General features: G+C 69.6%; 54 protein-coding genes and 2 pseudogenes (2 of these 56 cut by a window edge). 22 read left to right on the top strand and 34 right to left on the bottom strand.

Features of this window, described 5'->3' with window-relative positions; all coding sequences use genetic code 11:
- From ACFPIH_RS19195 to ACFPIH_RS19185, 3 genes are all read left to right on the top strand, one after another.
- Nucleotides 1-364: the 3' portion of a SpoIIE family protein phosphatase gene (locus ACFPIH_RS19195; protein ID WP_381163393.1), read on the top strand. The gene continues 2,351 nt to the left of window position 1, outside the view; the window shows 364 of its 2,715 coding nt (coding positions 2,352-2,715); the start codon falls outside the window, past its left edge; its stop codon occupies nucleotides 362-364.
- A gap of 155 nt (nucleotides 365-519) precedes the next feature.
- Nucleotides 520-1,884 (top strand): FAD-dependent oxidoreductase, encoded by a 1,365-nt coding sequence (locus tag ACFPIH_RS19190; protein ID WP_381163396.1) that lies wholly within the window; start codon nucleotides 520-522, stop codon nucleotides 1,882-1,884.
- A 107-nt stretch (nucleotides 1,885-1,991) separates the two neighbouring features.
- The gene (locus tag ACFPIH_RS19185) at nucleotides 1,992-2,957 is read left to right on the top strand and encodes a DUF1152 domain-containing protein (protein ID WP_381163399.1); all 966 of its coding nucleotides are present in this window, start codon (nucleotides 1,992-1,994) and stop codon (nucleotides 2,955-2,957) included.
- Nucleotides 2,958-2,979: 22 nt separating this feature from the next.
- On the opposite strand, the gene ACFPIH_RS19180 is transcribed toward ACFPIH_RS19185, so the two are convergent.
- A complete protein-coding gene (locus tag ACFPIH_RS19180) occupies nucleotides 2,980-4,692 on the bottom strand; it encodes a protein kinase domain-containing protein (RefSeq protein WP_381163401.1) in 1,713 nt (570 codons plus the stop codon).
- A gap of 241 nt (nucleotides 4,693-4,933) precedes the next feature.
- Between ACFPIH_RS19180 and ACFPIH_RS19175 the strand changes: the two genes are divergently transcribed.
- Nucleotides 4,934-5,500, top strand: a complete 567-nt coding sequence (locus ACFPIH_RS19175; RefSeq protein WP_381163404.1) for a hypothetical protein — start codon at nucleotides 4,934-4,936, stop codon at nucleotides 5,498-5,500.
- A gap of 10 nt (nucleotides 5,501-5,510) precedes the next feature.
- Here ACFPIH_RS19175 and ACFPIH_RS19170 read toward each other — a convergent pair whose 3' ends face one another.
- Both ACFPIH_RS19170 and ACFPIH_RS19165 read right to left on the bottom strand, forming a co-directional pair.
- Nucleotides 5,511-5,996: a roadblock/LC7 domain-containing protein gene (locus tag ACFPIH_RS19170; RefSeq protein ID WP_381163407.1), complete on the bottom strand. Its 486-nt coding sequence runs from the start codon at nucleotides 5,994-5,996 to the stop codon at nucleotides 5,511-5,513.
- Nucleotides 5,997-6,289: 293 nt separating this feature from the next.
- The gene (locus ACFPIH_RS19165) at nucleotides 6,290-6,748 is read right to left on the bottom strand and encodes a MarR family winged helix-turn-helix transcriptional regulator (RefSeq protein WP_381163410.1); all 459 of its coding nucleotides are present in this window, start codon (nucleotides 6,746-6,748) and stop codon (nucleotides 6,290-6,292) included.
- A gap of 63 nt (nucleotides 6,749-6,811) precedes the next feature.
- On the opposite strand from ACFPIH_RS19165, the gene ACFPIH_RS19160 reads away from it, so the two are divergent.
- The 3 genes and pseudogenes from ACFPIH_RS19160 (at nucleotide 6,812) to ACFPIH_RS19150 (ending at nucleotide 7,737) form a co-directional block, all read left to right on the top strand.
- A complete protein-coding gene (locus ACFPIH_RS19160) occupies nucleotides 6,812-7,180 on the top strand; it encodes a VOC family protein (protein ID WP_381163413.1) in 369 nt (122 codons plus the stop codon).
- Nucleotides 7,181-7,264: 84 nt separating this feature from the next.
- Nucleotides 7,265-7,441: pseudogene (locus tag ACFPIH_RS19155) on the top strand (hypothetical protein); the annotation flags it as partial.
- Between the two features lie 38 nt (nucleotides 7,442-7,479).
- Nucleotides 7,480-7,737: a transposase gene (locus ACFPIH_RS19150; RefSeq protein ID WP_381163416.1), complete on the top strand. Its 258-nt coding sequence runs from the start codon at nucleotides 7,480-7,482 to the stop codon at nucleotides 7,735-7,737.
- 225 nt (nucleotides 7,738-7,962) lie between these two features.
- Here the strand turns inward: ACFPIH_RS19150 and ACFPIH_RS19145 are convergent, their stop codons facing one another.
- From ACFPIH_RS19145 to ACFPIH_RS19115, 7 genes are read right to left on the bottom strand one after another with little or no spacing between them, the layout of a single operon-like run.
- Entirely contained in the window at nucleotides 7,963-8,838 is an 876-nt protein-coding gene (locus ACFPIH_RS19145) for a shikimate dehydrogenase (RefSeq protein ID WP_381163418.1), read from the bottom strand.
- Between the two features lie 15 nt (nucleotides 8,839-8,853).
- Nucleotides 8,854-9,597, bottom strand: a complete 744-nt coding sequence (locus ACFPIH_RS19140) for an ABC transporter ATP-binding protein (protein ID WP_381163420.1) — start codon at nucleotides 9,595-9,597, stop codon at nucleotides 8,854-8,856.
- Nucleotides 9,594-11,465, bottom strand: a complete 1,872-nt coding sequence (locus tag ACFPIH_RS19135) for a branched-chain amino acid ABC transporter ATP-binding protein/permease (protein WP_381163423.1) — start codon at nucleotides 11,463-11,465, stop codon at nucleotides 9,594-9,596. Before ACFPIH_RS19135 ends, ACFPIH_RS19140 begins: the two co-directional genes overlap by 4 nt.
- Complete coding sequence (locus ACFPIH_RS19130) at nucleotides 11,462-12,331, bottom strand: branched-chain amino acid ABC transporter permease (protein ID WP_381163426.1); 870 nt, start codon at nucleotides 12,329-12,331, stop codon at nucleotides 11,462-11,464. Before ACFPIH_RS19130 ends, ACFPIH_RS19135 begins: the two co-directional genes overlap by 4 nt.
- 30 nt (nucleotides 12,332-12,361) lie before the next feature.
- Complete coding sequence (locus tag ACFPIH_RS19125; protein WP_381163429.1) at nucleotides 12,362-13,525, bottom strand: ABC transporter substrate-binding protein; 1,164 nt, start codon at nucleotides 13,523-13,525, stop codon at nucleotides 12,362-12,364.
- A gap of 31 nt (nucleotides 13,526-13,556) precedes the next feature.
- Nucleotides 13,557-15,296 (bottom strand): thiamine pyrophosphate-binding protein, encoded by a 1,740-nt coding sequence (locus ACFPIH_RS19120; RefSeq protein ID WP_381163432.1) that lies wholly within the window; start codon nucleotides 15,294-15,296, stop codon nucleotides 13,557-13,559.
- Nucleotides 15,293-16,798, bottom strand: a complete 1,506-nt coding sequence (locus tag ACFPIH_RS19115; protein ID WP_381163435.1) for an aldehyde dehydrogenase family protein — start codon at nucleotides 16,796-16,798, stop codon at nucleotides 15,293-15,295. The genes ACFPIH_RS19120 and ACFPIH_RS19115 overlap by 4 nt, the downstream gene beginning before the upstream one ends.
- Before the next feature lie 154 nt (nucleotides 16,799-16,952).
- Here ACFPIH_RS19115 and ACFPIH_RS19110 point away from each other — a divergent pair, with 154 nt between their 5' ends.
- The 5 genes from ACFPIH_RS19110 (at nucleotide 16,953) to ACFPIH_RS19090 (ending at nucleotide 23,092) form a co-directional block, all read left to right on the top strand.
- A complete protein-coding gene (locus ACFPIH_RS19110; protein WP_381163438.1) occupies nucleotides 16,953-17,726 on the top strand; it encodes an IclR family transcriptional regulator in 774 nt (257 codons plus the stop codon).
- Between the two features lie 44 nt (nucleotides 17,727-17,770).
- Nucleotides 17,771-18,976 carry a CaiB/BaiF CoA transferase family protein gene (locus ACFPIH_RS19105; protein ID WP_381163441.1) on the top strand — a complete coding sequence of 402 codons (1,206 nt, stop codon included), beginning with the start codon at nucleotides 17,771-17,773 and terminating at the stop codon, nucleotides 18,974-18,976.
- On the top strand, nucleotides 18,973-19,794 hold the full coding sequence (locus ACFPIH_RS19100) for a citryl-CoA lyase (RefSeq protein ID WP_381163444.1): 822 nt from the start codon (nucleotides 18,973-18,975) through the stop codon (nucleotides 19,792-19,794). Before ACFPIH_RS19105 ends, ACFPIH_RS19100 begins: the two co-directional genes overlap by 4 nt.
- 152 nt (nucleotides 19,795-19,946) lie before the next feature.
- On the top strand, nucleotides 19,947-22,103 hold the full coding sequence (locus tag ACFPIH_RS19095) for an outer membrane protein assembly factor BamB family protein (RefSeq protein ID WP_381163447.1): 2,157 nt from the start codon (nucleotides 19,947-19,949) through the stop codon (nucleotides 22,101-22,103).
- A gap of 14 nt (nucleotides 22,104-22,117) precedes the next feature.
- Nucleotides 22,118-23,092, top strand: a complete 975-nt coding sequence (locus ACFPIH_RS19090; RefSeq protein ID WP_381163450.1) for a ThuA domain-containing protein — start codon at nucleotides 22,118-22,120, stop codon at nucleotides 23,090-23,092.
- Nucleotides 23,093-23,222: 130 nt separating this feature from the next.
- Here ACFPIH_RS19090 and ACFPIH_RS19085 read toward each other — a convergent pair whose 3' ends face one another.
- The gene (locus ACFPIH_RS19085) at nucleotides 23,223-24,137 is read right to left on the bottom strand and encodes a VOC family protein (RefSeq protein WP_381163453.1); all 915 of its coding nucleotides are present in this window, start codon (nucleotides 24,135-24,137) and stop codon (nucleotides 23,223-23,225) included.
- Between the two features lie 237 nt (nucleotides 24,138-24,374).
- Between ACFPIH_RS19085 and ACFPIH_RS19080 the strand changes: the two genes are divergently transcribed.
- The 3 genes and pseudogenes from ACFPIH_RS19080 to ACFPIH_RS19070 all read left to right on the top strand — a co-directional run.
- Nucleotides 24,375-25,271 carry a fumarylacetoacetate hydrolase family protein gene (locus ACFPIH_RS19080; RefSeq protein WP_381163456.1) on the top strand — a complete coding sequence of 299 codons (897 nt, stop codon included), beginning with the start codon at nucleotides 24,375-24,377 and terminating at the stop codon, nucleotides 25,269-25,271.
- A complete protein-coding gene (locus ACFPIH_RS19075; protein WP_381163459.1) occupies nucleotides 25,268-26,377 on the top strand; it encodes an alcohol dehydrogenase catalytic domain-containing protein in 1,110 nt (369 codons plus the stop codon). The genes ACFPIH_RS19080 and ACFPIH_RS19075 overlap by 4 nt, the downstream gene beginning before the upstream one ends.
- A gap of 96 nt (nucleotides 26,378-26,473) precedes the next feature.
- Nucleotides 26,474-26,899: pseudogene (locus ACFPIH_RS19070) on the top strand (IS5/IS1182 family transposase); the annotation flags it as partial.
- A 115-nt stretch (nucleotides 26,900-27,014) separates the two neighbouring features.
- Here ACFPIH_RS19070 and ACFPIH_RS19065 read toward each other — a convergent pair.
- Complete coding sequence (locus ACFPIH_RS19065) at nucleotides 27,015-27,383, bottom strand: MerR family transcriptional regulator (protein WP_381164576.1); 369 nt, start codon at nucleotides 27,381-27,383, stop codon at nucleotides 27,015-27,017.
- Between the two features lie 117 nt (nucleotides 27,384-27,500).
- Between ACFPIH_RS19065 and ACFPIH_RS19060 the strand changes: the two genes are divergently transcribed.
- Nucleotides 27,501-28,211: an SDR family oxidoreductase gene (locus tag ACFPIH_RS19060; protein ID WP_381163462.1), complete on the top strand. Its 711-nt coding sequence runs from the start codon at nucleotides 27,501-27,503 to the stop codon at nucleotides 28,209-28,211.
- A 406-nt stretch (nucleotides 28,212-28,617) separates the two neighbouring features.
- On the opposite strand, the gene ACFPIH_RS19055 is transcribed toward ACFPIH_RS19060, so the two are convergent.
- The 6 genes from ACFPIH_RS19055 to ACFPIH_RS19030 form a co-directional block, all read right to left on the bottom strand.
- Nucleotides 28,618-29,424, bottom strand: a complete 807-nt coding sequence (locus tag ACFPIH_RS19055) for a GntR family transcriptional regulator (protein ID WP_381163465.1) — start codon at nucleotides 29,422-29,424, stop codon at nucleotides 28,618-28,620.
- Nucleotides 29,425-29,572: 148 nt separating this feature from the next.
- Entirely contained in the window at nucleotides 29,573-30,451 is an 879-nt protein-coding gene (locus ACFPIH_RS19050; RefSeq protein WP_381163468.1) for an ABC transporter substrate-binding protein, read from the bottom strand.
- Nucleotides 30,452-30,469: 18 nt separating this feature from the next.
- On the bottom strand, nucleotides 30,470-31,087 hold the full coding sequence (locus tag ACFPIH_RS19045; RefSeq protein ID WP_381163470.1) for a nuclear transport factor 2 family protein: 618 nt from the start codon (nucleotides 31,085-31,087) through the stop codon (nucleotides 30,470-30,472).
- Between the two features lie 204 nt (nucleotides 31,088-31,291).
- On the bottom strand, nucleotides 31,292-32,506 hold the full coding sequence (locus ACFPIH_RS19040; RefSeq protein WP_381163473.1) for an FAD-dependent monooxygenase: 1,215 nt from the start codon (nucleotides 32,504-32,506) through the stop codon (nucleotides 31,292-31,294).
- Nucleotides 32,503-33,408: an intradiol ring-cleavage dioxygenase gene (locus ACFPIH_RS19035; RefSeq protein WP_381163476.1), complete on the bottom strand. Its 906-nt coding sequence runs from the start codon at nucleotides 33,406-33,408 to the stop codon at nucleotides 32,503-32,505. Before ACFPIH_RS19035 ends, ACFPIH_RS19040 begins: the two co-directional genes overlap by 4 nt.
- The gene (locus tag ACFPIH_RS19030) at nucleotides 33,405-34,490 is read right to left on the bottom strand and encodes a maleylacetate reductase (RefSeq protein ID WP_381164579.1); all 1,086 of its coding nucleotides are present in this window, start codon (nucleotides 34,488-34,490) and stop codon (nucleotides 33,405-33,407) included. Before ACFPIH_RS19030 ends, ACFPIH_RS19035 begins: the two co-directional genes overlap by 4 nt.
- A gap of 288 nt (nucleotides 34,491-34,778) precedes the next feature.
- Between ACFPIH_RS19030 and ACFPIH_RS19020 the strand changes: the two genes are divergently transcribed.
- Nucleotides 34,779-35,492, top strand: a complete 714-nt coding sequence (locus ACFPIH_RS19020; RefSeq protein WP_465270375.1) for an IclR family transcriptional regulator — start codon at nucleotides 34,779-34,781, stop codon at nucleotides 35,490-35,492.
- A gap of 247 nt (nucleotides 35,493-35,739) precedes the next feature.
- On the top strand, nucleotides 35,740-37,125 hold the full coding sequence (locus ACFPIH_RS19015; protein WP_381163481.1) for an MFS transporter: 1,386 nt from the start codon (nucleotides 35,740-35,742) through the stop codon (nucleotides 37,123-37,125).
- A 135-nt stretch (nucleotides 37,126-37,260) separates the two neighbouring features.
- Here ACFPIH_RS19015 and ACFPIH_RS19010 read toward each other — a convergent pair whose 3' ends face one another.
- The gene (locus tag ACFPIH_RS19010) at nucleotides 37,261-38,148 is read right to left on the bottom strand and encodes a LysR family transcriptional regulator (RefSeq protein WP_381163484.1); all 888 of its coding nucleotides are present in this window, start codon (nucleotides 38,146-38,148) and stop codon (nucleotides 37,261-37,263) included.
- Nucleotides 38,149-38,231: 83 nt separating this feature from the next.
- On the opposite strand from ACFPIH_RS19010, the gene ACFPIH_RS19005 reads away from it, so the two are divergent.
- Genes ACFPIH_RS19005 through ACFPIH_RS18995 form a run of 3 tightly spaced genes read left to right on the top strand, consistent with a single transcriptional unit; the run spans nucleotide 38,232 to nucleotide 40,797 of the window.
- Nucleotides 38,232-39,434: a thiolase family protein gene (locus ACFPIH_RS19005; RefSeq protein ID WP_381163487.1), complete on the top strand. Its 1,203-nt coding sequence runs from the start codon at nucleotides 38,232-38,234 to the stop codon at nucleotides 39,432-39,434.
- Nucleotides 39,431-40,102 (top strand): 3-oxoacid CoA-transferase subunit A, encoded by a 672-nt coding sequence (locus ACFPIH_RS19000; RefSeq protein WP_381163490.1) that lies wholly within the window; start codon nucleotides 39,431-39,433, stop codon nucleotides 40,100-40,102. The genes ACFPIH_RS19005 and ACFPIH_RS19000 overlap by 4 nt, the downstream gene beginning before the upstream one ends.
- Complete coding sequence (locus ACFPIH_RS18995) at nucleotides 40,099-40,797, top strand: 3-oxoacid CoA-transferase subunit B (protein WP_381163493.1); 699 nt, start codon at nucleotides 40,099-40,101, stop codon at nucleotides 40,795-40,797. The genes ACFPIH_RS19000 and ACFPIH_RS18995 overlap by 4 nt, the downstream gene beginning before the upstream one ends.
- A 127-nt stretch (nucleotides 40,798-40,924) precedes the next feature.
- On the opposite strand, the gene ACFPIH_RS18990 is transcribed toward ACFPIH_RS18995, so the two are convergent.
- The 8 genes from ACFPIH_RS18990 to ACFPIH_RS18955 all read right to left on the bottom strand — a co-directional run bounded on the left by ACFPIH_RS18990 (nucleotide 40,925) and on the right by ACFPIH_RS18955 (nucleotide 47,764).
- On the bottom strand, nucleotides 40,925-41,557 hold the full coding sequence (locus tag ACFPIH_RS18990) for a PaaI family thioesterase (RefSeq protein WP_381163496.1): 633 nt from the start codon (nucleotides 41,555-41,557) through the stop codon (nucleotides 40,925-40,927).
- Nucleotides 41,558-41,594: 37 nt separating this feature from the next.
- The gene (locus ACFPIH_RS18985; RefSeq protein WP_381163499.1) at nucleotides 41,595-41,804 is read right to left on the bottom strand and encodes a hypothetical protein; all 210 of its coding nucleotides are present in this window, start codon (nucleotides 41,802-41,804) and stop codon (nucleotides 41,595-41,597) included.
- 3 nt (nucleotides 41,805-41,807) lie between these two features.
- On the bottom strand, nucleotides 41,808-42,953 hold the full coding sequence (locus tag ACFPIH_RS18980; protein WP_381163502.1) for an amidohydrolase family protein: 1,146 nt from the start codon (nucleotides 42,951-42,953) through the stop codon (nucleotides 41,808-41,810).
- 91 nt (nucleotides 42,954-43,044) lie between these two features.
- On the bottom strand, nucleotides 43,045-44,508 hold the full coding sequence (locus ACFPIH_RS18975) for an aldehyde dehydrogenase family protein (protein ID WP_381163505.1): 1,464 nt from the start codon (nucleotides 44,506-44,508) through the stop codon (nucleotides 43,045-43,047).
- Nucleotides 44,509-44,575: 67 nt separating this feature from the next.
- A complete protein-coding gene (locus ACFPIH_RS18970) occupies nucleotides 44,576-45,400 on the bottom strand; it encodes a mycofactocin-coupled SDR family oxidoreductase (protein ID WP_381163508.1) in 825 nt (274 codons plus the stop codon).
- 8 nt (nucleotides 45,401-45,408) lie between these two features.
- Nucleotides 45,409-46,065, bottom strand: a complete 657-nt coding sequence (locus tag ACFPIH_RS18965; RefSeq protein ID WP_381163511.1) for a histidine phosphatase family protein — start codon at nucleotides 46,063-46,065, stop codon at nucleotides 45,409-45,411.
- Nucleotides 46,056-46,529, bottom strand: coding sequence for a Zn-ribbon domain-containing OB-fold protein (locus tag ACFPIH_RS18960; RefSeq protein ID WP_381163514.1), 474 nt, complete (start codon nucleotides 46,527-46,529; stop codon nucleotides 46,056-46,058). Before ACFPIH_RS18960 ends, ACFPIH_RS18965 begins: the two co-directional genes overlap by 10 nt.
- Nucleotides 46,526-47,764 carry a thiolase C-terminal domain-containing protein gene (locus ACFPIH_RS18955; protein ID WP_381163517.1) on the bottom strand — a complete coding sequence of 413 codons (1,239 nt, stop codon included), beginning with the start codon at nucleotides 47,762-47,764 and terminating at the stop codon, nucleotides 46,526-46,528. The genes ACFPIH_RS18960 and ACFPIH_RS18955 overlap by 4 nt, the downstream gene beginning before the upstream one ends.
- A gap of 200 nt (nucleotides 47,765-47,964) precedes the next feature.
- On the opposite strand from ACFPIH_RS18955, the gene ACFPIH_RS18950 reads away from it, so the two are divergent.
- On the top strand, nucleotides 47,965-48,651 hold the full coding sequence (locus ACFPIH_RS18950) for a TetR/AcrR family transcriptional regulator (protein ID WP_381163520.1): 687 nt from the start codon (nucleotides 47,965-47,967) through the stop codon (nucleotides 48,649-48,651).
- A 37-nt stretch (nucleotides 48,652-48,688) separates the two neighbouring features.
- Here ACFPIH_RS18950 and ACFPIH_RS18945 read toward each other — a convergent pair whose 3' ends face one another.
- From ACFPIH_RS18945 to ACFPIH_RS18915, 7 genes are all read right to left on the bottom strand, one after another.
- A complete protein-coding gene (locus tag ACFPIH_RS18945) occupies nucleotides 48,689-49,195 on the bottom strand; it encodes an LLM class flavin-dependent oxidoreductase (RefSeq protein WP_385877190.1) in 507 nt (168 codons plus the stop codon).
- 226 nt (nucleotides 49,196-49,421) lie between these two features.
- Entirely contained in the window at nucleotides 49,422-51,899 is a 2,478-nt protein-coding gene (locus ACFPIH_RS18940) for a CaiB/BaiF CoA transferase family protein (protein WP_381163523.1), read from the bottom strand.
- Between the two features lie 116 nt (nucleotides 51,900-52,015).
- Nucleotides 52,016-52,870 (bottom strand): SDR family oxidoreductase, encoded by an 855-nt coding sequence (locus tag ACFPIH_RS18935; protein ID WP_381163526.1) that lies wholly within the window; start codon nucleotides 52,868-52,870, stop codon nucleotides 52,016-52,018.
- Nucleotides 52,871-52,903: 33 nt separating this feature from the next.
- Nucleotides 52,904-53,308: a MaoC/PaaZ C-terminal domain-containing protein gene (locus ACFPIH_RS18930; protein WP_381163529.1), complete on the bottom strand. Its 405-nt coding sequence runs from the start codon at nucleotides 53,306-53,308 to the stop codon at nucleotides 52,904-52,906.
- Complete coding sequence (locus ACFPIH_RS18925) at nucleotides 53,305-53,736, bottom strand: FAS1-like dehydratase domain-containing protein (protein ID WP_381163531.1); 432 nt, start codon at nucleotides 53,734-53,736, stop codon at nucleotides 53,305-53,307. Before ACFPIH_RS18925 ends, ACFPIH_RS18930 begins: the two co-directional genes overlap by 4 nt.
- A 230-nt stretch (nucleotides 53,737-53,966) precedes the next feature.
- Nucleotides 53,967-54,674, bottom strand: a complete 708-nt coding sequence (locus ACFPIH_RS18920) for an ABC transporter ATP-binding protein (RefSeq protein ID WP_381163534.1) — start codon at nucleotides 54,672-54,674, stop codon at nucleotides 53,967-53,969.
- A protein-coding gene (locus ACFPIH_RS18915; protein ID WP_381163537.1) for an ABC transporter permease subunit crosses the window boundary here: on the bottom strand, nucleotides 54,671-55,203 show its final stretch. The gene runs 2,254 nt beyond the window's last position; 533 of the gene's 2,787 nt are visible here — the last part of the coding sequence; its start codon lies off the right edge, out of view; the stop codon is at nucleotides 54,671-54,673. The genes ACFPIH_RS18920 and ACFPIH_RS18915 overlap by 4 nt, the downstream gene beginning before the upstream one ends.

Genomic DNA, 55,203 nt, shown 5'->3' with positions numbered 1-55,203 from the left:
GGTCGCCGAGTGGGACGTACCGGTGGATCCGGCGGCGGTGGCCGAGGTGCGGTCAGCGGTCGCCAGGCAGCTGGTGCGGTGGGACCTGGAGGAGCTGTCGTTCACGACGGAGCTGATCCTGAGCGAACTGGTGACCAACGCGATCCGCTACGGCGCCGCGCCGGTGCGGGTACGGCTGCTGCGCGACCGCAGCCTGATCTGCGAGGTCTCCGACAGCAGCAACACCTCGCCGCATCTGCGGTACGCGGCGATGACCGACGAGGGCGGCCGGGGGCTGTTCCTGGTGTCCCAGCTCACGGACCGCTGGGGCACCCGGTACACGGCCTCCGGCAAGGTGATCTGGGCCGAACAACCGCTGCCGTAAGGTAGTTCGATCATCGGTGATCATCATCGGTGATCGCCGGGTGACTCATAAATGACGTTTATGAGCTCATAGAGCGGACCCGCGTACCGACTTAGGCTTGCCTTAGCTTAGGCTTCCCTCGAGTTGATCTGTCGCCGCTCGAAGGGAACCTGATCATGCCCCGCCCCCTGCGGGTAGCCATCGTCGGAGCCGGCCCCGCCGGGATCTACGCCGCCGACGCGCTGCTCAAGTCCGATGTGGCCGCCGACCCCGGTGTCTCCATCGACCTCTTCGAGCGGATGCCGGCCCCGTTCGGACTGATCCGGTACGGCGTGGCCCCCGACCACCCCCGGATCAAGGGCATCATCAACGCCCTGCACCAGGTCCTCGACAAGCCGCAGATCCGGCTGTTCGGCAACGTCGACTACCCGACCGACATCAGCCTGGACGACCTGCGCGCCTTCTACGACGCGGTGGTCTTCTCCACCGGTGCGACGGCCGACCGCGAGCTGTCGATACCGGGCGTCGAGCTCGACGGCTCCTACGGCGCCGCCGACTTCGTCTCCTGGTACGACGGCCACCCGGACGTGGCGCGCACCTGGCCCCTGGAGGCCGAGAAGGTCGCCGTCCTCGGCGTCGGCAACGTCGCCCTCGACGTGGCCCGCATCCTCGCCAAGACGGCCGACGAACTCCTCCCGACCGAGATCCCGCCGAACGTGTACGACGGCCTGAAGGCCAACAAGGCGCTGGAGGTCCACGTCTTCGGGCGTCGTGGCCCGGCGCAGGCGAAGTTCTCCCCGATGGAGCTGCGGGAGCTGGACCACTCCCCCAACATCGAGGTCATCGTCGACCCCGAGGACATCGACTACGACGACGGCTCGATCGCGACCCGGCGCGGCAACAAGCAGGCCGACATGGTCGCCAAGACGCTGGAGAACTGGGCGATCCGCGACACCGGCGACCGTCCGCACAAGCTGTTCCTGCACTTCTTCGAGTCGCCGACCGAGATCCTCGGCGAGGACGGCAGGGTCGTGGGCCTGCGCACCGAGCGCACCGCCCTCGACGGCACGGGCAACGTCAAGGGCACCGGCGAGTTCAAGGACTGGGACGTCACCGGCATCTACCGCGCGGTCGGCTACCTCTCCGAGAAGCTGCCCAAGCTGCCCTGGGACATCGACTCGGGCACGGTCCCGGACGAGGGTGGCCGGGTCATCGAGGAGAGCGGCGCGCACCTCCAGTCGGTGTACGTCACCGGCTGGATCCGGCGCGGCCCGGTCGGTCTCATCGGCCACACCAAGGGCGACGCCAACGAGACGGTGTCCAACCTCCTGGACGACCACGCGAACGGCCGCCTGCACGCGCCGTCCTCCCCGGCCCCGGAGGCGGTGGACGCCTTCCTCGCCGAGCGCGAGGTCCGCTTCACCACCTGGGAGGGCTGGTACCAGCTGGACGCCGCCGAGAAGGCACTGGGCGAGCCGCAGGGCCGCGAGCGCGTGAAGCTCGTCGAGCGCGAGGACATGCTGCGGGAGAGCGGCGCGTAACCGCCGTCCCACCGGTGGGGGGCTCTGCTCTGCCGAGCCCCCCACCTCCCCTCCCCCGCAAGGGAATTCACTGGGCGGCATGATCGTGGCGCTGCTAGCTTCCCGGGGTGTTCTCCCTCCATGAACCTCCCCTGTTCACCCGGCTGCGCGACGCGCGCCGGGTGCTCGTCGCCGGTGCGGGCGGCGGGTTCGACGTCTACGCGGGCCTTCCGCTCGCGCTGGCCCTGCGGTCGGCCGGCAAGGAAGTCCATCTGGCCAACCTCTCCTTCACCGAGCTGTACGGCCTGCCCACCGAGGTCTGGGCCGCACCGGACGTCGCCGTCGTACGCCCCGACACCCCGGCGCGCGGCGACTACTTCCCCGAGCACACCCTGGCCACCTGGCTGGCGGAGCACGACCAGCCCGACACGGTGTACGCCTTCCCCAGAGTCGGCGCGGGCCCCCTGCGGGACGCCTACCGGGCTCTCCTGGACCACCTGGGCGGGGTCGACGCGATCGTCCTGGTGGACGGCGGCACGGACATCCTGATGCGCGGCGACGAGCACGGACTCGGCACGCCCGAGGAGGACATGGCCAGCCTGGCCGCCGTGCACGCCCTCACCGACGTACCGCACCGGCTGGTGGCCTGCCTCGGCTTCGGCGTGGACGCCCATCACGGCGTCAACCACTCCCTGGTCCTGGAGAACCTGGCCGCGCTGGACCGCGAGGGCGCCTACCTGGGCGCGTTCTCGCTGCCGCGCGAGAGCCGCGAAGGGGCCCTGTACCTGGACGCGGTGGCCCACGCACAGGCGTCCACACCGAGCCATCCGAGCATCGTCAACGGCTCCGTCGCGGCCGCCGTACGCGGTGACTTCGGGGACGTGCGCTTCACCGACCGCACCCGGAACAGCGAGCTCTTCGTCAACCCGCTGATGGCCGTGTACTTCTGCGTGGACGCGGTGGGCCTGGCCCGCCGCAACCTCTATCTGGACCGCCTCACGGACACCGTCCTCATGCGCCAGATCAGCTCCCGCATAGAGGACTTCCGCGACGAACTCCCGCGCCTGCGACAACCTCGGGCGTTCCCTCACTGACCGCCGCCAGGTCCGTCGGACGTCAGCCGTCGTCGCGCGGGTGGGTCTCGATCACCTGCCCGTGCACGTCGGCCTCGAGGTAGGCACTGCCGTAGTCGTCGGACAGGTAGACGTTCAGCGTGGGCGGTGAGTCGAAGACGGTGGACGCCGGGGTGACGATCAGATAGCGGCTGGTCGGCTTCGCAATGCCCAGCGACTTCGTGGCCTTGGCGAGCAGGGCGGGCACCTTGTCCCAGTCGTAGGCGTTCAGGTCGACGGAGGTCCTTCCGCTCATCACCGTGCCGCCCGGCCCGTCCTTCACGGCCGTTTCCCCGCCCCGGTACATGTAGCGGTCGTACAGCTTCGGATGGCCGTCGACCGGCTTGTCGGCGATGGCGTACTCGGGGTACACGACCAGGCTCGTGACCTTCGTGTCGCCCATGGCGGCGGTCAGCTTCGCGACCGTCGTGCGGATGCCGGCCTCCGTCAGCAGGTCGAGCTTCGCCCCTTCCTCCGACGCCTGTCCGCCGGACGACGTGGCGGTCGCGGACCCCGAGGCGGTGGCGGAGGTGGAGGCCTTGGGGGCAGCCGCGCCGTCGCTGCCGCTCCCGGTGCCGTCGTGCGTCCCCGGCAGCAGCGTCCACACCAGGACGCCGGTCAGGGCGGTGCCGAGGGTCGCCCCGACGACGGCACCGGCCCGGGTGCGGCGGGGACGGGGGTGGGCGCCGGGTCCGGACGACGGGGCGGTCACATCGGCGGGGCCCGGCCAGGACGTGGCGGGGGCGGACGCGGGGACGGGGCCGTACGCAGGGGCGGGCGGTGCGAGCGCGTACGAGGTCGGCGCGGAGACGTCCTGCGGGGCGGCGCCGGCGGGCGGGACCTGTCGGGCCTGGCCGCCCACGGGCGGTTCCGGGGTCTCCCCCGTCACGGCCGCGAGTGCGCGGTCGACCTCCTCCGCGCCGGGGCGGGCCTGCGGATCGCGGACGAGGAGGGCCGTGAGGAGGCCGGTCAGCGGTCCGGCCTGCCGAGACGGTGGCACGTCCTCGCCGAGTACGGCGGCCAGCGTGGCGAGTGTGCTGGCGCGGCGCAGTGGATGCCGGCCCTCCACGGCGACGTACAGGAGCATCCCCAGGGACCACAGGTCGGCGGCCGGGCCGCCCTCCTTGCCGCTGACACGCTCCGGCGCCATGAAGTCGGGCGATCCGATGACGGCACCGGTGGCGGTGAGGCTCGTGGCCTCGCGCACGGCGGCGATGCCGAAGTCGGTGAGCACGGGCCGCCCGTCGGGGCGCAGCAGGACGTTGGCCGGTTTGACGTCACGGTGTTCGATGCCGACGGCGTGCGCGGCGCGCAGCGCGGACAGTACCTCGCGGCCCATGCGCGCGGCCTCCACCGGGCTCAACACGCCCCGCTGCAGGCGGTCCTGGAGCGAACCCCCGGTCACCAGCTCCATCACGATCCACGGATACGTGTTCTCGCCGCCGTCGACGATGTGGTGGATGGTGACGACGTTGGGGTGGTGCACGCGGGCCAGGGCGCGGGCCTCGCGCAGGACGCGCTCGCGAAGCGTGCGGGCGCCCTCCGGGTCGTACTCGGCCAGGGCAGGGTCCGGAGGGCGCACCTCCTTGACGGCGACGTCACGGTGGAGCGCGAGGTCGCGGGCCCGCCACACCCAGCCCATGCCTCCGCCGCCGAGCCGTTCGAGGAGTTCGAAGCGGCCGTCGACGACGCGTCTTTCAGGTTCCGCGGTGTTCATGGAGGGAGCTTAGAGGGCGCTCTGAGGCACGCCACCGCCGGTGGTGTGTCCCCCAGAGGGGGCACAGGGCGAATGGTCCGCCTGGTCACGGGCATGCTGTGAACGAGGTCACTTCCGACGACAGGTCGTGCCGGAACCGTCCGGACTCGTCGCCCTCCCCCCACGAAGGACATGTGCTTTGGCTCTTACGTACCCTGATGCCCCGTCAGCCCGACGCCCGGGCCGGTGCTGGACGATCCGGGTGGTCGGCCACCGCGACCGTACCGCCTCGGTCACCTGCTCGTCGGCGTGCGCGATGCCGCCCCGCTCCCGGGACCTCGGGGCCCTGCGCCGCTTCGCCGTGGCCCACGCGGCCGCACATGCCAGAGCTGCCGCGATCCATCCGGACGCCGCCTGCTGGTGCCGGCGCCAGCGGTGCGCGCTGCACGAGGGCACCCGGGTCAACTGCGCGGGCTCGGTGGTTCTCGTCCTGCGGCACGACCCGGCGGTCGGCCAGGTGTGGACGCTCACCGAGGTGTGCTCGGCCTGTGCCCCGCTGATGCCGCACGCGCGCGTGCTGAACCGTGCGGTGCCACCGCCGCCCCCTGCCCGCGGCCCGGACCGGGAGTCGTACGACCGCCCCGAACCGTCCGCCCCGCCGACGCCCCCGGCCGTGACCCCGCCCCGCCTGGTCCCCGGCGGATTCAGCGCCCCCTCGGGCGCGGGCCCGGGTCCAGGCCCCGGCCCCGGCCCGGATCGCGGGGCCACACGCCGCCGCACGGTGGGCAGGCGCCGAGGGCACGCGGATGCGGAGGGGGGCGGCGACTGAACCGGTCGGGTCAGGACTGGTGGCGCTGCGGTGGTATGCGGACGGGCAGGGCGCCCAGGATGCGGTCGCGGACCGTGGGTGCCGTGGCCGGTTCGCCGGAGGGGGAAGGCCGTTCGGCCTCGGTCCGGGCCGCCGCAACCAGTTCGGCGATACGTCCGCCGCTGCGCCGTCCCTCCAGGTGTAGGCGGCCGACGTTGGCGCGGTCGTCCGCGAGCAGTGTGAGCACGGCGGCGGGTCCCGCCGCGTACGTCGCGACATAGCCCTCCGCCCCGCGCACCAGCAGTTCCCGGAACTCGCCGCGGGCCGCGAGGTCAACCATGCGGCGCCCGACGCCGAGGGCGGCGGCGGTCAGCGCCGCCAGCGCCTCCCCTTCGACGTCCGGCATGTCCTGCGCGAGGACGAGACCGTCGGCGCTGGCCGCGAGCGCCCCGGTCAGCTGAGGCATGCGCGAACGCAGCCGGTGCAGTTCCTTGAGAACCTCGGCCTCGACGGCCATGACCGTGTCCTTTCGGCGCGCTGGCGGCGGGAGCGGTGCAAGTCGGTACTCCCGAGCCTACGGAAAGCACGGCGGCCTGGTGACGCCTTTGGCATTTTCCTTTGGAACATGCTGCGCCGCCGGGGGCCTGGCGGAGGCCGACCTCACTAGCTGCGTCTACGCAGGTCAAGGTCCATTTCCCCTCACGACGAGGGTGACCGGCATCGACGCACCGCGCGAAGCCCGAGTCCGCGTGTCACCACGCTCGGCTGCGCTCCTGTCCGGGCGCGGTGAGACGTGCGCCGAGGGACGAGCTATGCACCGTCGTTGCCATCGCGCAGGGAATGAATCATGCTCTGCAGGATCCGGAACGCGGCTGACTGCTCGGTCCCGGTCATGCCGGCCAGCATTCTGACCTCGACGGACCGGACCGCTACGGTCGCCTTCTCCAGGCTCCGTCGGCCGAGAGGCGTGAGCCGCGCGGGAAGGACCTTCCCGACGGGTGCCTCCGCGGGCCTGGTCACGTAGCCCTCTCGTTCCAGGGTCTGGAGCAGCACGTTCATCGACTGCCGTGTCACGAACGCGCCACGCGCGAGCTCGGAGTTCGACAGGCCCGGCCGTTGAGCCAGCAGTTCGAGGCAGGAGTAGTGCGTCACGCTCATCCCCAGTGGCCGCAGCACCTCCTCCATGGCTGCGCGCAGGGCGCTCGAAGCCTCTTTCAGCAGGTAGCCCAGTGATTTGTCCAGGTCGACGCCGGCACCGTTTTGACTCATGTCAGTATTCTGACATACCTTGACCTGTGTCAGGAATCTGACACGAAGAGAAGGAGCATCATCATGCCCGCCACCGGCCCCGACTTCATCTCGCTCCAGACGCGCGACCTCGACGCTTCGCAGGCGTTCTACGAGCAGTACCTCGGCCTCGTCCGCTCGCAGGCCGGACCTCCGCACGCCGTCGTCTTCGAGACGAAGCCGATCGCGTTCGCACTCCGCGACATCGTTCCCGGCACCGATCTCGCATCCGTCGCCCAACCCGGCATCGGTACCGCGGTCTGGCTCCACGCCACCGACGTCCAGGCCATCCACGACGCTCTCGCCACCGACGGTCACACCATCGTCTCCGCACCGATCGACGGCCCCTTCGGCCGGACATTCACCTTCGCCGACCCCGACGGCTACCAAGTCACTCTCCACGACCGCGCCTGACAAGCCCAAGACCGCCGGCCGCGCCCGAGGCGCGAGAATCCGGGCGACAGGCTGCTCAACTGTCAGGGCACGAACGGCAGGTACATGCCGCTGCCACCACCCGGAACGTGTTCGGCGGTATCCCTCGGACATGACGGACGCGGAGTGGGCCGTGGTCCGGCCGCTGCTGCCGGTGCCGGCTGGATGCGCGGCCGGGGAGGCCGGCCGGAGGTGTACTGCCGCCGGGCGATACCCGATGCGATCCGCTGCCTCGTCGACAATGGCATCAAGTGGCGGGCGATGCCGGTGTACTTCCCGCCGTGGGACCGGGTTTACGCGTTTTCCGCCGCCGGCGCGACCATGCCCTGGTCAGAGGGTTCAACGACCGGTTGCGCGCCGGGGTCGGCGAGAGGCTGGGCCCCGACGCGGAGCCGAGTGCGGGTGTGATCGACTCGCAGTCCGTCAAGGCGGACGCCGTCGTCGGTGCGGACAGCCGTGGCTTCGACGGCGGGAAGCTGGTCAATGGCCGCAAGCGGCACGTCGTGGTCGACACGCTCGGCCTGCTGCCGGGGTGGTGATGACCGCGGCGGACACCGGCGACCGCCTCGCCCTGGTATGGGCCGACGGCGGCTGCACCGGCAGCCTCGTCGAGTACTGCCTGGCCACGCTCGCTCTGTTCCAAGGGGTCTTGCGGCCGGGCCGCCGACCCGAGTGTCCTCCGCAAGCGTGAGGCGCAGAGCAATGACTCGGCGTGTTTCTGCACCCGGATCTCGGTGCGGGCGAGGAGCGGTCGCCGCCGTTCCTCATTCCAAATCGGCCAGCTCCGCGGCGTGGGCAAGCATCCGCGAGCGGTCCGGTTCTCGTCCAGTGAAGAGCTGGAAGGCATCGGCGGCCTGGAAGACGACCATGCCGACACCGTTGAGTGCGGTGCAGCCACGGGCCCGTGCGATGCGTAGCAGCTCGGTCTCGAGCGGCTGGTACACCACATCGACGATCCACAGGTCGGGGTGCAGCAGGTCGGCCGGCAACGGAAGTCCGGGGTGAGTGGACATTCCGGTGGGGGTGGCGTGGACGAGGCCGTCGGCTCGGGCCATCAGGGCTGGGAGGTCGTTTGGAGCGGCGACGGTCGCCCGGTCGTCGCCGAACCGCCGGTTCAGGGAGGTGGCGAGTGCCACCGCGCGGTCCGTCAGCGGGTCGACGACGGCAAGGTGCCCGGTGCCCTGAGTAAGCAGGGCGTGCGCGACGGCCGCCCCCGCTCCCCCGGCGCCGAGTTGCACCACGCGCTTCCGCGGGGCGTCCGCGAGTTCCCGGTCGAGGGAGGCGGCGAAGCCGGTGACGTCTGTGTTGTGTCCTACGGCCCGGGCGCTCCTGCCCTCGCCTTCGAAGACGACGGTGTTGACCGCGCCGACCGCCTCGGCCTGCGGGGTGAGTTCGTCAAGGCACTCGATGACGAGTTGTTTGCAGGGGTGTGTGATGTTGAGGCCGCGGTAGCCCATGCCCTTGGCCGCGCCCACCAGTTCACCGACCTTGTCGGGCTCGGCGCCGATGCGGTCGAGATCGATCAGGCGGTAGAGGTAGCGCAGGCCGTGCCGGTCCGCCTCCCGTTCGTGGAGCATGGGGCTGAACGAGGTGCCTATGCCGGAGCCGATCAGGCCGATGAGATACGAGTCCTGGGTCATCGCCGCGCGCACCGTTCACAGTCCCAGGTAGATCTGGCGGACGCGGGTGTCGCGGCTGAGTTCCTCGGAGGTTCCCGTCATGGCGACGTTCCCGTTCTCCATGACGAGGCAGTGACTGGTCGCGCCGAAGGTCAGCTTGGCGTTCTGCTCGACCAGGAGCATGCTCAGTCCTTCTTCCCGCAGCCGCCGCAGGGTGTCGAGGATGAAGCCGACGAGTTTGGGTGACAGGCCCATCGACGGTTCGTCGAGGAGGAGAAGTCGCGGCCTGGCCATCAGGGCGCGGCCGATCGCGAGCATCTGCTGCTGTCCTCCGGAGAGGGCGCCGGCCAGTCGTCCGCTCATCTCCCCCAGTACCGGGAAGAGTTCGTGCACCTCGTCGAGCGTGGCTCGGGTCTCGTCGTCCCAGCGCCGCGCGTAGGCGCCGAGGAGCAGGTTCTTCTCCACGGTCAGGCCGGGGAAGACATGCCGGCCCTCCGGTACGTAGCCGATGCCGTGTCTCACCATGTCGCGGGCCTTGACCCGCGTCAGGTCGCGTTCGCCGAGCGTGACGCGTCCGCCGCTGCGCGGGACCAGGCCCATCAGAGCCTTGAGTGTGGAGGTCTTGCCCGCGCCGTTGGCGCCGATGATGCCGACGGAGGCGCCCGGCTCCACGCTGAAGCCGATCGCGCGGACCGCGCACACGCCGCCGTAGTGCACGGACAGGTCCTCGACGGTGAGTGTGGCGGCGGTTTCGGTACGGGAGGCGGGGAGCGTCCTCACTGGGTTGCCTCCTTCGAAGCGGGGGCCGGCGTCGGGGCAGGGGATGGGTCCGGGCCGGAGTCCTGAGCAGCGTCCGGGTCCGGAAGCGGAACGTCCGCCATCACGGAGTCACCCAGATACGCCTCGATCACCTCGGGTGCCGCGACCACTTCGGCCGGTGTGCCCTCCGCGATGATTCCGCCGCTGGAGAGCACCGTGACGTGCTCGCACAGCGACATGACCAGGCCCATGTTGTGCTCGATCAGGACGACGGTGGTGCCGCTGTCGCGGATGGAGCGCACGATGTCGGCGAGCTGCTGCACCTCTTCTCCGTTGAGCCCGGCCGCCGGTTCGTCGAGCAGCAGCAGACGGGGCCGGGCAGCCATCGCGCGGGCGATCTCGATGCGCCGCTGGATGCCGTACGGGAGTGCACCGGGCGCGGCTTCCGCGAAGTCGGTGAGCCCGAAGCGTTCCAGGAGTTCCTGGGCCTGCCGGCGTAGCTCTCGCTCGCGGCGTATCACCCCGGGCTGCCACAGCGCGTACTGCCAGACCTTGTGTGTACGGGTTCGGTCCAGGGCGACGAGGATGTTCTCGCGGACCGTCAACTGCTGGAACAGGCGCAGGTTCTGGAACGTGCGGGCCAGGCCCAGGAGGGAGAGGGCGTACGGGCGGGTGGTCGTCGTGTCGCGGCCGACGAACCGCACCTTCCCCGAACTCGCCCTGTAGAAGCCGCTGATGACGTTGAACAGGGTGGTCTTGCCCGAGCCGTTCGGGCCGACGATGCCGCGGATCTCGCCTGCCGCGACCGTGAGGGAGACATCGTCCAGGGCGCGCAGGCCACGGAAGTCCTTGGTGACGGACCGGATTTCGAGCAGCGGCTCACCCGAAGCGGCGGGGGTGGCAACAGTCTCGTACGGCTGGAAGGGACGCAACTCCGCCCGGTCGGCGGCGCGACCGCTCCGGCTGCGCACGAACTCCCTTGCCCGGGACGGGATTCCGGCGAGTCCGGTGGGCGCGAAGACGACCATCAGGACGACCACCACGCCGTATCCCAGCTGCGCGTACGTCGAGAAGTCGGACAGCCACTCGCGGATGAGGGTCAGCCCGACCGCGCCGACCACGCAGCCGACCAGGGAACGCCGGCCACCGATGATGACCATGGCGAGCAGGATGAACATGTTGGCGATGGAGAAGGTCTCCGGGGCGACGTAGCGGATGAGGCCCGCGTACAGGACGCCGGCCAGCCCCCCGTACAGACCGGCGAGGACGAAGGCGGTCATGCGCAGGAGCGGGATCTCGGCGCCCGTCGCGCCGGCCGCGAGGGAGTCGTCGCGCATCGCGCGCAGGCGTCGGCCCAGGGACGTACGGACGACGAACAGTCCGAAGCCGAGACCGAGGGCGCAGACCATCAACTCCAGGTAGTAGTAGAGGTATTCGCTGGAGAGGTCGATGCCCGGGAGCGTGGGCAGGGGGATGCCGGAGATACCGTCGGCGCCTCCGGAGATCGAGGCGTTGGTGATCCAGTTGATGAAGCCGAGTGCCAGGCCGAGGGTGACGATGCCCAGGTAGTGGGACTGCATGCGCAGGGCGGGGATGCCGACGAGCAGGCCGGTCGCCACCGTCGCGAGCAGTGCGAGTACGGCCGCCGCCCAGAATCCGTATCCGGAGTGCGTGGTGAGGATCGCCAGGGTGTACGCGCCGACGCCGAAGAAGGCGACCTGGGCGAGGTTGATCTGTCCGGAGACACCCATCGCGAGCCCCATGCCGATGGCCAACAGGGCGTAGATGATGGCGATGTTGACGACATGGATGGAGTAACTGCCCAGTCCGTAGGGCAGGATCCAGGCCGCCACGGCCAGGGCGCCGAGCGAACCGATACGGAACTTCACGCGCGGCTCACCGTCCTCTCCCCGAAGACGCCCGTCGGGCGGATCATGATGGCGACGGTGAAGACCAGGAAGGTCACGAGCACCGAATAGCCCTGGAAGTGGCCCGCCGCGTAGGAGTCGAGGACGCCGATCGCGAGGCCGCCGACGACGGCTCCGGGGATGGATCCGAAGCCGCCCAGCATCGCGGCGGCGAAGCCCTTGATGCCGAGGGCGCCGCCGAGCGAGGCGTCGACGTACAGCATGGGGCCGACGAGGCCGCCGGCGAGGGCGGCGAGGCCCGCGCCGATGGAGAAGGCGAGGGCGTTGCTGCGGCCGACGTCGATGCCGACGGCGGTGGCCGCCTCGTGGTCCATGGCGACGGCCTGCATGGCGGCGCCGCGCTTGGTGCGGGCCAGGAACCAGGCGAGGCCGATCACGGCGAGTGCGGCGACGCCCATGACCAGGAGGTCGTACGTGCGTACCCGGATCCCGAACAGGTCGAGTGGGGCGGCCCGGACGGGCGAGGGAACCGCTCGTCCGGTGGTGCCCCAGATCAGGATGGCGACGGCCTGGAGGACGATGCCGAAGCCGATGGTGCCGATGAGCATCAGGTCGAAGTCCTTGTTCTCCAGCGGGCGCAGGACCCGCTCGATGACCAGACCGATGGCGCCGGTGACGACGATCGCCACGAGCATGGCGACGGCGAACGGCAGCTTGGACGTCAGATAGAAGGTGGAGGCCGCGTAGGCGCCGATCATGGCGATGTCGGCGTGCGCGAAGTTGACCAGGCCCATGGTGCGGTAGACGAGGGAGAACCCCATGGCGACCAGGGCGTAGACCGCCCCCAGGCTCAAGCCTCCGACGAGTGTCTGCAGTGTCTCTTGCACGGCGTGCTCCCGTTGCCGGATGCCGGATGCCTACTGCTGCGCGACGAGCTTGCCGTCGCGGATGACACCTATGGTGGTCTTGGTGATGCCGACCCCCGTGTCGTCGTAGGCGAAGTCGCCGAGCAGGCCCTTGTACGCGGTGGCGCGGATGGCGTCGGCGAGGTCCTGGCCGGTGGCGGCCTTGCTGGTCTTGAGGGCGGTCAGCAGGATGTTCGCCCCGTCGTACGCCTTGGCTCCGTGCAGTTCGGCGTCCTTGCCGTACGCGGCCTTGTAGGCGGCGGCGAACTTCTTCGAGGCGTCGCTCGTGTCGTTGCTCAGATAGGGCGAGCTGACGATGGTGCCCTCGACGGCGGCCTTGCCCGCGGTGTCGATGAAGACGGGGGTGCCCTGCGGTGCGGCGCCCGCGAAGGGTGCGGTGATGCCTAGGTCCCGGGCCTGTTTCACGATCAGGCCGGCCTCGACCTCCTCCGAGCCGATGAAGACGACCTGGGGCTTCTTGGAGCGGATCTTCGTGAGCGCGGCGCTGAAGTCCTTCTGGTCGGTGGTGACCACCTGATCGGTCGACGGCGAAACGCCGAGCCCCTTGGCGGCCTTGAGGAAGGCGTCGTGCTCGCCCGTCCCGAAAGAGCCGTTGTTCGTGATCATCGCGATCTTCTTGTAGCCCTTGTCCTTGATCAGGTACTGGGCGAGTGTCGAGTCGTAGGTGGTGCTGGTCGGCCCGTTGAGGAAGAGGTACGGGCTGTTCAGCGCGACCAGGCCGTCGGACTGGCCGGAGGTGATGTTGGGTATCTTCGCCTGCTGGAGCACCGGCGCCATGGCGATGGTCACCGCGCTCTCCGCCGTACCGAGCATGGCGACGTACTTCTCGCTGGCGAGCTTGCGGGCGATGTTGGTGCCGGCGGTCGGGTCGCCCTGGTCGTCGAAGAGCTTCAGCTGGATCTTGCGGCCGTCGATGCCGCCCTTCTTGTTCCACTCGTCGACGGCGAGCTTGGCCCCCTTGTACTCCCAGTCGCCCAGCGAACTGAGCTGCCCGCTCTGCGCGTCCACGACGGCGATCTTGATGGGACCCGAGGAGGCCTTGCTGTCGCTGCTGGAGTCTCCGGGCGCGCTGCACGCGGCGAGGGCCACGGTCAGTACGACCGCCGTGCAGGCGGTGGCGGAGGTCGTGGTGAGTGGTCGTGGGATGCGGCTCATGGAGGTCACCTCGTCCTGGGAGAAGGGCAGTTCAGTCGGTGAAGGACCCGCGGTAGATGTCCTTGATGTTCCAGTGGCCGGGCGTCGGCACGGGTTCGTTGACCATCGGTACGTCGATGACGGCGGGACGGCGCCGCACGATCGCGTCGGCGAGGGCTTTGGAGAGATCGGCGGGGTCGGCGACGGTGTATCCGTCGGCGCCGCAGGACCGGCCGAGCGCCGCGAAGTCCGGGCTGTACGGCCGGCCTTCGGCGTCCGTGAACTCGCAGCCGTAGGACCGTCCGAACGACGCGGTCTGAAGGTCGGCGATGGTGCCGTGGGCCCGGTTGTTCATCACCACGAAGACGACGGGCAGCCCCTGCTCGACGGCCATCGGTACCGCGGGCAGCTGTGCGCTCATGCCGCCGTCACCGATCAGCGCGACCACCACGCGCTCCGGCTGGGCGATCTGCACCCCGACCGCCGCCGCCGGTCCGAAGCCCATGGTCGAGGCTCCACCCGGGGTGATGAACCCCCCGCCTTCGGGGAGTTCGTAGCATTGGGCAACGCCGTTCTTGTTCCAGCCGACGTCGGTGACGAGCACCGCGTCGTCGGGCAGCGCGTCACGCAGGTCTCTGAGGATGCGTTGCGGACGCAGCGGGAAGTCGTCGCTGCGCCCGTCCTCGCGAGCGGTGTCGAAGACGGTCCGGCGGGCAGCGCCGATGGTCTCGCGCAGGCCCTCCCTCACCAGGGGCTCGGGCCTGGCCCCCTGCACGGCGGCTCCGATGGCCCGTACCGCGTCACCCACATCGGCTACGGCACCGATCTCGACGGGGTAGTTGCGGCCGATCTCGGCGGGGTCGATGTCGATCTGGAGGAGGCGACTGGGCGGGAAGTTCCATGTGTACGCCGGATCCCAGGAGCTGGCGTCGGTCTCCGCGAACCGGGTCGCCAGGGCGAGGACCACATCGGCGCCCTTGGTGTATTCGTGCGTCGTCTCCAGGCCCCAGAAGCCGGGCATGCCGAGCAGCAGCGGATGGCTGTCGGGCAGGACGCCCTTGCCCATCAGGGAATGCGCGAGCGGGATGTCGAGATGCTCGGCGAGGTCCGACAGGGCGTGGCGGACGGCGGGTTCGCGCAGACCCCCACCGAAGTAGATCAGGGGGCGTTCGGCGTTCAGCAGCGCCTGGGCGATGCGTTCGGCGGTGGCCCGGTCGAGAGCGGGGAGCGCGGAGTTTCCGGGCAGGGGGTACTCCCCCGCGTACTCCTCGACCTGCCGACTCCACAGGTCCATCGGTACGTTGACGAGTACGGCCCCTGGCCGGCCGGACGTCGCGGTCCAGAACGCCCGTTCCGTGGTGCGGGCCAGGTCGTGGACGCGGTGGACGTGCCAGGCGCGTTTGGTGAACGGGCGGTAGATCGCGGTCTGGTCGGCGTCCGCGTGGAGGTTGACCTCCTGGTGCGGGTGGCGGCCGTAGTAGTAGGAGGGGATGTCGCCGGAGATGACGATCAGCGGGATCGAGTCGAGAGCGGCGGTGGCGACGCCGGTGACCGCGTTCATCATGCCGGGGCCGACGTGGGTGAGCAGTACGCCGGGTTTCCCGGACGCGCGGGCGTAGCCGTCGGCGGCGTGGGCGGCGGCCTGTTCGTGGCGGGCGATCACGAACTCGATCGAGCTGGGGCCGAGCGCGTCCAGCAGGGCGATGTTGGTGTGGCCGCAGGTGCCGAAGACGAACTCGACTCCGTACGACTCCAGTTGGCCGACCAGGGCTTCGGCGGCGGGGACGGTCATGCGCCGGTCCCTTCGTCCGCGGTGCTCGCGTCGCCCCAGACGGACAGACCGCGGAGCATAAGGGTCTTGACGACCGTGTAGTCGTCGATCATCGAGCGGGGGGTCTCCCGTCCGAAGCCGGAGTCCTTGACCCCGCCGAAGGGGACATGGTCGAGGCGGTAGTTGGAGCTGCCGCCCGCGATCAGCGCACCGGTCTGCAGCTCGCGCCAGGCGGTGATGATGCGGCCCATGTCGCGGGTGAACAGGCCCGCCTGGAGGCCGTAGCGGCTGGCGTTGCAGGCCTCGATGACCGCGTCGAAGTCGTCGTACGGGAGCACCGTGACCAGTGCTCCGAAGACTTCGTGGACGACGACCGAGGCGGACTCGGGTGGTCCGGCGACGATGGTGGGCGCGGCGGTGGCGCCGTTGCGGGTGCCGCCGCGCAGCACCCGGGCGCCGGAGGCGGCGGCTTCGGCGGACCAGCTCACGACGCGTTCGGCGGCGTCGTCGTCGACCATCGAGCCCACGTCCGTGGCCGGGTCGAGCGGGTCGCCGACCTTCAGGGTGTCGACGGCGGCGGCGAAGGCTTCGAGGAAGGCGTCGTAGCGGGAGCGGTGGACGTAGACGCGCTGGACGGAGATGCAGCTCTGACCGGAGTTGCTGTATCCGGTGCGGGCGCACTCCTTGGCGGCCTGCGCGATGTCGGCGTCCTCGCAGACGATCGTGGCGGCGTTCCCGCCGAGTTCGAGGACGAGGCGCTTGGCCCCGGCGGCGCGCGCCACGGCCCGGCCGGTCTCCGCGCTGCCGGTGAAGCTGATGACGGCGACCTCGTCGGCCGCGCACAACAGCGCGCCGACCTCGGCGCCGCCGTGCAGCAACTGCACGGCCTGCGGGGGCAGTCCGGACTCCAGGAGCAGCGCCACGATGGCGGCGGTGGCGGCCGGTGCCTGGGGCGGGGCCTTGACGAGAGTGGTGTTGCCCGCGGCGAAGGAGGCGCCGAGTTTGTGGGCGAGCAGGTTGGCGGGTGCGTTGAACGGAGTGATGGCGAGGGCTACTCCGGCCGGCGCTCGGTAGGTGAGGGCGGTGTTGCCGATACCGCGCGACCAGCCCGCGACGGGCAGGTTCTCGCCGCCGATGTGCCGGGCCTCGGACGCGCACACCGCGAAGGTGTCCGCCACCCGGTCGATCTCCCCACGCCCGTCCTTGACCGGTTTGCCCAGCTCCAGGGCGAGCAGCCGGGCCAGGTCTTCGCGGTGGGCCGAGGCGGCTCGGGATGCCCGGTCCAGGATGTCGGCGCGCACGGCGGGGGCGAGCCGGGCCACGGCACGGGCCGAGGAGCGGGCGTAGGCGAGGGCTCGGGACACCTCCTCACCGGTCGCGATGGTCGTACGGCTGACAACCCGGCGCAGATACGGGCCTGTTCGGGTGGCGACGGGACCGTCACCACCCCACTGACCCGCGATGTAGGAGGGCGCCTCGACCACCGTCGCGTCCGCGCCGGCTTTGAGGAGTGAATCCAGCATGAGACCTCCGAGAGAACCGCTCAGTGGTACCGGTGGACTGCTCTGTGGGTCGGCGTGTAACGTACGGGCGCCAACTCGCGGTGGCAAGAGGACAGTTCGAGGAAGTTTCCGAGGGCGGTCCGTGGGGGCGGCCCGGCACAGAGGGAGAAGTCGCGTGGACGGGACCGAGCAGGAGCAGGCGGCCGGGGTGCGCAGTGTGCGCAGGGCCCTGGACATCCTCGGGCTACTGACCGAAGATCGGCCGACGGTCACGCTGAGGGAGATCGTGGACGCCACGGGCCTGGCCAAGACCACGGCGGTCCGCCTGGTGCAGACCCTCGAACAGTGCGGTCTGCTCTGGGACACCCCGGCCGGCTACACCGCGGGCCCCGGCCTGTGGCGCTGGGCCCACCTGGCCCACACCAGCTGGGAACTCCCTCGCCAGACACGCAAGTTGATGCGCGAGTTGGCCGAGGAACAGCAGGAGACGGTCAACCTCTTCATGCTGCGTGGCCTGGCCCGGGTCTGTGTCGCGCAGCAGGAGAGCCCCCAGCCTCTGCGCCACGTGGTGCGGGTCGGCGACGAACTCCCGCTGTGGGCGGGCGCCTCGTCCAAGATCCTGCTGCGTACGGCGTCGGACAGCCTGCTGCGGCGGATCGCACTGGACTCACCGCACGGCGAGGGACACGCCCGGCAGCTGCGGGTGTGGGCGGACCTGGCGGCGGAGCGCGGCTTCGCGGTCAGCCGGGGTGAGCGCGACGAGGGGCTGACGGCCGTGGCCGTGCCGGTCGTCGGGCGCACCGGGACCGTGGTCGCCGCGCTGTCGCTCAGCGGCCCCAGCCACCGTTTCCCCGAGGCCGTCGTGGAGCGGTTCGCCGACGCGCTCGCCGCCGTCTCCCGGCAGATGTCGGAGCAGGGGTTCGACCATCCGCTCAGTCCGACGAAGTAGCCCCCCAGTGAATCCATCGCAGAAACCTCAGAAGGAGCCGGTGCATGCCCGAACGACCGCTCTCAGGAATCCGCGTACTCGATCTCACCAATGTGCTCGCAGGTCCGTACTGCAGTTACCACCTCATGCTGCTCGGCGCCGAGGTCGTCAAGGTCGAGCAGCCGGGCAGGGGCGATCTCGCCCGCAGCCTCGGCCCCGACCCGGAACTCAACCGGGCCGGTATCGGCGCCTCCTTCCTCGCCCAGAACGCCGGCAAGAAATCCCTCGCCCTCGATCTCAAGGACCCTGCCGACCGGGCCGACTTCGAGGATCTGGTCCGCGGCGCCGACGTCCTGTTGGACAACTTCCGGGCCGGGGTGCTGGCCCGGATGGGGTACGGCGCCGCCCGGCTCGGTGAGCTCAACCCGCGTCTGGTGAGCTGTGCGATCACCGGCTTCGGGCAGTCCGGGCCGATGAGCACCGCCCCCGCCTACGACCAGATCATCCAGGGACTGTCCGGGATGATGAGCATCACCGGCACCACCGACACCGCCCCTCTCCGGGTGGGCTTCCCGGTCTGCGACTCGCTCGGCGGACTCGGCGCGGCCCTCGCGATCAGCGCGGCGCTGCTCGGCAGGGAGAGGACCGGGCGGGGCGTACGCCTGGACGTCTCCATGCTGGAGGTCTCCCTCTCCGCGATGGGCTGGGCCGTCTCCAACTACCTTGTCAGCGGGGTTGATCCGGAGCCGATGGGCGACCAGAACGCCACCGCCGCGCCTTCGGGAACCTTCGAGACCGCGGACGGCGGCCTGAACATCGCGGCCAACCGGCAGGAGCAGTTCGTCACGCTCTGCCGACTCGCCGGGCTGCCGGGGCTGGTCGAAGATCCGCGGTTCGCCGAGCGAGAGGCACGCAAGCGGCACCGCACCGAGCTCAACACCGAACTCAACGCGGCGCTGCGCCGGAAGACCGCCATGGAGTGGGAGGAGATCCTTTCCTCGGCCGGGGTCCCGGCGGCCCGGGTCCTGACGGTTCCCGAGGCCGTGGAGCTCGAACAGCTCGCGCACCGGGGTTTCTTCACCGACCTGCCCTACCCGGACGGCTCGGACCGCACCCTGCGGGTCAGCGGCAACGGCGTCCTCGTGGACGGCGAGCCCCTCCCCCCGGCCTCCCCACCGCCGCTGCTCGACCAGCACGGCGAGGAACGCACCACGCTCATCGCCCGCTGGCGGGCACACGGCCGTACGGCCGCCGAAGCGCCGGCCTCATGACCACCGGGCCGCAGGACGGCCTGGTCGCCCAGTGGTGGGCCACCGCCGTCAGCCGGATCGAACCCGGCATCATCGAACTGCGCGAGCACCCCGTCCAGGATCTGATCGGCACCACGACCTTCGTCGAGATGATCTGGCTCTTGCTCCGCGGTGAACTCCCCCGCCCCGAACAGGCGACACTCCTGGAAGCGGCCCTGGTGGCGGGTGTCGACCACGGCCCGCAGGCGCCCTCGATCGCCGCCGCCCGGATGGCCGCCACCTGCGGGGTCGGCCTCAACAGCGCGGTGGCCACCGGAGTGAACATGCTGGGCGACGTGCACGGCGGTGCCGGTCAGCAGTGCGTGGAGCTGCTCGACGAGATCACCCGACAACACGACCAGGACGGCGAGTTCGAACTCACCGTGGCCAAGGTGGTCGGCAAGTGGCGGGCCCGGTCACGCTACCTACCCGGTTTCGGCCACCGCTTCCACCCCCGCGACCCGCGCCGTGACCCCCTGCTCGCCCTGGTGGACCGTGCCGTGGCGGACGGGCTCGTCGAGGGCTCCCACCTGCGGGCGGCCCGCGCCGTCGAGACGTATCTCAATCGCGGCCGCGAGGGAAAGAAGCCCGTACCCATGAACATCGACGGTGCCACCGCCGTCATCTACGCCGAGCTGGGCTTCGCCGCGCCACTGGCCCGAGGCCTCTTCGTGCTCAGCCGCAGCGTCGGCATCCTCGCACACGCCTGGGAGGAGACCGGGCAGGGCCGGCGCAACAAGAGCCCCATGCCGCCCTCCATGGTCCCGGTCCACCTGGTGGTACCAACTCCGCTCGTCTAGCCCCTGGTTGGCTCTCGCTCCACGAAAACCCTCTGCAGCATGTCTTGTCACGCGCGTACGTCGTCCCTAACGTGACGCTCCATCACGCGAACCCACTCTGTGGATTCTATGAACCATCTGGTGGACCTTGATCGAATCGAGGGAACTCAACGATGGAAAGACGCTCCTTTCTCCTGACGGCCGCGGCGGGCGGCGCGGCCACGGTCTCCGCCCTGTCCTCCACGGCCGAGGCCTCCTCCGGCTCCCCCGGACTGGCGCTCCCGGTACCACCGCAGTCCGCCGCACTCGGCACCACGGGCATCAACTGGCCCAAGGTGGGGGGCAATTACGGAAACCAGAACCACTCCGCGCTCCGCGACCTCACCCCGAAGAACGTCAAGAAGCTCGGCGGTGCCTGGCACGTCAACCTGGAGGGCGGTTCGACCTCCGCGTACCAGCAGTGCACGATCGTCGTGCAGGACGGTGTGCTGTACGTCGAGACCACCCAGCAGAACGTCTTCGCCGTCAACGGCCGTACGGGCGAGGTCATATGGAAGACGAACCTCGGCACCGAGACCACCAACATGCGCGGCGTCGCCGTGGCCGAGGGCAAGGTCTTCACCATCTCGGGCGCCAACATCGTGTACGCCCTCGACCGGAGGACCGGCGCGATCGTCTGGCAGAAGCCGCTGATCGTCGACGACAACGGCGGTGACGACGGCTGCGACAACGACAGCGGTCAGTGCGGCGGCAACAGTGGCGGCCTCGCGGGCGCGGTCGTCCACTTCGACGGCCTGATCTACATCGGCACCGAGGGCTCGACGGCCGGTGCGCGCGGCCGGGGCTACGCGCTCGACGCGAAGACCGGTGACGTCGTCTGGACGTTCTGGGGGCCGCCGGGGCCCGGTGAGTTCGGGCACGACACCTGGGAGGGCGACTCCTGGAAGACCGGCGGCGCGGTCCCCTGGATCCATCCGGCCGTGGACCCCGAACTCGGCCTGGTCTACTGGACGTTCGGCAACCCGTATCCGCGTACGGACGGCTCCTCGCGCGGCGGCGACAACCTCTTCGCCAACTCGATCGTCGCCATCGACGCCAAGACCGGCAAACGGCGGTGGCACTTCCAGTCCGTCCACCACGACATCTGGGACGCCGACAACGTCATGGCGCCGGTCCTGGCCGACCTCCTCATCGACGGCAGGAGGCGTAAGGTCGTCGTCTACGGCTCCAAGACCTGCTGGTTCTACATCCTGGACCGGCGCACCGGCGAGGCCGTCCACGGCATGGAGGAGCGCGCGGTCCCCCAGCAGGCCGAGCAGAAGACCTCGCCGACCCAGCCGTTCCCCGGCGGCGAGCCGTTCACGGAGCCGTTCCCACGCCTCGACAAGACGACCCGCCCGGTGCCGTTCTACCCCGTCGGCGGTCTCTACTCGGTGTTCTGGGACCGGGCCACGATCATCTTCCCGGGCGCGGGCGGTGGCGGGGACTGGGGGTTCCCGTCCTTCAGCCCGAAGACCGGGTACGTCTACATCGGCTACGGCCTGGTCAACTCCTCCTACTCCAACACGCACGGCGGCCGGGTCAACACCGCTCGCGCGCTTGGGGAGTTGTTCGGCGGCGGGCTGGTAGCCATGGACCCACGGACCAACACCGTCGCCTGGCGGAAGGAGGGCGACTGGTCCCTCGCCCACGGCAACGGCATCCTCACCACCGCGGGCCGGCTGCTCTTCCAGGGCCGTCCGGACGGCGTCCTCGAAGCGATGGACGACACCAGCGGCGCGACCCTGTGGACCTGGCAGTGCGGCGCCGGGGTCAACACCATCCCCGTCTCGTACGAGATCGACGGCGAGCAGTACGTGGCCGTGCTCGCCGGGGGCAACGGGCTGCCCTTCCCCGACATCCCCAAGGGCGACCACCTGTGGGCGTTCAAGCTCGGCGGCAAGGTCGCACCCGCCCCCGCACCCACCCCACCCTCCCGCCGCAACCAGATCCGCACCGCCGCCGTGACCGGCGCGACGGCGCACAACACCGTCACGCTCGGCCGCATCTGGAGCACCGGCACCAACTCCCCCGGCGCCACCGAGAACACGGTCGCCCAGAACGCCATGGCGCCCCAACACCTCACCGTCCCCGTCGGCACCGAGGTCACCTTCACCAACCCCGCCGACAACAAGCAGGCGCACGGAGCGGCGGCGTTCTTCGACGCCGAGTTCGACACCGGACTGCTGATGCCGGGCCAGTCGTACACGCACACCTTCGCCAAGGCCGGCGAGTACTTCTACAACGACCCGGCCTTTCCGCAGTCCACCGGCAAGATCGTCGTCCAGTGAGAGGGCGGACCGTCATGACGGCAAGAACCCGCACCCCGCTGTCCATTGCCCTGGCGATCGCTCTCGTCGCCCTGGCCGCCTTCTTCGGCGGCCGCTACCAGGCCTCCGCCCAGGCAGGGCACACCAGCGCACAGGAACTCGGCGACCCCGACTACGGCGTCTGCCGCGGCACCAGCCCCAAGTGCTATCACGACTGGGGCAACTTCACCCCTGCGACCAACGGGTACAAGGTGCTGCTCTACACCCGTACCGCCGGCCCCCGGCACGCCAACCTCGGCCCCGCCCTCGGCACCGGTCTGGACCCGGCGCTCACCGCCGCCAACGTCGTACAGAACGCGGTCGTCAAGCTGGGCCAGGACAACGGCTTCACCGTCGACTGGACCGAGGACGTCACCCAACTCGGGTCGTCGGCCCAGCTGTTCAGATACAACGCGGTCATCTTCTACTCCACCAGCCGCGACACCCTCGACGACGCCGCGCAGACCTCACTGCGCCAGTACATCCGAGGCGGCGGAGGCTTCGTCGGCATCCACAACGCGTTCGGTACGGAATACAACTGGCCTTGGTACGAGGGCCTGTTGGGCGGAGCCAACTACTACGACCACGGCCCCGAACAAGCCGGCACCGTCGTCACCCAGGACCGCCACGACTCCTCCACCGCGGATCTCCCAGCACGCTGGACCTTCACCGACGAGTGGTACAACCTCGTCCCCGCACCCTCCCGGGTCCGTATCCTCGCCGGCGTCGACGAGTCCACGCTGACCAAGGGCGTGACCGGCAGCATGGGCCACCCCGGACACGGCAAGGTCCACCCGGTGGCCTGGTGCCAGTACTACGACGGCGGGCGAGCCTGGCTCACCACCCTCGGCCACGACGCCAAGGACTTCACCACCGACGGCTCCTTCCCCGGCGCCGAGCAGTACCAGAAGCTCATCCTCGGCGGCATCGAGTCGGCGATGGGCAGGGCGCCCTTCTGCCGGGCGCCTTGAACCGCACGCAGGGGCCGGGACACACCACCTGCGGACGCTCCCCTACCGGACCGAGCCGGAACGGTGAGCGACTCCGGCGGGCAGGACCCGGGGTGGGACGCCCCGTGCCGGCGGTCGGGAACGGCGAAGCTCAGGCAGGCTTCTCTTCCTGGTTGGTGATGAAGTCGGCCGGCATCTCGGGGCTCCAGACAGCGGCCGGGCAGTCCCAGTCGTTCGGCTTCCAGTCCTCGGTGATGCGGTCCATGTCGCCGGAGTACTCGATCCAGCTGCCCCAGGGGTCCTGGATGTAGTGGAACAGGTTCGAGCCGAGGGTGTGGCGCCCCAGACCCCAGCCCTTGGAGTAGCCCGCCGCGGACATGTTCTGCGCGCCCATGGCGATCTGGTCGATGTCGGACACCATCCAACTGGAGTGGTGCAGGCCGGGGTGGGCCGCCGGGACGAAACCGAAGACATGGTGATCGCCGGGGCCCGAGTTCAGGAAGGTGGCGATACCGGGGATGCGATCCGACAGACGGAGCCCGAGCGTGCGGGTGTAGAAGGCCTCGGAGGCGACCAGATCGGAGCTGAAGATCAGCATGTGCCCGAGGCGCTGGGGGCGCGGCTTCGCGTCCGCGTTCAGCCAGCGGGCGTGGTCGACCCGCCGGACGCGGTCGCCTACGTTGGCGTCCTGCGCGTCCGTGGTGCCGAACTCTCGCCAGGAGGCGATCCCCTCGTCGCGGAGGTTGATCAGGTTGCCCTCGTGATCCCGCAGCCACAGTCCGCCGGGCACCTCGGCCGGTGCGTCCAGCAGTTTCAGCCCCATGCCCTCGATGTGGCGCTGCCACTCCGGCAGGGAATCCGTCTCCACCGCGAAGGCCACGTGATGGAGCCTCTTGACCGGCCCTTCCATCAGCACCGTCTGATCCTGCTCCCGGCCGTCGCAACGGATCACCACCGAGTTGCCGCGCTCCGCCGTCTCCAGTCCGAACGCGTCATAGAAGTTCGCACCCGCATCCAGTGAGGGCACTTGGAGTCCGTAGTGCAGGAGACCTTTGACACGCAACATTGTGTACTCCTCATGGTTCCGGTGGATCCGCGTCACTCACGCATCACACCGCTACAAGTGTGTACACCTATGGAGCGGAACGTCCAGTACCGGGTGGAATCTTTTGCACCTCAACTCACAGATCACGCAATCACCCACCGTCAGCACTCACCATGCAGCGCACAACCCTCCCTTCCCCGACCAATGTGTATCCACTATGGTTCTGTTTCCCTGAGAGAGCCGCGTGTCGGAGGAATCATGCAATTTCCTGAATGGTCGCTGGTGCAGTACCGGGTGGACGACTCGGAGAAGCTCGCCGTCGGCGTGAGCGTCGGGGGGAGCATCGTCCAAGGGCCGCCCGGGACGGAAGGGCTGTCGCTGATGGAGGTGCTCAGCCGATGGGACTCTCTCGCACCGCTGCTGCGGGAATGGACCCCGGCGGCTTCGGACGTCATCGCCGGTGCTCGGCTCGCTCCCCCGCTCACATACCCGGGCAAGGTGCTCTGCGCGGGCGCCAACTACTGGGATCACTGTGCCGAGATGGGCGTGGAGCCGCCGGATGAGCTGGGTGATCCGTTCTTCTTCCTCAAGCCGCCCACGACGACCGTGACCGGACCGGGAGACCCTGTGCCGCTGCCGTCCTACCCGGGCGCCCGCGTCGACTGGGAGGCGGAACTCGCCGTCGTCATCGGCCGCACCGGCCGCAACCTCTCGCCCGAGCAGGCCCTCGATCACGTGGCCGGCTACCTGGCGGCGAACGACATCTCGGCCAGAGACCGGCTCACAGCTCCCAAGCCGGTGGGCAAACCGTTCACCTACGACTGGGTCGGCCACAAGGGCCAGGACGGCTTCTGCCCGCTCGGCCCGGGAGTCGTGCCCGCCTGGCAGATCCCCGACCCGCAGAACCTGCGGATCCGCTTGAGTGTCAACGGTGTGGTGAAGCAGGACTCCTCGACGGCGCAGATGATGGTGCCGACAGCCGAAGTGGTCGCGGCGGCCAGCCGCCTCACCCGACTCGAGCCCGGGGACGTCATCCTCACCGGCACACCGGCCGGCGTCGGAGTGCCGCGCGGGGAGTTCCTGACCGCCGGGGACGAGGTCGTCGTCGAGATCGAGCGGATCGGCCGCCTGGAGAACACGGTGGTGGCGTCATGAACAACACGTCTACTGAACTGGGCTGGCCGGACCTGCTGCCCGTGCCCGACGCGATGCGGGCCATGGTGTTCAATCGATTCGGACCACCCGACGTGCTGGAGCAGGCCACGATCGCGACGCCCCGGCCCGGTCCGGGCGAGGTCCTCGTCCAGGTCGCTGCGGTCGGCATCGGCCGCCTGCTCGACCTCACGGCCCGCGCGGGCAACCACCCCTACGCCAAGATCGAGCCGCCCCACGTGCTGGGCGCCGACCATGCGGGCGTCGTCGCCGCGCTGGGAGACGGTGTGCACTCCGTCCGGGTCGGGGACCGCGTGGCCGTGTTTCCCGCAGTCGCCTGCGGCAGCTGCGCCTTCTGTGTGGAGGGCCGCGAGGAAGTCTGTCCCGACCTGGGCGTGATAGGCACCCATCGCCCCGGTGCGTACGCCGAGTACTGTGCGGTGCCCGCGCGCAACGTTCACCGGGTGCCGCACGGCATTCCCGCCGCGATGGCGGCATCCCTGGCACTCGTCGGCGCGGTGGCCGCCAACCAGCTGGCCCAGGCGGGGCTGCGCCCCGGGCAGTGGGTACTGGTCCAGGGCGCCGCCTCCGCCCTCGGCTCCACCACCGCCGCCTACGCCCAGCACCTCGGCGCGAGGATCATCGCCACCTCCCGCTCGGCGGAAAAGCGCAAGGCGCTGGCCGCGGCCGGCGCCGAAGTCGTACTCGACACCACCGCCCCCGACCTCGTCGACCGCATACGCGAGGCCACCGGCGGTCACGGCGTGGACATCGCCGTCGACAACCTCGGTGACCCGGCGATCTGGGACGCCACCCTCGACACACTGGCCCGCGGCGGCACCGTGGTCACCTCCGGTGCGTTCCTCGGCGGCAAAGTCCAGGTCGATCTGCGGCGCCTGTACTCCGACTGTCACCGCATCATCGGTGTACGCACCGGAAACGCCGCCGCGGTCGACGCGCTGTGGACCGAGGTCGAGCGCGGCTTCCGCGCTGTCGTCGACCGTACCTTCCCCATCGCCCGTGCCGCCGACGCCCACCGCTACATGGAGGACGACAACAGCCTCGGGCGGGTTGCACTCACTCTCGGCCCCGGAGACTGGGACGCATAGGAGAGCCCGGCGGTAGGTGTGGCGAATGGCCCTGTGGCGACCCGGAGGCAAGACAGGCACGAGCCTGGGTGATCATGGAGTTCTTGACGCTCAGTGATCACCGGAGGGCTCGTACCTGTCCTGCCATCACGCCTGCTCGAACCCTTGTGGGACCCGTTCGCAGCGCTGCTGCCCGAGCATGTCGATACCCATCCGCTCGGCTGCCACAACCCGCGCATCCCGGACCGGATTGTCTTCGAGCGCGTCGACCGCACCATCCGACGCCGCGTCAAGTACTGGTCGCAGCTGGGCATGGCCGAGCAGGTCCACGGGCTGGCCGTGCAGGCGTACGACCGCATGATCGACCTCCCACTCCATGAGCTGTCCGTCGACGGGTGCATCACCAAGGCTCCCTGCGGCGGCGAGAGAGCCGGACGCTCCCCGGTCGACCGGGGCAAGCAGGGCCTGAACCGCTCAGTGGCCACCGAAGCCCGCGGCGCCCCGATCGGTCTCGTCCCGGCCGGGGCCAACCGTCATGACTCGCTCTACCGCTGGGACGGACGGCCCACCACCAGGAGACTCAAGTGACGCCTGCTGACGGGCGTCCGTCTGCGTCGGGCGGACAAGCACTGCCGCACGCCTGGGGAAGGCGCGCTGCTCAACGAGGGCAGGGCCGGCCCGCGCTCCTGGCTGTGGAGGCTGTGGTGATGATGGCGTCGAGCCGGTCCCGGGTTTTCACCAGGGTGCTGACCTGCGCATCGATGCGGTCCCGCTCGGCCGACAGCCGGTCGAGCAGCGCGGGGGTCACGTCACCGGTCTCGACACACGGCAGCAGTTCCACGATCGCCCTGCTCGGCAGCCCTGCGGAGTACAGCTGCTGAATCAGCTGGACGCGGTCGACCGCGCTGTCCGGGTACTGCCGCTGGCCGCTGGGGCTGCGCACCGAGGCCAGCAGGTCCTGCTCTTCGTAGTAGCGCAGTGCCCGCACGCTCACGCCCACCCTTGAGGCCAGCTCACCGATGCGCATCAACGCCCCCTCCATGACCTGGATCACATCTCTTGCCTCTGACGTCAGCGTCAGGTTCTAGCGTAGCCCGCGAACAGCCCGGACAGGAATCACCTCACCACTGCCAGGAGACTCCCCATGAAGATCACCGGTTCCGTCGCCCTCGTCACCGGCGCCAACCGCGGCATCGGCAGGCACTTCGCCCAACAACTCCTGCACCGGGGCGCCACCAAGGTCTACGCGACCGCGCGCACCCCCCACCTCGTCGACCTCCCCGGTGTGGAGGTACTGCGGCTCGACATCACCGATCCGGCTTCGGTCGCCGCCGCGGCGGGCGCGGCCTCGGACGTCACCCTCTTGATCAACAATGCCGGCGTCTTCACCCAGCAGAACCTCGTCACCGGGGACCCCGAGAAGATCCGGCTGGAGATGGACACCAACTACTTCGGCACCCTCAACGTGGTCCGGGCGTTCACCCCCGTCCTGGCCGCCAACGGCGGCGGGGCCATCCTCAACGTCCTGTCGGCGATGTCCTGGCTCGCCTACGACGGGGCCAACGCCTACAGCGCGGCGAAGGCGGCGGCGTGGAGCCTCACCAACGGCATCCGCCTCGAACTCGCGGGCCAGGGAACCACGGTGACGGGCCTCCACCTGGCCAGCACCGACACCGACATGATGGCCGGGTGGGACGTGGAGAAGAACGACCCCGCCGATGTCGTGCGCGCCGCCCTCGACGGTATAGAGGCCGGGAAGATGGAGATCCTCGCCGACAACAACTCCGTCCAGCTCAAGGCGGCCCTGTCCGCCGACCCGAGCGTGCTCTATCCGCAGGCGGTTCCCGCCGCCTGACCCTTCGGCAACCGCCCGCCCGGCCAGGCATCAGCCGACGTTCGAGGATCTACGGATCAGCCGGGCGCGGCCATGCGTACTCGTCACGCTCCGCACGCGCGCCCGCCGCGCTACCGCTGGGACACCTACCCACCACCAGAAGACTCAAGTGACGCCTACCGCCGGGCTCTCCAAGAAGACCAGGCCTCGGTCGGTCCGACGGGGCCTCCGGGTGACGATGCGATGTCGTCGCCCTCAAGAGTGGGGCCGGATGAGGTCGACCGGGTCACGGCAGCCTGGCTCAGCCGGCACCGTGCTCCGGTCGGGCGTTTCCCGCGGTGGCGGGCCGGGCGGGTCGGTTCCGGAGTCAGGGCACCGGACACACCGTCGGCTACAACCACCGCCCGCCCGCCGGGCAGAGCTGACGTCAGGACTGACCGTTGCCCGCGATCCCCAGCGCAGTGCGCGTGGCCGCGGGTTCGTACTCCGGGGCGACGTCCGCCAGCACGTTCAGGGCGGTGCGCGCGAGATGGCGAGCGATCACGCGTACCGCTTCGTCCTGGTCACTCAGACGCAGCGCCTCCAGCAGTGCTTCGTGCTCTGCGTGCGCCCGTGCCCATGAGCTGGGTACGCCCAGTTGGGCCAACCGAATGTAGCGCTCGCTGTGCTCGCCGAGCGACGCGAGCATGCGCTGCAGATGCGGTCCCACAGCCTGTGTCGGAATGCGGTGGAATTCCTTGTGCGCCGCATGCCACTCGTCCGGTCGGTCGTCGCCCGCCAGTTCCTGCATGTGCTTCAGTGCTTCGCCCATGCGCTGCAGGTCCCCGGGCGCAAGCGACTTGGCCGTCACGCTCACAGCGAGCGCTTCGAGCATGATGCGGGCCCCATAGACACCGTCGAGGTCCTCGGGGTCCACCGCCCGCACCCTCGCCCGCTGGTCGGGCTGGGCGTCGATGAGCCCTTCTTCCTGGAGGAGCCGGAACGCCTCGCGCATCGGCGTGCGGCTGACGCCCAGTTTCCGTGCCATCTCGGCCTGGAGCAGCGCAGACCCCGGCGGCAGTTCACCGCTGAGGATCATCTCCCGCAGGCGTGCGTGGACGTCAAGAGCGAGTCGGCGTCCGCCCGCGGCCGGCCCGGGTGTCCCGCCCGTCGACTCGAACGGGATCTGCGACGTGTTGCTTCCGTTGTCCGCCGACCGTGGTTCCTCAGGGGTCTCGCCCCTCCTCCTACTCATACCCGGAGTCTACCCAGGTGTATGCAGTGGTGGTACGCCGAAACCGGCAGGGAGCATTCCCTGCCGGTTCTTTCCCTCTATGACCGCACCAAGGGCGGGGCCGCACTGTATCCACTACCCGAACGTGGTCGCCGTGCCGTCGGGAAGCTCAGCGCTCCGCTCCGGGGCCGATCAGCGACTGGAGCGGGCAGGAGGGCTGCCAGGCCGGAGTGAAGCGGCGGCGCAGGTCGGCCACCGCCTCGATGCCGCGCAGAGTCACGTCGGGCGAGGTGGACAGTCCTGCGGGCCCGAGGAGGCCGGGTGCCGCAGCCTGGGCGACGGACTTCGGCAAGCCGTGTCGCACCAGAGCCGCTTCTGTGCCCGACGCCCCGGAGGTCAGAAGCTCTGCCGTGCTCACGCGGCAGACGTCGAGGTAGGCGCGGATGTGCCACGTGCTGGCAGCGGTGCGCGGCGCCACCACCACACCGGTGAGGATGTCGGGCGCTACCTGAAGGTGACCGCCGAGACGCGGGTATCCCTTCTCGGCGGCGAGGACGTCGAAGGGCGGATGGAGTGTGGTCCCGTCCACAGCGCCTGTCGGCAGTGCCTGGAACCTCTGCAGAGTGCCACCCACCGAAACGAGCTGGCCGTCGGTGACCGGCGCGCCGGCGACGTCGGCGAGTACGGCACGCAGGACGAACGCGAAGGCGCTTTGCGCGTTGTCGACCGCCCACCGGTCCGTCGGCAACGGTGCGCCGGGACGCCGGTGCACGGCGAGTTCGCCCATACCCTCGGCCTGGACGGCCACCGGGTCCCGCTTCAGCAGTCCGCGCAGGAGGTGGTCGGGAGAGGTGTGCATGATGTCGTAGTCACCGTCGTTCCAGCCGGCCATCTGCTGGTCGGAGGAGACGACCTGGACGAGGTCCACCTCCAGTCCTGCCTTCTGGAAGTACCCGGAGTCGAGGGCGTGGTAGAGATGGACGGCGCCCGCGCCGGGGAAGATGCCCACGGTCAGGCGTCGCGCGACGGAGTTTTCTGAGTGTTGCATGCAGACCGTTCCTTGAGGTCAGTGGGGATCGCCTGGGGTGCCGGCACCGGCCAGCCACTTCGCCCCTTCGCCGTAGAGACGCTGGACGACGTCACCGGTCAGGCCCGGCAGCCCGGCCTTCACCGTGAAGCCGGCCTTGGTCTGCAGGTAGCCGAGGTGGCGGTAGCCGACCGGGAAGCGGCGCAGCAGCTGCGGGTCCAGGTCGAGCGACGCGGAGGGATCGACCACGTCGAGGCGGTCCTTCTCGTAGATCGGCTGTCGGCGCACGATCTTCCACGCGCCCTCGTGGCGGGCACAGAAGTCGTAGAAGCGTCCCGTGCAGACGACGTCGACCTCCACCCCGTCGACCATGGCCCGCTGGTTGATGGTCATCTTGGTCTGGGCGATGGCTCGGTCGCCCAGTACATCGGCGGTGTGCCCGCCGAGGAAGTGCAGGATGCTGACCCCGTTGTCGAATCCCTCCCGGCTCACCGCGATGAAGTCCGTCGCCGGGCCCTGGAACCAGGTGGCTGTCATCCAGCCGTCCACCGGGTGCCACACGGTGGCGAACCGTTCCCAGTCGCCTGCGTCACGCCACAGCACCCAGTTCTCCACGAGTTGACGGATCTCGAAATGATCCGTCTCGATTGTCGGCATTGAAGACCTCCGGTACACCGGCGGTGAAACGCAGCGGTGAGTTGGCGACAGCCATGACGTTGATGGCTGGTCGAGAATCACTTCCTCCACGCGGAGGCGTCTGGGCCCTTGGCATGGCGTACGACGTTTGCCCACCAGTTCGCTCACCAGCAGGCAGCCTCGGCCGGGGCCGGCGTCCCCGCTCCAGCGTCGGGGACCGAGCACTCACACCGGTGCTTCTCGCAGGGCCAGCTCTGCGTCGTGCCCGTAGATCCAGCCGTTGTGCGCCAAGGGATCCTCGTTCGCGAACGACGCGTCCCTGGCCCGCTGTGCAGGCCCGTCGGGCAGGTGGTTGCTCTCCGCCCTGCCCCGGCTCATCAGCTGCACCCGGGTGGCCCGCGGACAACGGACGTCCTCGTAGCGGCGCAGCGCGGCAGAGGGTTCTTCGGGCTGGTCGGCGAGGCAGCCGGCCAGGACGGCGGCGTCCTCCATCGCCTGCGCCGCCCCCTGAGCGAAGAAGGGGAACATCGGGTGCGCCGCATCGCCCAGCAACGCGACGGGCCCGTTCGTCCAGCGGGGCAGCGGATCCCGGTCGAGCAGCGCCCACCGCCCCACGCGCTCCGCCACCGCGAGCAGCTCCGTCAGACCCTCGGACCACCCGGCGAACTCGGCGCGCAGATCCTCGATCCGGCCCTCGGCCGACCAGGACTCCGTCGTCCAGTCGTGTGCGGGCCCGAAGGCGACGATGTTGATCTGTGTGCCCGCGGAGATCGGGTAGTGCACCAGGTGGCGGTCCGGGCCGAGCCACAGGGTCTGGACCGGACGGCGCGCGAAAGCCGGCGCACTCTCCGCCGGTACGAGGGAGCGGTAGGCGCACATGCCCGAGAAGCGTGGTGCTTCCGCTTCGGCCACGAACCGACCGACGGTGGTGTGCACGCCGTCGGCACCGATGACGACGTCGGCGACCTCCCGTGATCCGTCGGTGAAGGTCAGCTCGACGCCTTCGTCCAGCCGGTGGAGGCCGGCGAGCCGCAGACCCAGACGCAGCGACGCCTCGGGGACGGCCGACCGCACCGCGTCGAGGAGATCGGCGCGGTGCGCGACGTAGCTCTGCTCACCGAAGCGCCGTTCGCATTCCTCGCCGAGATCCTGGGAGAAGAGCACGCGCCCGTCCTCCCAGCGCCGGAACTCCCATCCGGCCCGCAGCGGCACCGCGCGTTCCCGAAAGCGGTCCAGTCGGCCGAGGCTGCCCAGCAGCCGCACGGCGTTGGGAGAGACGACGAGACCGGCACCGACCTCGGTCAGGGCAGGAGCCTGCTCGTACACGGTCGCCTCGATCCCCGCCCGGTGCAGGAAGGCCGCGGTCGCGAGACCGCCGATTCCTCCGCCGATCACGGCTACGCGCAGGTCGGGCGTGTGCCGGTTGTCGTGTCTGTTCATTCGCAGACTCCTGTCTGTGCGGGAGCGAGGACGATGTCGAAGCGGACACTGGACCAGGCACGGCCGGCCACGTCGCGTCCGTCGGGGGTGGGGGTGGCCGCGGGATGCTCCACGAAGTCGTGGATGAGCGAGTCCTTGACGCCGAACACGGCGTCGGAGGTGAGGAGTTCGTCGCCCCGGACGAAGATGTGGGTGATCAGGGTCCGCTTGCCGTCGGCACGGACATCGAAGTGCAGGTGCGAGGCGCGCATGGGGGAACGGCCGACCGCGGCCAGCAGCGCACCGACGGGGCCGTCGTGCGGGATCGGGTACGGCGTCGGGGTGATCGCCCAGAACCGGTAGTGGCCCCTCTCGTCGGCGACGAGGTGACCCCGGGCCGCCATGCGGTCGTCGTCGTACTGCACGTCGTAGAAACCGTCCTCGTCGGCTTCCCACACCTCGATGCGTGCGCCTGGCACGGGTTCGCCGTCGGTTCCGGTGACCGTGCCCTCGACCCAGCACGGCTGCCCGGCGGCACCGAAGGAGATGTCCCCGCCCAACGGGATCCCGGGTGAGCCCTCGACGAAGAACGGCCCGAGCACGGTCGCCTCCGTCGCGTTCGCACAGGCCTCGTTGTTGATCGCGATCGTCTGCATGGACGCCCCGAGCACGTCCGACAGCAGAATGAACTCCTGCCGCTTGTCGTCGGTGATGTGCCCGGCCGCGGTGAGGAACTCGATCGCGGACGCCCATTCCGCCTCGGTCGGCCGCACCTCGCGCAGGAACGCGTGCAGGTGCCGGGTCAGTGCCTGCGTCAGTTGCTTCAGACGCGGGTCCTTCGCGGTCTCGAACGAGGCCACGACCTGCTCGACCAGGGCCTGCTCACGCTCCTGCTGCTCAGCAGTCCCGTTCTGCTCACTCATCGTCGGTCCTCCTTGCCGTCGGTCATCGTGCTCGGGTCCGTCCCCCGCCAGGCGGAACGCAGCAGGTGCTGGAGAGAGCCGGCCGTCACCGGACGCGGATTGCCGGCCGGCACCACGTCGAGCACCGCCTGCACCGCGTCGTCGACATCGGACTCCTCCAGCCCGTAGTCGCGCAGCGCCTTCGGCGCGTCCACGTCGTGCCGAAGGCGCTGGAGTCCTTCGATCGCCGACCGCGCTCCGAACGCGGCCGCGATCCGCCGGTCGGCCTCCGGGGCGCAGGGTGCGTTGAAGGCCAGCACGTACGGCAGCACCACCGCGTGGGTCTGGGCGTGCGGCAGGTCGTACCTGCCGCCGAGGACGTGGCAGATCTTGTGGTGCAGCCCCGACCCCGCCGACGAGAACGCCACCGCCGACAGGTACGTCCCGTACAGCGTCCGCTCGCGGCCCGGAAGACCGGCCGGGTCGGCCATCACCGCGGGCAGTCCGGTCGCCAACGCGTGGATCCCCTCCCCCGCCAGCGCCCGGTCGATCGGATCGACGCGAGGGCCCCACATCGCGTCGACGCAGTGCGCCAGCGCGTTCAGCCCCGAGGCGACACTCATCGGCACCGGCAAGGACACGGTCAGCGTCGCGTCGTACACCACCGAGCGGGGCAGGACTCGCGCGTCCACCCCCGTGGTCTTGCGCGCCCGCTCGGTCAGACCCCACACACTCGTGGCCTCCGAGCCCGCGTAGGTGGTGGGGACGGCCACTATGGGCACGTCCGCAGTCAACGCGATCGCCTTCGCCAGTCCGGTGGTGGAGCCCCCACCGACACTGACCAGGCAGTCCACCTCGTGTACGGCCGCGGCGGCCCGTGCCCGCTCGGCGACCTCCACGGGAACGTGCATCACCACCTCACTCCACCGCAGCGCGACCGGAAGGTCGGCGGTGACCTGCTGCGCAAGCTCCGCTTCCGCCGCCGCCGCGATCACCATCACCCGCCTGGCGCCAAGCCGCTCCACCTCGGCCCGTAGCGTCGACGCCGCCTCGCCCGAGGCGAAACACACCCGCTGAGGCAGCGTCTCGTGTGCGAAACGCATCGACGATCTGTCTGCCGAGTCGGTGTCATGACCGCCGCGGTCCCGCGGCGTCACGGTCATGCGCATGCCCGGACTCCTTTCATCGGTGAGTGGGACAAGCGGCGGCCTCCGCAGCCGACGGCAGCGGCGTCTCCCTCGCGTCATCCCGTGAAGGGCCTGGCGGGCCTGGTGGTGAGATTCCGCGATCGGCCTCGCCCGGGTCAGTACGATGTCCGCTGAATGGACATCGAGTAGGGAGCCAAGACGGCCAACAGCAACGACCGCGGGCGCACGGTCACCTCTCGGGCCCTGGCGATCCTGGGGGCGTACACGCCGGAACGCCCGGAGCTGACGCTCGCCCGGATATGCCGGATCACCGGCCTCAGCCACGCCACCGCGCACCGGCTGGCCGGCGAACTGACCGCGTGGGGAGCACTGGAACGTGTCCCCGGTGGCGCCTACGTCATCGGCCTGCGCCTGTGGGAGCTGGGCTCCCTCAACCCGCGGGGGCTGCCGCTGCGCGTCCGGGCGATGCCGGTGATGGAGGACCTGCACGCCGCCACGCAGCAGCACGTGCAACTGGCCGTCCTCGACGGCACCGACGCCCTCGTCGTCGAACGGATCTCCACGACAGGAGCGGTTCCGGTGGTCTCCGGGGTCGGAGGGCGGCTGCCCCTGCACGCGTCCGCCGTCGGGCAGATGCTGCTGGCCCACGCCGGCGAGGAACTGTTCGGCGAGGTCGTCCGGCACGGCCTCACCGGTTTCACCTCCAGGACCATCACGGATCCCGCCGCACTGCGTGTGGCGTTGGCGGAATGCCGGCGGACCGGCGTCGCCATCGTGCGCGAGGAGATGAGCCCGGACGCCTACTCGGTGGCGGCACCGATCACCGACTCGAAGGGGCGCGTCATCGCGGCCCTGTCCGTGGTGGGTGCCGATGCCCGGACCCACCTTCTGGTGCCGGCGGTCGTGCTGGCCGGCCGCGGTATCTCGCGAGCCCAGGGGGCCGGCGCCCAGACGTGAGGTGCTCGCACTGAGCAGCCCTCACATGAACCCCCGATGTGCATACACCTGAGTTCGTTACATCACACCACTCCGGAAGCACAGCGCGATTTCCTGCACGTAACCCTTTACAGGCCTGTATCAGTGTGCACACTTAGCGGTGCGAGGCGAGTAACACACGATGCCGCCAGAACATCGGAAAGAGCCGCCGCCCTCGCCTCCGAGAGAACCCTCACCGCAACAGCAGAGCCATGTGAGAGGAACCGTCATGCACGAAAGCAGCCGCAGAGGAAGTCGTGGCAACGCCACCTGGCCCCCGGTGACACTGCTGGTACTCGCGATCTGTGGGATCACCGTCGTAGCCGACGGGTACGACGTGGTCGTCTACGGCGCGGTGATTCCGTCCCTGCTCCACGAACCCGGGTGGGGCCTCACTCCCGCCGGTGCCGGCCTGATCGGTTCATTCGCTCTCGTCGGGATGCTCATCGGAGCCACGACCGTCGGCACGCTCACCGACACCCTGGGCCGACGCAGGATGCTGATCGGCTGCCTGATCTGGTTCTCGGTGATGACAGGCCTGTGTGCGACGGCCACCTCTCCGGAGATGTTCGGCCTCTTCCGCTTCCTCGCCGGACTCGGTCTCGGCGGCGTGCTGCCGACCGCGAGCGCGCTCGTGGGTGAGTACTCGCATCCCAAGACGCGCAACCTGGTCTTCGCGACCCTCTTCAGCGGCTTCCCCGTAGGCGGCATCATCGCCGCCCTCACCGGAATCCTCGTGCTGCCACGGTTCGGCTGGCAGGTGATGTTCCTGCTCGGCCTCCTCCCGCTGCTCCTCGTCCTCCCGCTGGCCATCAGGTTTCTGCCGGAGTCGATCACGTTCCTGCGGGCGAAGGGGCGGCAGGCCGAGGCCGACAGGATCGCGGACCGCTGGAACATCACCTCGGACGACGCGCAGCAAGGCGTACCGGCGCCGGAGCAGAGCCCGTCCGGTACCGACTCGGACAGCATGTCGCCGGTGCGGGCCCTCTTCTCGCGCGGCTACCTCGTAGCGACGGTGTGCTTCCTGGTGATGACGTGCCTGTGCCTGTTCATGATCTACGGTTTCAACACCTGGCTCCCGGAGATCATGCGTCGCGCCGGCTACTCCGCGGGCTCCTCGCTCGGCTTCCTCCTCGTGTTCAACATCGGAGCTGTCGTCGGCACGCTCATCATCTCCCTGGCGGCCGACCGATTCGGCTCCAAGCCGATCATCACCACGACCTACCTCGTGTCCAGCGTGGCCGTCATACTGCTCAGTCTGCAACTGCCCACGGCAGTGCTGTACGCGGCCGTCGCACTGGGTGGCGTCGGGGCGATGGGCACGCAGTCCTTCGTCCTCGCCTATGTCTCCAAGCACTATCCGGTACGCATGGGCGCCACGGCGATGGGCTGGACGCTGGGGTTCGGCCGCCTCGGCTCGATGCTCGCCCCGCCGCTGCTCGGGCTCATCATCGGAGCCGGGCTGGCGTTCCAGTGGAACTTCTACGCACTCGCCGTACCCGGCGTCATCGGCGCCCTGCTGGTCGGGCTGGTTCCCCGCGCACCGGAAGCGGAAGCCGCCGCAGGTCACGGGGGTGTTGGCGGGACCTCGCGTCCCCTCGCGGGGCAGACGTGAGAAACGCGCCCGGGGTGACGCCCGTACAGCCGCCTCACCCTCGCCACCGATAGGACCGCGCATGTCGGCAGGGCCTCGGATGAGGCCCTGCCGCCCTGTTCTCCACGCTGTCGCCGTCGAGGCCCGATCGACCGCTCACCGCCTCACGCATGCCTCGATGACCGCTGCGACCTGTTCCGCGGCCGGTGAGTTCGGGCCCGCTCGACGCGCCAGCCCCAGGTCGACGGTTTCCGTCTCGGCGAGCGGCAGGTACGTCACACCGTCGAGGCGGAGACTCTGCACCGACTCCGGGACCAGGGCGACGCCGTGGCCGGCGGCGACGAACACGACCAGCGTCGCGGTCTCGCCGACCTCGACCAGAGCGGAGGGCTCGAAGCCGGCCCGGGCGCACGCCGCGAGCACCCGGCCGTGCATGGAGGAACGGTCACGGGAGGGGTGGACGACGATCGGCTCGTCGGCGAGTGCCGCGAGGGGGATCTCGCGGCGGCCTGCCAGCGGATGGCCGGTGGGCAGGACGGCCACCAGCCGTTCGGACCGGAGTGTCGTGACCTCGACGGCTGCGTCCACCGGGGTGTCGGTGCGCAGGAGGGCCAGGTCATAGCTGCCTCCGAGCAGGCCCTCGACCAGCTCGGGATTGAGCAGCTCACCGCGCAGTTCCAGGGACACGCCCGGCAGTTGCGCGCGTACCGTGCGGGCGATCCGTGGCAGGACGTCGTAGGTGGCGGTTCCTACGAACCCGATGGAGACCCGTCCGGTACGGCCGGTGGCGAGCAGTGCCATCTGCTCCTCCGCCCGCGCCACCTCGGCCAGGATCGATCGCGCATGGGTGACCAGATGGCGGCCGGCCTCGGTGAGCTCCACGCGCCGTGTGGACCGGGTGAACAGCGGCGTGCCCAGCTGTCGCTCCAGCTGCTTGAGCTGCTGGGAGAGGGCCGACTGGGCCACGTGCAGGCGCTGCGCGGCGCGGCCGAAGTGACACTCCTCGACGAGAGCGAGGAAGTAACGGACATGCCGGAGCTCCATGACCACACCTTATCTCCCCTACTGATTAATCAAGCAGAACTGTGTATTGGACGAGATCAATCGGCGAACCTACGTTGAGCCCCATGGTTGCCAGCTTCGTTTACACCACAGTGAGAACCCCCTTCGGACGGTTCGGTGGAGCGCTCGCCGAGGTCCGACCCGACGACCTCGCCGCCGTCGCCGTCTCAGGAGTCCTGGCCAAGTCGCCGTCGCTCGACCCCGCGCTCCTCGGCGACGTGTACTGGGGGAACGCCAACGGCGCGGGCGAGGACAACCGGAACGTCGGCCGGATGGCGGTCCTTCTGGCGGGGCTGCCGACGTCCGTGCCGGCCACGACCGTCAACCGGCTCTGCGGCTCCTCGCTCGACGCGGCGATCATCGGCTCGCGTGCCGTCGAGAGCGGGGACGCCGACATCGTCCTCACCGGCGGGGTGGAGTCGATGACGCGTGCGCCGTGGGTCATGCCCAAGCCGTCCCGGGCCTTCCCCGCCGGCGACATGACCGCCGTGTCGACCACCCTGGGGTGGCGGCTGGTCAACGAGCGCATGCCCAAGGAGTGGACCGTCTCCCTGGGCGAGGCGAACGAGCAGCTGGCCGAGCGGTTCGCCATCACCCGCGAACGGCAGGACGAGTTCGCCGCCCACTCGCACCATCTCGCGGACGATGCCTGGAACTCGGGTTTCTACGACGAGCTGGTGGTTCCCGTCGCGCTGGACGGCGAGGTCCGTCTCTCCCGCGACGAGGGCATACGGCCAACGACCTCGCCGCAGAAGCTGGCCGGCCTCCGACCGGCGTTCCGCCCCGACGGCGTCATCACCGCCGGCAACGCCTCACCACTGAACGACGGCGCGTCCGCCGTGCTGATCGGGTCGGAGGAGGCCTCGTCTCGCATCGGCCTCGCGCCTCTGGCGCGCATAGCGGGCCGCGGAGTATCGGCACTTGAGCCGCAGATGTTCGGGTTCGCGCCGGTCGAGGCAGCCGAGCGGGCACTGAAACGGGCGGGGATCTCCTGGTCTGACGTGTCGGCGGTCGAACTCAACGAAGCCTTCGCCGTTCAGTCGCTGGCCTGCGTGGATGCCTGGAAGATCGATCCGGCCATCGTCAACACCAAGGGCGGTGCGATCGCGATCGGCCATCCGCTCGGCGCCTCCGGCGGCCGGATCCTCGGCACCCTCGCCGCACGCTTGCGCGCGTCGGGAAAGCGGTGGGGCGTCGCCGCGATCTGTATCGGTGTCGGACAGGCCCTGGCGGTCGTCCTGGAGAACGTGACGGAGGGAGCCCGATGACTGTTCAGGTATGTGCGGATGCCGATGAGGCCGTGACCGGTATCAGGGACGGTTCGACCGTGCTGGTCGGCGGGTTCGGCATGGCCGGCATGCCGGTCGAGTTGATCGACGCGCTCATCCGGCAGGGCGCGACCGAACTGACCGTGGTGTCGAACAACGCCGGCAACGGCGACACCGGACTGGCCGCGCTCCTCGCCAAGGGGCGGGTACGCAGGATCGTGTGCTCCTTCCCCCGCCAGTCCGACTCGTGGGTCTTCGAGCAGCTCTACCGCGAGGGACGGATCGAGCTCGAGGTGGTGCCACAGGGCACCCTCGCCGAACGGATGCGCGCGGCCGGTGCGGGTATCGGCGCGTTCTTCTCACCCACGGGCGCCGGCACACCCCTGGCGGAGGGGAAGGAGACCCGCGAGATACACGGCCGCACCTACGTCCTGGAGTACCCGATCAAGGGCGACGTGGCACTGATCGGCGCCCACAGGGCCGACCGCATGGGCAACCTCGTCTATCGCAAGACCGCCCGCAACTTCGGACCGGTCATGGCCACCGCCGCGAACACAGTGGTGGCCCAGGTCCGCGAGATCGTCGAGGTCGGTGCGATCGACCCGGAGGTAGTCGTGACACCGAGCATCTACGTCGACCGCGTCGTGCAGGCGGGGGTGCCCGCATGAACGCGTCTGCCTCGCTGGTGGAGAACCTCGACCGGGGGCCGCTGAGCAAGGACGAGATGGCCGCCCTCGTGGCACGCGACATCCCGCACGGCTCCTACGTCAACCTGGGCATCGGCCAGCCGACGCTGGTCGCCGACCATCTCCCCGAGGGGTCGGGGGTGGTGCTGCACACCGAGAACGGCATGCTCAACATGGGCCCCGCAGCCGCGCCCGGTCAGGTGGATCCCGATCTCACCAACGCGGGAAAGATCCCGGTCACCGAGCTGCCGGGAGCGGCCTACTTCCATCACGCCGACTCCTTCGCGATGATGCGCGGCGGCCACCTCGACATCTGCGTGCTCGGCGCGTTCCAGGTCTCGGCTGCCGGTGACCTGGCCAACTGGCATACCGGCGCACGCGACGCGATCCCCGCTGTCGGGGGTGCCATGGACCTCGCGATCGGCGCCAAGAAGGTGTTCGTCATGATGACGCTCTTCGCGAAGGACGGCTCGCCCAAACTGGTGCGGGAATGCAGTTGCCCGCTGACCGGGCCGGGGTGCGTCGACCGCGTCTACACCGACCTCGCGACGTTCAGTGTCGGCCCCGAAGGAGCCACCGTCCTCGAAACCTTCGGTATCCCGTACGACGTGCTCGCAGCACGCCTTGACGTACCCCTCACACCGGCGAACGAAGCCAGGATCCCTTCGGTGAAGTAGCCGATTGCCACCGGGTCATCGGCCGTTGTTCCCTTCTTGTACGCGTCTCGCAGGATCGCTTTGAGGGCACGGTGGACGTTCGGTACGACGGGTCGCGTGCCTGCGTTGCCGAGCAGGATCGGGCCGCTCATGGCTGGCCGGGGCGCAGCGCGACGAACAGGCCTTCCGCGTCGGCGGTGACATGGCCGCCGTCATAGAGGGCCGCGGTGAGGAACCGCTTGCGGCCCTCCTCCCGTTCGAACTTGGCGTCGAGCCTCAGTTCCACCCCGACGGGAGTGATCCGGCGGAAGTTGACATGCAGGTACGCCGTGCGGGAAACGCGGCGCCCGCTGTTGGCGAGTCGGCCGAGGACCTCGTCGAACAGCAGCGGGACCGCCCCGCCGTGCACCGCGCCATTGCCGCCGAGGTAGTGACGGCCGAAGGTGACCCGGCCGCTGACGCGGGAGTCGTCCCACTCGTCCGGGACGAACGCGGGCGCCATGGTCTGCCCGCGCCCGCGCAGGTCCATACGATGGCCGGTGATCTGTTCCCGCTCGGGAACCGTGTGCGGTTTCAGGGCTGCCGACACCTCACGCAGGGCGCGCGTCGCCTGCTCGACGAGGTGCGGTGGCGGGGCGGCCCCGGTGATCGTGTCCTGCAACTCCCGCAGGGCGTCGATCATGTCACCGAACCCGGCTCCGCCCGGCACCGGCATGGGGCCCGGGTCCGGCTCCCAGGGGCCGGCCGGGTGGACCCGGCCGGCCCATTCGCGCGCCGTCATCGTGTTCCTTCCGCTCTTCCGTGCCTGTCCCCCGGCGTCACTCGGGTACCGACCCGGTGTGCGCGCGGGCCAGGCGCAGGCCTTCCTCGCGGCTCGGGGCCAGGATCTCCCACCTCTCGCAGGAGCAGGCGCACCGGTAGTCACCGGCGTCGGTGGGGATCACCGACTGGGCCACGCACTTGCCGCCCTCGCTCGCGACCTCGTGCAGGAACTCCGTGGGTGAGTCGTACATGACGTTGTCGGACATGACTCAGGCTCCGGCGGGCGCGGTGGCGGCGGTCGGCAGCGGCGGCACCCCGGGGAACAGCTCGGCGAAGGCGCCGACCGTGATCCGCTCCTTCACCTGGGGAGCGACCCCGTCGAAGAGACCGTGCAGCGTCTCCTGGGTGTGCCCGAAGGTGCCTTCCATATGCGGGTAGTCGCTGCCCCACAGGACGTTGTCGTACCCCATCGCGGTGGCGGCGGCCACGGCGGTCCGGTCGTGCTGGAAGGAGGCGTACACCTGCGCGTAGATGATCTCGCGCGGTGATCGCTTCAGCTTCGGCCGGACCACCATGGCGTGCTGGCGGTAGCCCTCCTCGATGCGGTCGGCGATGAAGGGCACCCATGTGGCGCCACCTTCGGAGACCAGTACCTTCAGGTTCGGGTGGCGGTCCAGGGCGCCGGAGGCGACCATCTTGGTCACCGCGCGCTGGCCGGAATAGGTGGTCTCGGTGTAGTTCAGTACCGCGCCGCCCGGACCGCGGTGGACGACGCCGGCCGACGCGCCGGAAGCGAGGTCGACCGGGTCGGTGCCGATGTGGAAGGCGATGACGATGTTCGCCTCCTCGGCCAGGGCCCAGAAGGGCTCCCACACGTCGTGGTTGTAGTCCTTCTGCAGTGGGTGCGGGGTGGTCGGCATGAAGACCGCGCGGTAGCCCATGCCGGCCACGCGTTGCAGTTCCTTCGTCGCGTCGTTGATGTCCAGGGTGGAGACCTGGGCGGTGGCGACCAGCCGGGGTGAAGCCTGGTCGATGGTGTCCCACGCCCAGTCGTTGCTGATGCGCAGCGCCTCGCGCAGCGCCTCCGGGGTACGGAAGGACGAGCTCCACATACCCAGCGAGGGGAAGACCAGTTCGGCCCAGATGCCCTCGTCGTCCAGGTCCTTCATCCGGAGTGCCACGTCGCGGGCGCCTGGGGCACGGTACGACGCCTCGTAGAACTCCTTGGCCTTGATCGGCGGCGTCGCACGGCGGAAGGACATGCCGTCGATGTGCACGGTCTCGTACGCGCCGTCGGGGTCCTTCTCCGACCGGGGCATCAGTTCCGCCAGGCGCTCGGGCAGGTTGCTGCGCCACAGGTCGTCGGGCTCCATGAAGTGGGAGTCACCGGAGTTGGCCCAGATCTTTTCCGTCATCGGTTCTCCTGGCTCAGGGTCTTCAGTGTCGTTGTTCTGGGTGTGCGGGTGAGGCCGACGCCGGTGCGGCGCAAGTGAGGCAACTCAGCCGTCACTCCGGTTCGATGATCGACACGGTCTTGTAGCGCAGGAACTCGTCGATGCCGGCTCGTCCGCCTTCTTTGCCGTAGCCGCTGATTCCGAGACCGCCGAAGGGCGTGTACGGGAGGTTCTGCCGCGCACCGTTGACGTAGACACCACCGGCCTTCAGACGCTCGGCCACTCGGTGGACGCGGGTCAGGTTCGTCGACTGGATGTTGGCGCCGAGTCCGTACGGCGTGCTGTTGGCGAGGGCGACCGCCTCGTCCTCGGTCGAGAACTTGAAGACCAGCAGTACGGGGCCGAAGACCTCCGTCTGCGCGATCTCGGAGTCGGGATCGGCATCGACGATGACGGTGGGCTCGACGAAGTTCTTGTCGGCGAGGTCGCCACCGGCCCTGTTGCCGCCGAGAGTGATCCGGCCCGCGTTGTCCCGCCTGACGCGGTCGAGCATCCCGCAGACCCGCTCGACGGCGGCGGCGTTGATGAGCGGCCCCACCTTGACCTCGGGATCGAACGGATCACCCATCCGGTATGTCGCGGCGACCACCGTGACACGTTTGACCACTTCGTCGTAGATGTCCTCGTGCACGATCAGCCGGGTCGGCACCACGCAGCCCTGGCCCGCCAGAACCCCGATACTGTCTCGCACGGCGCGGGCGGCCACGGCCTCCAGGTCACCGGCGTCCGGGAAGACGATGCTGCCCGTCTTCCCGCCCAACTCGAGTACCGCGGGCTTGAGTTGTTCGGCACACGCGTGCATGATCCTGCGCGCCGCGACAGGTCCGCCGGTGAAAGTCACCTTCTCCACCCTGGGGTGGCGAACCAGGGCCTCCCCTGCCTCGGGACCGCCGCTGAGAATGCTGCACACGCCGTCCGGCACGCCGGCCTCCCGCAGCAGCTGCGCGTACAGGTACGGCGCGAAGGGCGTGAACTCCGACGGTTTGACCACCACGCAGTTCCCCGCGGCCAGCGCGGGTATGACCTTCATCCCCAGAGAGACGACGGGCCCGTTCCAGGTGACGATGACTCCGACGACGCCGTACGGCTGCGGCGTCGTGTAGGAGAAGTACCCGCGTGTGTCGAGCGTTGAGATCAGTTCGCCGGACAGCTTGTCGCACCACCCGGCGTAGTAGCGCGTCCAGCTGATCGAGTTGTCGACGATCCGCAGGCCGAAGTGCGTCGGGGTGCCGCCGTCGAGCGCCTGGAGGTCGACGAAATCCTGACGGTGTTCGGCCAGCAGGTCGGCGAAACGCGTCAGGACGTCGCGTCGCGCCTCCGGCGTCCAGCGGCGCCAGGCCTCTGCCTGTGCGGCCGCCAGCTCGACGGCCTCGTTGATCTCGGCGGCGCCGGCCAACGGGATCGCCGCCTGTACCTCGCCCGAATAGGGATTGCGATGCTCGAAGACACCGCCGGACCCGGAATCGAGAACCTTGTCGCCGTAGCGAAGTCGGACGTGCGGAGCGGTCACGGTCATGGGTGTTGCCTCCCGGAGAACTTCTGACCAGCGGGTGCGGGGCTGCCGGGGCACGGAGGCCGCGCTGTCAGCGGATGGCGAATCCGGCGTCGAGTGGCAGTTGGACACCGGTGATGTATGCGGCTTGATCGGATACCAGCCACGCGACGGCGTTGGCGATGTCCTCGGGTTGGAGAATGTCGATGGGGAGGGCGTTCCGCATTTGGCTGATCGGGTTCTTCTCGCCTCTGGCGGCCTGTGCGTGGAGTTCCTCCATGGCCGGGTTCTGCGTCATGCCCGACAACACGCCAGTGGGATGAATGGTGTTGAACCGAATCATCTCGTGGGCGTACTCGTTGGCGAGTACCTGCATCAGGCCGACCAGGCCCCTTTTCGCCGCCGTGTAGGCCTGGCCGCCGGCCTTGTCGTTCGCTACACCCTTGATCGCTGCCACGGAACTCGTGATGACGACGGACCCGCCGCGCCTCCCCTCACGGATCGCCGGCAGCACCACCTCGATGGTGCGCCATACGCCCGTCAGGTTCACATCGATGATGTCGGCCCAGGTGCGTTCGCGGTCGCCTCCGGGGGAGAGCCGGACAATGCCGGCATTCGCGAGCAGGACGTCGACCCGGCCGAAGCGATCGAGACCGTGGCCCAGGACCCGACGCAGATCGTCGTCACTGCGAACGTCGCCCTTCTCGGCGACGATCGCCCCTCCGGCCTCTTCGACAGCCTTGACGGTCGCCCGGAGGTCGTCCTCGGTGGCGTTCGGGTAGTCCATCGACTCGATGTTCTCGCAGATGTCGAGACCAATGATGTCCATGCCCTGCGATGCGAGTTTCACGGCGTGTGCGCGGCCCTGACCACGGGCCACACCGGTGATGAAGGCGACCTTCCTGCCTGGCTCCATGACAGTCCCTATCTGTAGGTGACGAGTTGAGGGGACAGGTGGGAATGCTCGTTGAAGGTGACGAGTGTGAGGCCTCGGCTTCCCGCGACGACTTTCGTGACCCCGGTGTTGACTGCCACTCGGTTCAGCGCGAACCACTGCGGCTCTCCGGCCCCGAGCAACGATGCGGCGACCCACCCGATCACTCCCGCGCTGGTGAAGACGACAGCGGTCTCCCCTGAGGCCAGCTCGGCGGCCAGTGTTCTCAAAGCGCTGTCCACCCGCTTCGTGAACGCGGGGAAGGGTTCCGCGTAGTCGTGGTCGTGCAAGCCCGACGACCATCGGGGAATTACCTGATCGAACCAGGACTGCTGGGTTTGTCCCGCCGGTACGCCGGCATCGGCGCCAACCCTTTGACGCACCGCGAGAATGTCATCGTGGTCGAACTCGTTCCATGCTTCGTCGGCCTCGACAGAAGCCGTCCAATTCGACGCACGGCGGGCGCGACGGGCGGTCTCCTGCTGCCGCTTCAGGCGGCCGGACAGGATTCGTGCCGCGGAAACACCACGGCGGGAGAATTCCCTCCCGAGCATGTCGGACTGGAGTTCGCCGGTGGCGGACAGTACGTCGTAGCCCGCCGCGCCCACAGAGGCCTGGCCATGCCGAACGAAGAGGATCACACCCATCGTCGGGGCCTTTCCGCGAGGTCGTTCCCGGCGTCGGCGGCCACGCGGAACACGGGGAGCAGCCAGCCGTCGGTGATGGGATGGAAGTCGATGGTCAGCGACATCCCGATCCGTACGTTCTCCGGTTCGACACCGATCACATTGGTGACCAGCCTCGCCCCAGGCGCGTCCGGCAGTTCGACCACGGCGGGGACCAGGGTCAGATCCGGCAACCCGGGATAGCCGTGCACCACGGCGAAGCTGTAGACGGTCGCACGACCGGACAGCTGAGGCCAGTCCACCGCGGTGGACCGGCACTCCGGGCAGAACGGAGTGGGAGGCAGCCGGAAGGTTCCGCAGTCGCCGCACTTCGGCACCACCAACCGCCGCTGCTTCGCGGCCTGCCAGAACGGCTCGGTCACGGTGTCCGTCGCGATCCTGACGACGTCCGACGGCAGGGCCGTCGCCAGGCGCGCCGCGCTCACCGGTCACGCCCCAGGATCAGGCCGCTGACCGGCAGACTGGCCGGACCGCCGGTGCACAGCGCGAACTCGGCGTCGGCGACCTGGTTGATCGCGGTGCCGCGCATCTGCTCGACTCCCTCGACGATCTGGGTCATACCGATGACGTACGCCTCGGAGAGCTGTCCGCCATGAGGGTTCACCGCGATGCTCCCCGGCTTCCGTCGGCGGGAGTAGCGGATGGCGCCGCTCTCGACGAACGGCCCGCCGTCGCCCTTGTCGCAGAAGCCGTAGTCCTCCAGCTGCATCAGCACCATGGGGGTGAAATGGTCGTAGATCAGTGCCACATCGATGTCCTGCGGCGTGATGCCCGCCTGCTTGTACAGGTGTCCGGCGATCGACTTGTGACCGGAGGAGGTGAAGGTCTCGTCCGGCATGCCGTACCACGAGAACCCGCGGCCCCATTCCCGGGTGCCGCCGTGCGCGACGGCCACCACGGGTACCGGCCGCTGCCGCAGATCGCGTGCGTGGTCGATCGAGGTCGTGATCACCGCCACCGCGCCTTCCGTCTCCAGACAGAAGTCGTACACGCACAGCGGCTCGGCGATCATCCGCCCTCTGAAGTACTCGTCGCGGGTCAGGGGCGTCCTCTGCAGCGCCTTGGGCCGGTTCAGCGCGTTCTGCCGGGTGGAGACGGCGATCTCCGCGAACGCGTCCCGGGTGGTGCCGTACTGGTGCATGTGACGCCGCGCCAGCACCGACATCAGGTGGCCCGGCCCCGCCAGCCCGGACGGCTGCAGGAAGGAGCTGATCGGGGTCACCGGCTTGGCCGCTATCACCGTGCCGAGGCGCTGCTTGTGCTGCTGCAGCGCCATGACCGTGACGACGACCGACGCGTCGCCGGCGACGAGGGCCGCGCGTGCGAGGCCGATGGCCCCCGCGGAGCCGCCGCCGCCGTTCGTGAGCGACGCCGAGAAACGGACCTCGGGGATACCGAGGGTCTCCATGAAGTCGACGGACTCCATCTTGTCGCCGTAACCGGCACCGGCGCCCGAGTAGTAGGCGAAGCCGTCGATCTGCCTCACCGAGAGCCCGGCGTCCGCGCAGGCGGCGAGGATGGCTTCACCGGCGAGCTGCGTGATGCTCTTGCCGGTGGACTCGCCCCTCCGGTAGTAGGGCGTGGCACCGACACCGACGATCGCGACGTCGCGTAGTCCCGAGTCCTGCGAGTCGCCGGGGTTGGTCCAGATCTTCGGCATCGTGTGTAGCCCTCCGGAAGTAGGGAGGTATGCGGCCTGCGCTGCCAGGTCTTCGCATCGAACTGTTCCACCGACTGTGCCGACTGTCCATACTTTCTAATACCTCTCCATTAGTTTTGACGTTGCACCGGCTGCGCGACGTCTACCAACATGGGTGTCGGCTAGCACTCCCGACTCGAACGGGGACGAGGACGAGGACCATGGCAGTGGACGAGAAGACCGCCGGACGCAGACGCCGGCACACGACGGGAGAGGCGACCCGTGAGCTGTTGATGACGACCGCGGAGAGGCTCTTCGCCGTGCGGGGGGTCGAGGGTGTGACCCTGCGGGAGATCCAGGTGGAGGCAGGTCAGTCGAACTCGTCGGTCATCACCTACCACTTCGGCTCGAAGGCGGGCCTGGTGCGGGACCTGATCGCTTTCCGCTACCGGACCATCGACGAGCGCCGAGCCGTGCTGCTTGAGGAGGCCCGGGCCGACGGCGTGTCCGACGACCCCCTGGCCGCGGTGTGGCTGGTCGTCCGCCCGCTGGTCGAGAGCATCGAGGCCGGCGAGATGTTCGTACCGTTCCTGGCCAGGCTGGCCCCCGCGAGCGCGAATGCGGAGTACTGGCCGAGGCAGATCGAGGAAGCCACCGACGTTCTCCAGGAGCTGGTGCCCGGTCTGCTCGGCGATCTGCCCGACCGAGTACGGCGTGGCCGCGAGGTGCAGCTCTACAACAGCGTGCTGAACCTCCTGGGTGATCACGCGCGGAGCCGGCACAGGATCAGCGACGCGATGCTCAACAACTACATCGACGGGTGGGTGGGCATGCTGACCGCGCCCGTCTCACCGGTGACATCCGACCTCATGGAGGAGGAGGCCGGCGCAAGGAACCGCCGGGGATGACAACCTCGGACGGCAGCGACCACCACGATCGTTTCCGCTACGAGATGTCCGGTGACCAGCTGCCAGGGGCCGCGGCGGTTTCCTTCAGCGAGCGGACGACGCCCGCGTGCCAGTCGGGGTCCGACCCCTGCGGGAGGGTGAGCCCGACCCGGTCGGCGTAGCCGCCGATGTGCTGACGTATTGCCTCGGCGAGCCCCTCCGGCTCGGCTACGACCGCGAAGGCGCCCAACACGTCGTCGTCGATGAGTGCACCCATCTCGGCCCATCGGTTCTGCCGCGAGAGTGCCCACAGCTCGGTCCCCAGGTCGCCCCAGCCGTGCAGTTCGAGCACCGGGCGGTACGACGGGGTCGACGCGTAGAAGGCGATCTGTTCGCGGACCGCGGAGATCGCCCGCTCCCTGGCGGGTCCGTCCGGGTCCGTGACCACGAACGGGCTGGCCCGTACCTCGAAACCGTTCCTGTCCCGTCCCCCGGCGGCGAGCCCGCGGTCGATGGCGGGCTGTGCCACCTCCCGCATGTACCGCGCGGTGGTGAAGCTGTACAGGATGAGACCTCTGACTGCCGGTCTCGGCGCTGCTGTCCCCGCTAGCCGTACCCACGCCGTGAATACGGCGTGCGACGACCCCCTTCCGAGTCGGCGCGTGCTCGTGGATCTCCTGCCGGCCGCCCTCAGGGAGGGTCATTCCTGGGAAGCCGAGGCCCCCGGCCCGCGAGGCGCCAGGCTCGCCGGCACGTCGAACCCCATCGCCCTCACCCCTCCGGACGTCAGGTCACCGCACGACTCCCGCGTCGCGGAGGCCGGCGATTCGGGCTTCGTCGTATCCGATCGCGCGCAGCAGAGCGTGGGTGTGCTGGCCCAGGCTGCAGCCTCCCTCCGGCTTGGTCGCCGATCGGGAGAAGCGGTTCAGCGGCGCGAGGCGACGGTGCTCGTCGAAGACCGGGCTGACCGCGTCGACCGCGTAGCCCGCGTCGTAGAACTCGTCGCCCTGCATGTGTCGTTCCGCCGGTTCCTGGGTGACCGCGACGCAGCCGACGTCCTTCGCCGTCAGATCGGCCTCCCACTCGGCCTTCGTCCGGGTGGCGAAGATCTTGGTGAGCACATCTGCGAGGGCGTCGTCGTTGGCGGCCCGCGCCCGGCTCGTGGCGAACCGCTCGTCGGCGAGGTCGCCGGGGTCGCCGAGCCCGGCGACCAGTGGAGCCCAGTCCCGCTCCGCCGGCGCAGCGAGGAACAGCCAGCCGTCGGATGCGGGATACATCCGGTAGAGGGCACTGACGCCTCGGAAGTCGGCGTCGACAGGAGGATGTGCGGGACGGCCCTCATAGCTGGTGTTGCGCGAGATCAGCGCCTGGGTGCTCGTGCCGAGCATCGTGGCGACGATGTCGGTCAGTTCGATGCCACGACGCTTCGCGTAGATCCCCAGGAGCAGGGCCGAGCCGACGCCGAGGGCGGCCATCCCGTCGGACTGGACCGCCGGTACGGTCCCACCGGCGTACAGCCTGCGGGCCTGGCTCAGCAACTGGTCGCGATCCCCGGCGGGACGGCCGACCACCTGTGCGTCGGTCACGGAGACTCCCGATGCCGCGCCGATGGAGGGGGCGTAGGCGGGCTTGGAACCGTACGGGCCGTCGATCCCGAAGCCAGGAGCGTTCACGTAGACCAGATCCGGGTTGATCGACTTCAGCGAAGCCTCGTCGACACCGATCCGGGCGGCGACGCCCGCCCGGTAGCACTGGAGCACCACGTCGACCTGCTTGACCAACTCGCGCAGGATCTCCAGTCCTTCGGCGGTCCGGACGTCCACGGCGATGCTCTCCTTCCCCTGGAGCGCCTTCGCGCCACCCGCCTCGGGGAACGCCATGATGCCTCGGATCAGGTCGCCTTCGAGAGGCTCGACCTTGATGACCCGCGCACCGAGGTCGGCGAGGAGGGTCGCGCCGTACGGTCCGGCGTACATCAGGCCGAGTTCGAGCACCGTCACACCGGCGAGGGGAAGTCCTGAGTGGCCATGCCGGTCCCCGGCGTTCAGGAGACTTCCGCCGGCGTCCCGCACCGCCGACTCGCCGGCAGCCAGTTGTCGCAGCTCCCGGGAGTGCTCGCCGAGGCGAGGGGCACGCCGAATCCTGGTGAGCGGACGTCCGGCCGCGTGGACCAGGGTCGACGGCTGGCGTACCGGGCCGAGGTCCGGATCGTCGACCACGACCACGCGGCCTTCGTGCACCAGTTGGGGATGGTCGAGAGCCTCGTCCGGTGAACGGAACTGCTCGCCGAAGACGTCCGGATTGCCGGCGAACACCTCTTGCCACTCCTGAAGCGTCCGCTCCCCGACCTTCGCGATCATCTTGTTCCACCACTCGAACCGAAGCTCCGGCGTCGGAAGCATCGGAAAGCCGTCCCACTTCGGATCGGCGAGTTCGGCGCTCAAGCCGAGCTCGTCCAGCCAGGCCTGCATGAGCCGCGGCGCCGTCTGCGCGAACTGCAGCCAGGTGCCGTCCGCCGTCGCGGCGATGAGCATCGCGTACTGCAGCTTGGTCTGCGGCCGCCCCTGGTCGTCGTAGGCCGCACCCGTCGGCTGGAACGCCTCCGGGTAGCGGCCGAGCACCAGCTCGTAGAACCAGTTGTACGGGTCGTACGCTCCGACCCCGGTCACCAGGTCGGCCTCCACCACCTGGCCCAGGCCGCTCCCCTCCCGTTCGAGCAGCGCCGCAAGGATGCCTTGGACCGCTGCCTGCGCGGCCGCGAACGACGCGTAGGGAGTCGTGACGTAGGCGGGATCCGGTCCGGCGGTGAGTTGGTGCTTGGAGTGGAGAACGCCGCTCTTGGCCAGGATCAGCGCCTCGTAGCCCTTGCGGTGGGACCACGGTCCGCGGGTTCCCCAGCCGGTGATGAGAGCCGCGACCAGTCGTGGGTACCGAGCCGCCAACTGCTCGGCGGTGAAGCCGAGTCGCTCCGCGGCGGCCGGCCGCATCGTGGTGACGGCGACGTCGGCCCGCGCGAGCAGACCGTCCAGCGTCGCGCGACCGGCGTCGTCGCTCAGGTCGAGTGCGACGCTCCGCTTTCCGCGCAGCAGGCCCGGCCAGCCGGGATTCGCGCGAAGCGGGCTTCCCTCGGGCGGCTCGACCAGAATGACATCCGCTCCCGCGTCCGCGAGGAACTGAGTGGCCTGAGCGCCGGGCAGTGTCGTCGAGAGATCGACGACGACGATGCCGTGGAGGGGGCCTTCACCGAGGTCGTCGTTCTGGTCGGTCATTCTCATCTCCATGGGACGGTGCGGGTCCGCGGCAGCGGCGCTCACGGTCCTTCGGAGCGCCGGGGGCTCGCCTTCGGCGAAACAGGAACTCATAGGGACGGATCAGTAGTGCTGCCTCAGCTGAACCGGGTCGTCGCGAGGATGCCGCCGTCGACCAGCAGATCGGTCCCGGTGATGTACGACGCCCGGTCGGACGCGAGGAACTCGATGGCATCGGCGGTCTCGACCATGGTGCCTTCGCGGCCGAGCGGCGCCCGGCGCAGCATGTTCAGCTTCACTTCGCGGTGGGGCCCTGCGGACTCCAACGCACCCATCGGGGTAGCGATCGGGCCCGGCGACATGGAGACGATGCGGGCTCCTTTCTCTCCCCACGCCGCCGCCCGTTTCCTGCACATCCGGAGCACCGCGAACTTGGTGAGCCGGTAGGCCTGGAGCGACGTCTGCTCCGTGACAAGCGACTCCAGACGCTCGACGAAGTCCGGGGCCAGCGGGTCGTCGAGCACGGCGGTGATCTCCGCACTCGGCGGTTGGGCAAGGTGTCCGGCGGAGGAGGACACGAAGACCGCAGCCGTGCCCGGAGCGGCCCGCTCAAGGCTCATTCGCTCGATCAGCCTCGCCCCGACGAGGTTCACCCCGAGCAGGGTGCGCCAGTCACCCATCGACGGGGACAGCGCCGCGACGTGTGCGACCGTGCGCAGCCGTCCCCGGGCCGCGAGCAGCTCGCCGAGCTCCGCAACCGAAGCGGGATCCGTGATGTCGCACCGCGTCACCACCGCGTCGATCCCGTCCTCGCGCAGCGCGACCTCCCGTGCCGGGTTCTTGGCTGCCGACAGGCTCGCCAGCACGAGCCGGTGGGACTGGCCCAGCCGGCGTGCCGCCGACATCCCCATGCCGCCCCCGCCGATCACCAACGCGACGGGCAGATCCGGACGCTCGCTCGTCCCGGTTGTCAACTCACCGCCAGCCGCCACGGCTTTCCCTTTCTCCGGTCGAGGGAGCGTTGCTCACGTCAGCGCGAACTCGGCGGAGCCGTCGACCACGAGCGCACCGTCGTCCTTGCGCAGCTGGATCGTGAGCTCCAGACGTCGCTCGTCGCCATGCTCGAACAGCCGCACGACCTCGGCCGATGCGATCAGGCGGTCTCCGCGGTACACGGCCTGTGTGAAGCGCGTGCGGAAGCGCCGTACGCTCTCCTCCCCGAAGTGGTCGGTGCAGTACGCGGCGAGCCAGCCGGCACCGAGCATCCCCGCGCTGAAGGCCGCGGGATACCCGACGGACCGGGCGAGTTCGTCGTCGTGGTGCATCGGGTTCATGTCACCGCTCGCGCCCTGGTAGCGCACGATGTCGGTCATCGTGACCGGCCCGAACGTGCGCTCTGGAAGCCGGGCACCCTGTGCGAGCTCGATCACGACGCCTCCTTCCGCACATACGCGGACGTGTACCGGCACTCGGCGCGCAGGAGTCCCTGCTCGTCGTGGAAGGACACCAGGAAACGGACCATCACCATCGGTCCCTGACGGCCCCGTTTGATCCGTACGTCATACAGGCGTTCGGAGTTGTGCAGGGTCTCCCCTGCCCGCGGTACCGGGCCGTGGAAGAAGTACTCCTGCTCCAGTGAGAGCAGATTCCGCACGTCGGGCTCGATCCCGACCGTCGCGCACGCCTCCGCCACCTCGGGCGCGCGGACCGTTTCCCCGATGCGACTCCAATAGATCACCGTCGCCAGGAAGGTCGGCGGGATCGGAGCCTTCGGGTCGTCGAGGTAGGCCGGGCGAGCCGCCGCTGTCGCGATGGCGTACTCCCGCACTTTGCCCCACTCGATGGGCATGATCGCCATGGCTGCTCTTGCTCCTCACGTAGAAGCGTGGGGCGAAACTCAGGCCGCGTGCGCGGTGCCTCGAGAGGTCTTCCAAGCGAACTATTTCGCCAACGGATCCGACCGTCAACACTTTCTAAGAGTAATTCATTATCTTTTGCTGCCGTACTGCGCTCACCGCGGCAACGGCGTACCTGGCGTCGTAGAACTCGCCGGATCCGGCCACCGGTCATGGAACGGGCTCCGGGAACCTACTCACCGAGGTAGGCCCGTTCCAGCCGTCCGGGGTCCGCCGCGAGCCCTGCGGCGGGGCCGCTCAGCACCGTTTCGCCGTGCACCAGGACGATCGCCCGGTCCGCCACCTCCAGGGCCAGCCGGACGTGCTGCTCGACGAGCACGACCGCCGTGCCGGTGTCTTCGGCGATCCGCCGGACGACCGGCAGCAGCTCCTCGACGATCACCGGCGCCAGGCCCATGCTGAGCTCGTCGATGAGCAGCACCCGCGGGTCCTGGATCATGGCCCGGCCCAGGGCCAGCATCTGCTGCTCCCCACCGGAGAGCATGCCGGCCGCGACCTTGAGACGTTTTCCCAGTGCCGGAAAGAAGTCGAGGACTTGGTCCAGGGTGCTGCCGTGACGCCGCCGGGCGAGCGTCAGGTTGTCCCGTACGGTCAGCTGGGTGAACAGTGACCGGTCGTCAGGTACGAGGACCAGTCCCCTCCTTGCGGCCTCACGCGCCCGCCCGCCACGGATCTGCCGGCCGTCGAGGGCGACCGACCCGCCCAGGCGCGGCAGCAGGCCCGCCAGCGTCATCAACAAGGTGGTCTTCCCTGCGCCGTTGGGCCCCAGCAGGGCGGTGACCTCGCCGGGGAGCAGCTTCAGGTCGAAGGCGCGCACCACGGGCCGTCCCGTGGTGTAACCCGCGTCCACACCCTCACATGTCAGAAGTTCCCCGGTCACTTGACGACCTCCCCACGCACTGGGTTCGCATCGACCTGGGTCGCGCCGAGGTAGGCGGTGGCGACCCGCGGATCGGCCTTGATCTCGGCGGGGGTCCCCTCCGCGATCACCTTGCCGAGGTCCAGCACGACGATCCGGTCGCACACGTCGAGCACCAGCCCCATGTCGTGGTCGATCAGCAGGACCGTCACGCCGTCGGTCCGGACGGCACGCAGGCGGTCACCCAGCCACCTGCTCTCGGAGCTGTCCAGGCCGGCCGCGGGCTCGTCGAACAGGAGCATCCGGGGGCGGCCGGCCAGGGCACGCGCGATCGACACCAACTGCCGCCTGCCCTGGGACAGTTCACGCGCCGGCTTGGCCCGGACGTGGCTCAGGTGCAGCGTCTCGAACAGTCGATTCCGCAGGTCCAGCCCCTGCATGGTGCCGACATGGTCGCCACCGTGCCGTGCCGCCGCCTCTCCGACCAGCACGTTCTCCTCCACGCTGAGGTCCTCGTAGAGCTCGATTCCCTGGAAGGTGCGTCCGAGGC

Source organism: Streptomyces vulcanius, from assembly GCF_042653945.1.
Taxonomy (GTDB): domain Bacteria; phylum Actinomycetota; class Actinomycetes; order Streptomycetales; family Streptomycetaceae; genus Streptomyces; species Streptomyces mangrovi.
The sequence above is the reverse complement of the archived record's forward strand: the minus strand, read 5'-3'. Positions and strand labels throughout refer to the sequence as shown.

Bases quoted from the DNA above. Each gene is read 5' to 3' on its own strand.
- ACFPIH_RS19190 (WP_381163396.1), top strand. From the start codon at position 520: ATGCCCCGCCCCCTGCGGGTAGCCATCGTCGGAGCCGGCCCCGCCGGG.
- ACFPIH_RS19180 (WP_381163401.1), bottom strand. From the start codon at position 4,692: ATGAACACCGCGGAACCTGAAAGACGCGTCGTCGACGGCCGCTTCGAA.
- ACFPIH_RS19170 (WP_381163407.1), bottom strand. From the start codon at position 5,996: ATGGCCGTCGAGGCCGAGGTTCTCAAGGAACTGCACCGGCTGCGTTCG.
- ACFPIH_RS19165 (WP_381163410.1), bottom strand. From the start codon at position 6,748: ATGAGTCAAAACGGTGCCGGCGTCGACCTGGACAAATCACTGGGCTAC.
- ACFPIH_RS19160 (WP_381163413.1), top strand. From the start codon at position 6,812: ATGCCCGCCACCGGCCCCGACTTCATCTCGCTCCAGACGCGCGACCTC.
- ACFPIH_RS19145 (WP_381163418.1), bottom strand. From the start codon at position 8,838: ATGACCCAGGACTCGTATCTCATCGGCCTGATCGGCTCCGGCATAGGC.
- ACFPIH_RS19125 (WP_381163429.1), bottom strand. From the start codon at position 13,525: ATGAGCCGCATCCCACGACCACTCACCACGACCTCCGCCACCGCCTGC.
- ACFPIH_RS19120 (WP_381163432.1), bottom strand. From the start codon at position 15,296: ATGACCGTCCCCGCCGCCGAAGCCCTGGTCGGCCAACTGGAGTCGTAC.
- ACFPIH_RS19115 (WP_381163435.1), bottom strand. From the start codon at position 16,798: ATGCTGGATTCACTCCTCAAAGCCGGCGCGGACGCGACGGTGGTCGAG.
- ACFPIH_RS19105 (WP_381163441.1), top strand. From the start codon at position 17,771: ATGCCCGAACGACCGCTCTCAGGAATCCGCGTACTCGATCTCACCAAT.
- ACFPIH_RS19100 (WP_381163444.1), top strand. From the start codon at position 18,973: ATGACCACCGGGCCGCAGGACGGCCTGGTCGCCCAGTGGTGGGCCACC.
- ACFPIH_RS19095 (WP_381163447.1), top strand. From the start codon at position 19,947: ATGGAAAGACGCTCCTTTCTCCTGACGGCCGCGGCGGGCGGCGCGGCC.
- ACFPIH_RS19090 (WP_381163450.1), top strand. From the start codon at position 22,118: ATGACGGCAAGAACCCGCACCCCGCTGTCCATTGCCCTGGCGATCGCT.
- ACFPIH_RS19085 (WP_381163453.1), bottom strand. From the start codon at position 24,137: ATGTTGCGTGTCAAAGGTCTCCTGCACTACGGACTCCAAGTGCCCTCA.
- ACFPIH_RS19080 (WP_381163456.1), top strand. From the start codon at position 24,375: ATGCAATTTCCTGAATGGTCGCTGGTGCAGTACCGGGTGGACGACTCG.
- ACFPIH_RS19075 (WP_381163459.1), top strand. From the start codon at position 25,268: ATGAACAACACGTCTACTGAACTGGGCTGGCCGGACCTGCTGCCCGTG.
- ACFPIH_RS19065 (WP_381164576.1), bottom strand. From the start codon at position 27,383: ATGCGCATCGGTGAGCTGGCCTCAAGGGTGGGCGTGAGCGTGCGGGCA.
- ACFPIH_RS19060 (WP_381163462.1), top strand. From the start codon at position 27,501: ATGAAGATCACCGGTTCCGTCGCCCTCGTCACCGGCGCCAACCGCGGC.
- ACFPIH_RS19055 (WP_381163465.1), bottom strand. From the start codon at position 29,424: ATGAGTAGGAGGAGGGGCGAGACCCCTGAGGAACCACGGTCGGCGGAC.
- ACFPIH_RS19050 (WP_381163468.1), bottom strand. From the start codon at position 30,451: ATGCAACACTCAGAAAACTCCGTCGCGCGACGCCTGACCGTGGGCATC.
- ACFPIH_RS19045 (WP_381163470.1), bottom strand. From the start codon at position 31,087: ATGCCGACAATCGAGACGGATCATTTCGAGATCCGTCAACTCGTGGAG.
- ACFPIH_RS19040 (WP_381163473.1), bottom strand. From the start codon at position 32,506: ATGAACAGACACGACAACCGGCACACGCCCGACCTGCGCGTAGCCGTG.
- ACFPIH_RS19035 (WP_381163476.1), bottom strand. From the start codon at position 33,408: ATGAGTGAGCAGAACGGGACTGCTGAGCAGCAGGAGCGTGAGCAGGCC.
- ACFPIH_RS19030 (WP_381164579.1), bottom strand. From the start codon at position 34,490: ATGCGTTTCGCACACGAGACGCTGCCTCAGCGGGTGTGTTTCGCCTCG.
- ACFPIH_RS19015 (WP_381163481.1), top strand. From the start codon at position 35,740: ATGCACGAAAGCAGCCGCAGAGGAAGTCGTGGCAACGCCACCTGGCCC.
- ACFPIH_RS19010 (WP_381163484.1), bottom strand. From the start codon at position 38,148: ATGGAGCTCCGGCATGTCCGTTACTTCCTCGCTCTCGTCGAGGAGTGT.
- ACFPIH_RS19005 (WP_381163487.1), top strand. From the start codon at position 38,232: ATGGTTGCCAGCTTCGTTTACACCACAGTGAGAACCCCCTTCGGACGG.
- ACFPIH_RS19000 (WP_381163490.1), top strand. From the start codon at position 39,431: ATGACTGTTCAGGTATGTGCGGATGCCGATGAGGCCGTGACCGGTATC.
- ACFPIH_RS18995 (WP_381163493.1), top strand. From the start codon at position 40,099: ATGAACGCGTCTGCCTCGCTGGTGGAGAACCTCGACCGGGGGCCGCTG.
- ACFPIH_RS18990 (WP_381163496.1), bottom strand. From the start codon at position 41,557: ATGACGGCGCGCGAATGGGCCGGCCGGGTCCACCCGGCCGGCCCCTGG.
- ACFPIH_RS18985 (WP_381163499.1), bottom strand. From the start codon at position 41,804: ATGTCCGACAACGTCATGTACGACTCACCCACGGAGTTCCTGCACGAG.
- ACFPIH_RS18980 (WP_381163502.1), bottom strand. From the start codon at position 42,953: ATGACGGAAAAGATCTGGGCCAACTCCGGTGACTCCCACTTCATGGAG.
- ACFPIH_RS18975 (WP_381163505.1), bottom strand. From the start codon at position 44,508: ATGACCGTGACCGCTCCGCACGTCCGACTTCGCTACGGCGACAAGGTT.
- ACFPIH_RS18970 (WP_381163508.1), bottom strand. From the start codon at position 45,400: ATGGAGCCAGGCAGGAAGGTCGCCTTCATCACCGGTGTGGCCCGTGGT.
- ACFPIH_RS18965 (WP_381163511.1), bottom strand. From the start codon at position 46,065: ATGGGTGTGATCCTCTTCGTTCGGCATGGCCAGGCCTCTGTGGGCGCG.
- ACFPIH_RS18955 (WP_381163517.1), bottom strand. From the start codon at position 47,764: ATGCCGAAGATCTGGACCAACCCCGGCGACTCGCAGGACTCGGGACTA.
- ACFPIH_RS18950 (WP_381163520.1), top strand. From the start codon at position 47,965: ATGGCAGTGGACGAGAAGACCGCCGGACGCAGACGCCGGCACACGACG.
- ACFPIH_RS18940 (WP_381163523.1), bottom strand. From the start codon at position 51,899: ATGACCGACCAGAACGACGACCTCGGTGAAGGCCCCCTCCACGGCATC.
- ACFPIH_RS18925 (WP_381163531.1), bottom strand. From the start codon at position 53,736: ATGGCGATCATGCCCATCGAGTGGGGCAAAGTGCGGGAGTACGCCATC.